Origin of the sequence: Kitasatospora sp. NPDC049258 (assembly GCF_040678895.1) — a bacterium.
Taxonomy (GTDB): Bacteria; Actinomycetota; Actinomycetes; order Streptomycetales; family Streptomycetaceae; genus Kitasatospora.
On record NZ_JBFAQT010000006.1, the window covers coordinates 1 to 57,671 of the forward strand.

Annotated in this window: 43 protein-coding genes, 3 pseudogenes and 4 riboswitches (1 of these 50 running past the window's edge); of the genes and pseudogenes, 12 read left to right on the plus strand and 34 right to left on the minus strand. The window is 73.9% G+C overall.

What is annotated here, in order from left to right:
- Positions 1-117, plus strand: a pseudogene (locus tag AB0K43_RS07350) (electron transfer flavoprotein subunit alpha/FixB family protein); the annotation flags it as partial.
- Positions 118-208: 91 nt separating this feature from the next.
- Positions 209-1,681: an FAD-dependent oxidoreductase gene (locus tag AB0K43_RS07355; RefSeq protein WP_363636758.1), complete on the plus strand. Its 1,473-nt coding sequence runs from the start codon at positions 209-211 to the stop codon at positions 1,679-1,681.
- A gap of 37 nt (positions 1,682-1,718) precedes the next feature.
- On the opposite strand, the gene AB0K43_RS07360 is transcribed toward AB0K43_RS07355, so the two are convergent.
- The 17 genes and pseudogenes from AB0K43_RS07360 to AB0K43_RS07440 form a co-directional block, all read right to left on the minus strand.
- Positions 1,719-2,852: an FAD-dependent monooxygenase gene (locus tag AB0K43_RS07360; RefSeq protein ID WP_363636760.1), complete on the minus strand. Its 1,134-nt coding sequence runs from the start codon at positions 2,850-2,852 to the stop codon at positions 1,719-1,721.
- Positions 2,853-2,901: 49 nt separating this feature from the next.
- Positions 2,902-3,477: an ATP/GTP-binding protein gene (locus AB0K43_RS07365; RefSeq protein WP_363636762.1), complete on the minus strand. Its 576-nt coding sequence runs from the start codon at positions 3,475-3,477 to the stop codon at positions 2,902-2,904.
- A gap of 80 nt (positions 3,478-3,557) precedes the next feature.
- Positions 3,558-3,917 (minus strand): DUF742 domain-containing protein, encoded by a 360-nt coding sequence (locus AB0K43_RS07370; RefSeq protein ID WP_363637144.1) that lies wholly within the window; start codon positions 3,915-3,917, stop codon positions 3,558-3,560.
- A gap of 56 nt (positions 3,918-3,973) precedes the next feature.
- On the minus strand, positions 3,974-4,411 hold the full coding sequence (locus AB0K43_RS07375) for a roadblock/LC7 domain-containing protein (protein WP_363636764.1): 438 nt from the start codon (positions 4,409-4,411) through the stop codon (positions 3,974-3,976).
- A complete protein-coding gene (locus tag AB0K43_RS07380; protein ID WP_363636766.1) occupies positions 4,408-6,969 on the minus strand; it encodes a nitrate- and nitrite sensing domain-containing protein in 2,562 nt (853 codons plus the stop codon). Before AB0K43_RS07380 ends, AB0K43_RS07375 begins: the two co-directional genes overlap by 4 nt.
- Before the next feature lie 508 nt (positions 6,970-7,477).
- Positions 7,478-8,734 carry a phenylacetate--CoA ligase family protein gene (locus AB0K43_RS07385; protein ID WP_363636768.1) on the minus strand — a complete coding sequence of 419 codons (1,257 nt, stop codon included), beginning with the start codon at positions 8,732-8,734 and terminating at the stop codon, positions 7,478-7,480.
- A gap of 8 nt (positions 8,735-8,742) precedes the next feature.
- Positions 8,743-9,666 carry an SDR family NAD(P)-dependent oxidoreductase gene (locus AB0K43_RS07390; protein ID WP_363636770.1) on the minus strand — a complete coding sequence of 308 codons (924 nt, stop codon included), beginning with the start codon at positions 9,664-9,666 and terminating at the stop codon, positions 8,743-8,745.
- Positions 9,663-10,985, minus strand: a complete 1,323-nt coding sequence (locus AB0K43_RS07395; RefSeq protein WP_363636772.1) for an MFS transporter — start codon at positions 10,983-10,985, stop codon at positions 9,663-9,665. Before AB0K43_RS07395 ends, AB0K43_RS07390 begins: the two co-directional genes overlap by 4 nt.
- A complete protein-coding gene (locus AB0K43_RS07400; protein WP_363636774.1) occupies positions 10,982-12,205 on the minus strand; it encodes an AMP-binding protein in 1,224 nt (407 codons plus the stop codon). Before AB0K43_RS07400 ends, AB0K43_RS07395 begins: the two co-directional genes overlap by 4 nt.
- Complete coding sequence (locus AB0K43_RS07405; RefSeq protein ID WP_363636776.1) at positions 12,202-13,293, minus strand: hypothetical protein; 1,092 nt, start codon at positions 13,291-13,293, stop codon at positions 12,202-12,204. The genes AB0K43_RS07400 and AB0K43_RS07405 overlap by 4 nt, the downstream gene beginning before the upstream one ends.
- A 1,018-nt stretch (positions 13,294-14,311) precedes the next feature.
- Positions 14,312-15,118 carry an ECF transporter S component gene (locus AB0K43_RS07410; protein ID WP_363636778.1) on the minus strand — a complete coding sequence of 269 codons (807 nt, stop codon included), beginning with the start codon at positions 15,116-15,118 and terminating at the stop codon, positions 14,312-14,314.
- A complete protein-coding gene (locus AB0K43_RS07415; RefSeq protein ID WP_363636780.1) occupies positions 15,115-16,758 on the minus strand; it encodes an ATP-binding cassette domain-containing protein in 1,644 nt (547 codons plus the stop codon). The genes AB0K43_RS07410 and AB0K43_RS07415 overlap by 4 nt, the downstream gene beginning before the upstream one ends.
- Positions 16,755-17,942, minus strand: coding sequence for a CbiQ family ECF transporter T component (locus AB0K43_RS07420; protein WP_363636782.1), 1,188 nt, complete (start codon positions 17,940-17,942; stop codon positions 16,755-16,757). Before AB0K43_RS07420 ends, AB0K43_RS07415 begins: the two co-directional genes overlap by 4 nt.
- Before the next feature lie 4 nt (positions 17,943-17,946).
- Positions 17,947-18,918 carry a hypothetical protein gene (locus tag AB0K43_RS07425; protein ID WP_363636783.1) on the minus strand — a complete coding sequence of 324 codons (972 nt, stop codon included), beginning with the start codon at positions 18,916-18,918 and terminating at the stop codon, positions 17,947-17,949.
- Positions 18,915-21,791 (minus strand): prenyltransferase/squalene oxidase repeat-containing protein, encoded by a 2,877-nt coding sequence (locus AB0K43_RS07430; protein ID WP_363636785.1) that lies wholly within the window; start codon positions 21,789-21,791, stop codon positions 18,915-18,917. The genes AB0K43_RS07425 and AB0K43_RS07430 overlap by 4 nt, the downstream gene beginning before the upstream one ends.
- Before the next feature lie 106 nt (positions 21,792-21,897).
- A riboswitch (cobalamin riboswitch) is annotated at positions 21,898-22,030 on the minus strand.
- Positions 22,031-22,090: 60 nt separating this feature from the next.
- A riboswitch (cobalamin riboswitch) is annotated at positions 22,091-22,214 on the plus strand.
- A gap of 579 nt (positions 22,215-22,793) precedes the next feature.
- Positions 22,794-23,063 (minus strand): annotated as a pseudogene (locus tag AB0K43_RS07435) (adenosylcobinamide amidohydrolase); the annotation flags it as partial.
- Positions 23,064-23,228: 165 nt separating this feature from the next.
- Entirely contained in the window at positions 23,229-23,552 is a 324-nt protein-coding gene (locus tag AB0K43_RS07440) for a hypothetical protein (RefSeq protein WP_363636787.1), read from the minus strand.
- Between the two features lie 351 nt (positions 23,553-23,903).
- On the opposite strand from AB0K43_RS07440, the gene AB0K43_RS07445 reads away from it, so the two are divergent.
- The gene (locus AB0K43_RS07445; protein ID WP_363637146.1) at positions 23,904-25,007 is read left to right on the plus strand and encodes a serine hydrolase domain-containing protein; all 1,104 of its coding nucleotides are present in this window, start codon (positions 23,904-23,906) and stop codon (positions 25,005-25,007) included.
- 76 nt (positions 25,008-25,083) lie between these two features.
- Here AB0K43_RS07445 and AB0K43_RS07450 read toward each other — a convergent pair whose 3' ends face one another.
- The 3 genes from AB0K43_RS07450 to AB0K43_RS07460 all read right to left on the minus strand — a co-directional run bounded on the left by AB0K43_RS07450 (position 25,084) and on the right by AB0K43_RS07460 (position 27,702).
- Positions 25,084-25,563: a flagellar hook-length control protein FliK gene (locus AB0K43_RS07450; RefSeq protein WP_363636789.1), complete on the minus strand. Its 480-nt coding sequence runs from the start codon at positions 25,561-25,563 to the stop codon at positions 25,084-25,086.
- 28 nt (positions 25,564-25,591) lie between these two features.
- Positions 25,592-26,656 carry a peptidase gene (locus AB0K43_RS07455; RefSeq protein WP_363636791.1) on the minus strand — a complete coding sequence of 355 codons (1,065 nt, stop codon included), beginning with the start codon at positions 26,654-26,656 and terminating at the stop codon, positions 25,592-25,594.
- Between the two features lie 96 nt (positions 26,657-26,752).
- Positions 26,753-26,892, minus strand: a riboswitch (cobalamin riboswitch).
- A gap of 231 nt (positions 26,893-27,123) precedes the next feature.
- Positions 27,124-27,702, minus strand: coding sequence for an XRE family transcriptional regulator (locus AB0K43_RS07460; protein WP_363636792.1), 579 nt, complete (start codon positions 27,700-27,702; stop codon positions 27,124-27,126).
- A 116-nt stretch (positions 27,703-27,818) separates the two neighbouring features.
- Between AB0K43_RS07460 and AB0K43_RS07465 the strand changes: the two genes are divergently transcribed.
- Positions 27,819-28,655 (plus strand): DMT family transporter, encoded by an 837-nt coding sequence (locus AB0K43_RS07465; RefSeq protein WP_363636793.1) that lies wholly within the window; start codon positions 27,819-27,821, stop codon positions 28,653-28,655.
- Positions 28,656-28,706: 51 nt separating this feature from the next.
- On the opposite strand, the gene AB0K43_RS07470 is transcribed toward AB0K43_RS07465, so the two are convergent.
- The 4 genes from AB0K43_RS07470 to AB0K43_RS07485 all read right to left on the minus strand — a co-directional run bounded on the left by AB0K43_RS07470 (position 28,707) and on the right by AB0K43_RS07485 (position 32,384).
- A complete protein-coding gene (locus AB0K43_RS07470) occupies positions 28,707-29,255 on the minus strand; it encodes a CPBP family intramembrane glutamic endopeptidase (RefSeq protein WP_363636794.1) in 549 nt (182 codons plus the stop codon).
- Positions 29,215-29,523: a hypothetical protein gene (locus AB0K43_RS07475; protein WP_363636796.1), complete on the minus strand. Its 309-nt coding sequence runs from the start codon at positions 29,521-29,523 to the stop codon at positions 29,215-29,217. The genes AB0K43_RS07470 and AB0K43_RS07475 overlap by 41 nt, the downstream gene beginning before the upstream one ends.
- A gap of 105 nt (positions 29,524-29,628) precedes the next feature.
- Positions 29,629-31,221 (minus strand): RICIN domain-containing protein, encoded by a 1,593-nt coding sequence (locus AB0K43_RS07480; protein WP_363636798.1) that lies wholly within the window; start codon positions 31,219-31,221, stop codon positions 29,629-29,631.
- A 119-nt stretch (positions 31,222-31,340) separates the two neighbouring features.
- A complete protein-coding gene (locus tag AB0K43_RS07485) occupies positions 31,341-32,384 on the minus strand; it encodes a substrate-binding domain-containing protein (RefSeq protein WP_363636800.1) in 1,044 nt (347 codons plus the stop codon).
- A 461-nt stretch (positions 32,385-32,845) separates the two neighbouring features.
- Between AB0K43_RS07485 and AB0K43_RS07490 the strand changes: the two genes are divergently transcribed.
- Positions 32,846-35,233, plus strand: a complete 2,388-nt coding sequence (locus tag AB0K43_RS07490; protein ID WP_363636801.1) for a LuxR C-terminal-related transcriptional regulator — start codon at positions 32,846-32,848, stop codon at positions 35,231-35,233.
- A gap of 19 nt (positions 35,234-35,252) precedes the next feature.
- Here the strand turns inward: AB0K43_RS07490 and AB0K43_RS07495 are convergent, their stop codons facing one another.
- The 4 genes from AB0K43_RS07495 to AB0K43_RS07510 all read right to left on the minus strand — a co-directional run bounded on the left by AB0K43_RS07495 (position 35,253) and on the right by AB0K43_RS07510 (position 40,698).
- Positions 35,253-36,155: an SMP-30/gluconolactonase/LRE family protein gene (locus tag AB0K43_RS07495; protein ID WP_363636803.1), complete on the minus strand. Its 903-nt coding sequence runs from the start codon at positions 36,153-36,155 to the stop codon at positions 35,253-35,255.
- Positions 36,156-36,233: 78 nt separating this feature from the next.
- Positions 36,234-37,091, minus strand: coding sequence for a sigma-70 family RNA polymerase sigma factor (locus AB0K43_RS07500; protein WP_363636806.1), 858 nt, complete (start codon positions 37,089-37,091; stop codon positions 36,234-36,236).
- 265 nt (positions 37,092-37,356) lie between these two features.
- A complete protein-coding gene (locus AB0K43_RS07505; protein ID WP_363636808.1) occupies positions 37,357-37,746 on the minus strand; it encodes a hypothetical protein in 390 nt (129 codons plus the stop codon).
- A gap of 639 nt (positions 37,747-38,385) precedes the next feature.
- Entirely contained in the window at positions 38,386-40,698 is a 2,313-nt protein-coding gene (locus AB0K43_RS07510; protein ID WP_363636810.1) for a LuxR C-terminal-related transcriptional regulator, read from the minus strand.
- A gap of 252 nt (positions 40,699-40,950) precedes the next feature.
- On the opposite strand from AB0K43_RS07510, the gene AB0K43_RS07515 reads away from it, so the two are divergent.
- Complete coding sequence (locus AB0K43_RS07515; protein ID WP_363636812.1) at positions 40,951-41,376, plus strand: ATP-binding protein; 426 nt, start codon at positions 40,951-40,953, stop codon at positions 41,374-41,376.
- 10 nt (positions 41,377-41,386) lie between these two features.
- On the opposite strand, the gene AB0K43_RS07520 is transcribed toward AB0K43_RS07515, so the two are convergent.
- The 3 genes from AB0K43_RS07520 to AB0K43_RS07530 all read right to left on the minus strand — a co-directional run bounded on the left by AB0K43_RS07520 (position 41,387) and on the right by AB0K43_RS07530 (position 44,928).
- The gene (locus AB0K43_RS07520; RefSeq protein ID WP_363636814.1) at positions 41,387-41,758 is read right to left on the minus strand and encodes a hypothetical protein; all 372 of its coding nucleotides are present in this window, start codon (positions 41,756-41,758) and stop codon (positions 41,387-41,389) included.
- Positions 41,759-41,837: 79 nt separating this feature from the next.
- A complete protein-coding gene (locus AB0K43_RS07525; RefSeq protein WP_363636816.1) occupies positions 41,838-43,289 on the minus strand; it encodes a DUF1501 domain-containing protein in 1,452 nt (483 codons plus the stop codon).
- A 7-nt stretch (positions 43,290-43,296) separates the two neighbouring features.
- Positions 43,297-44,928, minus strand: coding sequence for a DUF1800 domain-containing protein (locus AB0K43_RS07530; RefSeq protein ID WP_363636818.1), 1,632 nt, complete (start codon positions 44,926-44,928; stop codon positions 43,297-43,299).
- Between the two features lie 958 nt (positions 44,929-45,886).
- On the opposite strand from AB0K43_RS07530, the gene AB0K43_RS07535 reads away from it, so the two are divergent.
- The gene (locus tag AB0K43_RS07535) at positions 45,887-47,881 is read left to right on the plus strand and encodes a putative Ig domain-containing protein (RefSeq protein WP_363636820.1); all 1,995 of its coding nucleotides are present in this window, start codon (positions 45,887-45,889) and stop codon (positions 47,879-47,881) included.
- Between the two features lie 54 nt (positions 47,882-47,935).
- On the opposite strand, the gene metE is transcribed toward AB0K43_RS07535, so the two are convergent.
- Entirely contained in the window at positions 47,936-50,320 is a 2,385-nt protein-coding gene (metE, locus tag AB0K43_RS07540) for a 5-methyltetrahydropteroyltriglutamate--homocysteine S-methyltransferase (protein WP_363636822.1), read from the minus strand.
- An 85-nt stretch (positions 50,321-50,405) separates the two neighbouring features.
- Positions 50,406-50,632, minus strand: a riboswitch (cobalamin riboswitch).
- A 60-nt stretch (positions 50,633-50,692) separates the two neighbouring features.
- Positions 50,693-52,111 carry a short-chain fatty acyl-CoA regulator family protein gene (locus tag AB0K43_RS07545; RefSeq protein ID WP_363636824.1) on the minus strand — a complete coding sequence of 473 codons (1,419 nt, stop codon included), beginning with the start codon at positions 52,109-52,111 and terminating at the stop codon, positions 50,693-50,695.
- 344 nt (positions 52,112-52,455) lie between these two features.
- Here AB0K43_RS07545 and aceA point away from each other — a divergent pair, with 344 nt between their 5' ends.
- The 3 genes from aceA (at position 52,456) to AB0K43_RS07560 (ending at position 56,401) form a co-directional block, all read left to right on the plus strand.
- Positions 52,456-53,748, plus strand: a complete 1,293-nt coding sequence (gene aceA, locus AB0K43_RS07550) for an isocitrate lyase (protein ID WP_363636826.1) — start codon at positions 52,456-52,458, stop codon at positions 53,746-53,748.
- A 149-nt stretch (positions 53,749-53,897) separates the two neighbouring features.
- Positions 53,898-55,508 (plus strand): malate synthase A, encoded by a 1,611-nt coding sequence (aceB, locus tag AB0K43_RS07555; RefSeq protein WP_363636828.1) that lies wholly within the window; start codon positions 53,898-53,900, stop codon positions 55,506-55,508.
- Positions 55,509-55,534: 26 nt separating this feature from the next.
- On the plus strand, positions 55,535-56,401 hold the full coding sequence (locus AB0K43_RS07560) for a 3-hydroxybutyryl-CoA dehydrogenase (protein ID WP_363636830.1): 867 nt from the start codon (positions 55,535-55,537) through the stop codon (positions 56,399-56,401).
- Between the two features lie 58 nt (positions 56,402-56,459).
- On the opposite strand, the pseudogene AB0K43_RS07565 reads toward AB0K43_RS07560, so the two are convergent.
- Positions 56,460-56,624, minus strand: a pseudogene (locus AB0K43_RS07565) (enoyl-CoA hydratase/isomerase family protein); the annotation flags it as partial.
- 150 nt (positions 56,625-56,774) lie between these two features.
- Here AB0K43_RS07565 and AB0K43_RS07570 point away from each other — a divergent pair.
- Together AB0K43_RS07570 and AB0K43_RS07575 are read left to right on the plus strand one after the other, a co-directional pair.
- Entirely contained in the window at positions 56,775-57,146 is a 372-nt protein-coding gene (locus AB0K43_RS07570) for a PadR family transcriptional regulator (protein WP_363636832.1), read from the plus strand.
- On the plus strand, positions 57,143-57,671 hold the 5' portion of the coding sequence (locus tag AB0K43_RS07575) for a hypothetical protein (RefSeq protein ID WP_363636834.1). It continues 83 nt past the right edge of the window; the window shows 529 of its 612 coding nt (coding positions 1-529); it begins with the start codon at positions 57,143-57,145; its stop codon lies beyond the right edge, outside the window. Before AB0K43_RS07570 ends, AB0K43_RS07575 begins: the two co-directional genes overlap by 4 nt.

Consider the following 57,671-nt stretch of genomic DNA (forward strand, 5'->3'; position numbering starts at 1 on the left):
GCCGTCAACAAGGACCCCGAAGCCCCCATCTTCGAACTCGTCGACTACGGCATCGTCGGAGACCTCTTCACCGTCCTCCCCCAGCTCACCGGCGACACCAAGGCCCGCAAGGGCTGACGGCCGCCACCCTGCGAAGACCCCGTCCACCGGCGCTCGAGCCCGGACGGGGTCTTCGTGCCTCCCGGCCCCGCGGTGGGACCATGGAGGCATGGTGCCACCGCCGGGTACGGCCGCCGGGGGGTCAGCAGCGGTGCGGGGGCCGTCGGCGGCTGCCCCGACCGGCCTGCGGGTCGCCGTGGTCGGCTCGGGCCCGGCCGGCCTCTACACGGCGGAGGCCCTGGTGAAGCAGGCCGGGGCGGCGGGCCGGGGCGAGGTCGAGGTGGACGTCCTGGAGCGGCTGCCGACCCCCTACGGGCTGGTGCGCTACGGCGTGGCCCCCGACCATCCCTCGATCAGGTCGATCGCCGACTACCTGCGCCGGGTGCTCGAAGACCCGCGGGTGCGGTTCCTCGGCGGCCTGTGCTTCGGCCGGGACCTGACCCGCGAACACCTGCTGACCTGCTACGACGCCGTGGTCTACGCCACCGGCGCGCCCGGGGACCGACGGTTGCGGATCCCCGGCGAGGAGCTGCCGGGCAGCGCCGCGGCCGCCGAGTTCGTCCGCTGGTACTGCGGGCACCCCGACGCCGGCCCCGCCGGGTTCGACCTGGGCGTCGAGTCGGTCGCGGTGATCGGCACCGGCAACGTGGCGCTCGACGTGGCCCGGGTGCTCGCCAGGCCGGCCGTCGACTTCCGGGCCACCGACGTGCCCGAGCCGGTGCTCGCCGCGCTGGCCGCCAGCCGGGTCCGGCGGATCCACCTCGTCGGACGCCGCGGGCCCGCCCAGGCCAGGTTCACCACCAGGGAACTGCGCGCGCTCGGCGCGCTGCCGGCCGGCGAGGTCGTGGTGGACCGCGCCGACCTCGACCTCGACGCCTTCGACCCGACCGGGGAGAGCACCCGGCTGGCCCGGGAGGACCGCCGGGTCCGGGACAACCTCGCCGTGCTCGCGCAGTGGGCCGACCGCGTGCCCGAGGGCCGTCCGCGCCGGGTGACGGTCGGCTTCTGGCAACAGCCGGTGGAGATCCTGGGCACCGACCGGGTGCGCGCCCTGCGCCTGGAGCGGACCGGGCTGGACGCCTCGGGCCGGCTGGTCGGCACCGGCCGGTACCGCACCCTTCCGGTGCAGCTGGTGCTCCGCTCGGTCGGCTACCGCAGCGCCCCGCTGCCCGGCGTGCCCTTCGACGAGCGCCGGGCGGTGGTGCCCAACGACGAGGGGCGGGTGCTCGGCCCCGACGGCCGGGCGCGGCCGGGCGAGTACGTGGTCGGCTGGCTCAAGCGGGGGCCCACCGGTGTGATCGGCTCCAACAAGTCCGACGCGGCGCAGACGGTCCGCGCCCTGCTCGCCGATCCGGCGCCGGACGGTGCGGCGGCGCCGCGCGGGGCCGGGGCGAGGCCGCGGCTGACCGAGCTGCTCGCGGAGCGCGGCGTGCGGCCGGTGAGCTACGCGGACTGGCTGGCCATCGACCGGCGCGAGCAGGCGCTCGCGGCCGAACTCGGGCGCGGCGCCCGGGTGAAACTCTCCGGCTGGGCCGCGCTCGACGGCGCCCACGGCCACGGGCCCGCTGCCGGCGGCCGGTGAGGGACGGCGGCAGCGGGCCCGCGGCCCGGGGCGGAGGTCAGTAGGGCCGGACCAGGACGTGCGCCGCGCCGGGGATGCCGATCTTCAGCAGCTCGTCCTCCTCGGGCGTGGTCGGGGTGCCGGTCTCCTGCTTGAGCACGGCCCGGGAGAGGTTCTGCACCCACATCGCGCGCGGGCGCCGCCGGGCCTGCCAGGCGGCGAGCGCGGCAGGGAGGTCGGCCTCCTCCTCCAGCGACCGGGCCAGCACCAGGGCGTCCTCGACGGCCATCGCCGCGCCCTGGGCCAGGTGCGGGGTGGAGGCGTGCGCGGCGTCACCGGCCAGCACCACCCGGCCCACGTGCCAGGGCTCCTCGACGGTGACCTGGGAGATCCGCGAGTACACCACCGCGGCGGGGTCGGTGACCTCGGTGAGCGCCTCGGCGACCGGGCCGGCGAAGGCGGCGAGCCGCTCGGCCAGCTGCCGGTGCGCGCGCTCCGGGTCCGGCCGGAAGTCCTCGGCCTCGGCGAAGACCGCGCCCAGGTACATCAGTTCGTCCGTGATCGGGGTGAGCAGGGCCTTGGCGGTGCGGTCGCCGGTGCTCATCAGCACGCCCTGCACCTCGGGCTGCCGGGGCACGGTGACCCGCCAGTTGGCGAAGCCGGTGTACTCGGGGGCGTAGCGCTCGCCGTACAGCCGCCTGCGCAGCGGGGAACCGATCCCGTCGAAGCCGACCACCAGGTCCCAGCGGCCGGTGCTGCCGTCGGCGAGCGTGACGTCCACCCCCGCGCCGTCGTCGGCCAGTTCGGTGATGGTGGTGCCGAAGGTGAGCTCGGCGCCGGCCGCGGTGGCGGCCGCGCCGAGCACGGCGGCCAGGGCCGGGCGCGGGATGCCGAGGCTGGCGGGCGCCTCCGCCATCCGGGGCTGCGGGATCTTGGCGAGGGTGTTGCCCACCGGGTCGCAGATGGTCAGGGTGTCCCAGGCGAACCCGGCCGCCAGGCAGTCGTCGAGCACGCCGATCTCGCGCATCACGTGCAGCGCGTTGGAGGGCTGGATGATGCCGACGCCGAGGGCGTCCAGCTCGCCGCGCAGCTCGGCGACGCGGACCAGGTGGCCGCGCCGGGCGAGGGCGGTGGCCAGCGTGAGGCCGCCGATGCCGCCACCGTGGATCAGGACGCGCAGGGGGGTTGCCATGTCAGTGTCTCCGTGGAGGTCGAGGGCCGGGCGAGGACGGGAACAGCGGTCAGCCGACCGGGGCCGGGTCGGGCAGGGCCATCAGGTGGTCGACCAGCGCGAGCAGCGCGTCCCGGCCGAAGGTCCGCTCGCGGACGTCGCCGACCAGCAGCGGGATGTGCGGGTCCAGGTCCAGGGCGGCCCGGATCTCCTGCGCGCTGCGGGTGTTGCGGCCGTGGAAGCAGTTGATCGCGACCACGAACGGGATGCCCCGGCTCTCGAAGAAGTCGATCGAGGCGAAGCTGCTCTCCAGCCGCCGGGTGTCGGCGATCACCACCCCGCCGAGGGCGCCGTTGACCAGGTCGTTCCACATGAACCAGAACCGCTCCTGGCCCGGGGTGCCGAACAGGTAGACCACCAGCTCGGGGCTGACGGTGATCCGGCCGAAGTCCAGGGCCACCGTGGTGGTGTCCTTGCGGTCGATCCCCGCCAGGTCGTCGACGCCCTCGCTGGCCCGGGTCAGGTACTCCTCGGTGCGCAGCGGGGCGACCTCGCTGACCGCGCCGACCATGGTGGTCTTGCCCACCCCGAAGCCGCCCGCGATCAGGATCTTCACGGCGGCCTGGGCCGCCTGGCTGTCTGTCATCTCACTCACAGGGTGTCTCGGCCGGTCGCGCGGTGGGGCCGGCGGCCGGTCGGTGGGGCGGGCGGGGAGGTGGACGCGGGTCAGAGCCGTCTCAGGCCCTCGCGCACGGCGGTGAGCAGTCCGAGGTCGGCCCGGCCGCCGACGGCGACCGCGAGCGGGGCCCGGGCCAGCAGCAGCCCCTGGGCGACCAGGTCGGCCACCAGGATCTTGGCCAGCGAGACCGGCAGCCGCAGTTCGGCGGCGACCTCGGCCAGGGCGGCGGAGCGCCGGCAGCGCTCCAGCACCACCCGGTGCTCCGGCTGGAGCCCGCGCACGCCCGGCCGGGCCGCCGCCGGGTGTTCGCCGCTCTGGTCCCGGGCCGTGGTCAGCACCGTGATCAGGCTGAAGTCGTCCCGCTCCGGGGCTGTGCGGCCCCGGGTCACGGTGTACGGGCGGACCATCGAGTCCGCCGCGTCGTCCTCGGCCTGCGACTCCTCGTACCAGTGCGGCGGCGGGGTCACCCCAGCCCCCCGCCGCGGGCCCCGAAGGCGTCGAACTCGCCGCGGACCGGGGTGCTGAGCTTCTGGCCGACCTGCTGCACCAGCTTGTGCATGGCCAGCGACATCAGCTCGGCGTCGACCTCCTGGGAGGCGGTCACCGCGAGGTGGGTGCCCTGGCCGGCGGTGATGACGAACAGCCACAGCTCGGCCAGCTCGACGATGACCTGGTGCACCGGGCCGCCGTCGAAGAGCTGGCCGACCCCGCGCGCCAGGCTCTGCTGGCCGGTGGCGACGGCGGCCAGCCGCTCCGCGTCCGCGCGCTCGATGCTCCGCGAGTGGCTGACCACCAAGCCGTCGTCGGAGAGCAGGACGGCGTTTCTGGTCCCGGGCACCGAGTCCACGAGGCCGTCGAGCAGCCAGTCGAGATCCTGATGGGTGGCGGTGGTGCGCGTCATGACCGGTCTTCCGTCGTAGGGATGGGGGTTTCCTGCCCGGGGGCGGCGAGGTTCTCGAACGCTCCCGGGTTCTCCCGGGCCGCCCTGGACCGCCGCTGGAACGCCCCGATCGCCGCGCCGGCCCGGCGGGGAGCCGGTCGGAGCATCGGGTTCTCGTCCCAACGGGGCGGTCTCGGGCGGGTCCTGGGCTCGTCCGAGGCGATCCGCAGCTCGTCCACCAGGCTGGCCTGGCGGACCCGGCGGGGCAGCGGCGGCTCGCTCTGCGGCGCGGGGGCCGGCGGCTCGGGCTGCTGCCACCGGGGCGGCGTGCTCGGGGTGTAGGGGTCGCCCGGCGCGAAGGGGTCGCCCGGCGCGAAGGGGTCGGCCGGGGCGTACGGGTCGGCCGGGGCGTACGGGTCGGCCGGCGCGAAGGGCTCCGCGGGTGCGAACGGCTCGCCGTACGAGGGCGGTCCGCCGTGGGGCAGTTCCGGCACCGGGCGGAGGGACTCCTGCCCGCCGGCGTACGGGAGTTCGGCGACCGGGCGGCGATGCTCCTGCCCGAGCGGGCCCGGGGGCAGCTCGGGGGCGGTGGCCCGGGCCAGCGCCTCGCCGCGGGAGCGGGTCGGCAGCGCGTCGGTGGGCGCGACGTCCGGCACCGCGCGCAGCCCGGGCGGCGGGACCAGCAGGGCGTCCGGGAGCAGCAGGATCGCCCGGGTGCCGCCGAACGCCGAGGGACGGAACTCGACCCGCAGCCCGTGGTGGGCGGCCAGCCGGGAGATCACGTGGAAGCCCAGCCGGATGTCCTCGGTGTGCGCGAGCACGTCCAGTCGGGGCGGCCGGCTCATCAGCTCGTTGGCCGCGGCCAGTTGCTCCTCGTCCATGCCGAGGCCGCGGTCCTCGACCTCGATCGCCAGGCCGCGGCCGACGGCGCCGGCCCGGACCTCCACCGGGGTGGGCGGCGGGGAGAAGCTCAGCGCGTTCTCGATCAGCTCGGCCACGATGTGCGCGACCGGGCCGACCGCACGCTCCGACAGCCAGGGACTGCCGTCGAGGTCGAGCACCACCCGGGTGTAGTCCTGGACCTCGCCCTGGGCGGCGCGCAGCACGTCCAGCAGCGGGACCGGCTTGCGCCAACGCCGGTGCGGGGTGCCGCCGGCCAGGATCACCAGGTTCTCCTCGTAGCGGCGCAGGCGCGCGGTGAGGTGGTCGAGGTCGAAGAGGCCCTCCAGCACCTCCGGGTCCTCGTGCCGGCGCTCCAGCTCGTCCAGCTTGCGCAGCTGCTGGCCGATCAGCAGCTGGGTGCGGCGGGCGATCCGCTGGAGCAGCTTCTCGAAGCCGCGGTGCTGGTCGGCCTGGCGCACGGCGGCGGCGATCGCGCTGGAGCGGGCGAGGTCGAGCGCCGCGCCCAGCCGGGAGAGCTCGTCGCCGGTGCCGGCCTGCGGCTCGTCCTCGATGGCGGCCGCCTCGGCGGCGGCGTCGATCTGCTCGCCCTGGGCGAGGCGCTCCACCACCTCCGGCAGGGTGCGCTCCAACTGCTCGGCGCGCTCCTGGAGTTCGGTGATCCGGCGGCGCATCGAGCGGGTCAGCCGCCAGGTGGTGACGATCACCGCGACGACCGCGAACAGGCCGATCACGCTGGTGAGCACCACGGTCAGCAGCAGGTGGGTGATCGAGCCGAGGCCGACGTCGACCACGCTGCTGGTCCTGGACTCCATCAGGGCGACCAGCTTGGGGGTCAGCTGGTCCATGGCCTGGCGCCACTTCTGCTGGTTGGGCGCGAGCGCCACGGTGCCGGCCGGATCGGCCGCGGTGGGCTTCAGCAGGGCCTGCTCGACCTCGGTCTTGGCCTGCCAGGCCGGGCTCCTGACGATCTCCTGCCACATCGCGGTCTCGGCCGGCGACAGGTAGGGCGCCACCTCGGTGCCGTAGCGGAACGGCTGCTCGTTCACGGCTTGCTGGACCTGCTGGTAGTCCTGGACGGAGAGCTTGCCGGCCGGCCAGCCGCGGGCCAGCAGCGCGTCCGAGCGGGAGATCATCTCCTTGGTCCAGAACAGCCCGATCAGCGGCTGGGAGATGGTGGTGACCTTGCCGTCGTCGACATGGCTGAGGGCGGTGAACAGCCGCAGGTCGACCGCGATCAGGTCGGTGTAGTAGCGGTAGACCGTGGCCTGCCGGTCGGCCGAGCCGCCCTCGTCCACGGCGGCCCGCTGGGCGTCGAGGCGGCCCATCGCCTGCCGGGCCTGGAGGACCGCGTCGCGCACCTCGGCGGGCGCGTCGGAGGCGGTGACCCCGGACAGCTTCTCGAAGGTGGCGATCGCCTCGTCGGTCTTGCGGCGCTGATCGCGCAGCTGGTCGCCGACGCTGCCGGGCTTGGCGATCGCCTCGGCGCTGAGCCGGCGCTCCTCCTGGAGGTTGTAGTACACGATGTTGGACGGCTGGCCGGCCTGCTGGGCCAGCTGCCCCTGGGCGGCCATCCGCTGGAAGCTGATGAAGGTCTCGCCGGTGGTCGCCGCCCAGAGCGCGGCCAGGGCGAGACCCGGCACCACGGCCAGGATCAGCAGTGCGGACCGCAGGGACATCCGGGACCGGCGGCGGGTCCGGGTGGTCCGTCGGGAGGCCGTGGGAGCCGACGACTCGGCCACCGCCCCCTGCTTCGTTGGGGCGATCCGCCGAGACGCACGCGCGCGCAGGGCATTCTCCTTGGAGACGGCGGCCGCCGTTGCCGATGACCGTGTCTGGTAAGAACATTGACGGGTGGATATTAGTCATATCGCATATCAACCACGAAACCTCGGCTGATAGTTCACGCGACGTTACATTCCACCCGCATGCCCCGCCCGGCCCCGCCCCACTCCGCCGCTCCGGCCGCCCGGGCCCCGCGAAGGGGCCGCCGGCCGGAGCGTCCTCGCTGATCAACACGGCTGTCCGGACCCGGCCCGGGGCGCCCGCCCCGGCCGCCCGGGCCGCCCAGGGCGGGCCGCCGGCGGTCTACTCCCCCGCGCGGCCCGCCACCTGACGGTCACTCACCGTGCACGGACCTCCGGCCCCGCCCCGGCGCCCGCCCGCCCGGGGTAAGGCCGGCGGGGGTCAGGCGGGCGGGCGCTCGTCCAGCACCTGCTGGAGCTTGCCGGTCCGCGGGTTGGTGACCAGCTCGGAGCGCGGCACCCACTCGACGAGCAGGTGGTGGACGGCTCCGGAGGCCACCTCCGCCGGGTACAGCGGGCGGGCCCGGTAGACGGCCTCGATCAACCGGTCGCCCAGGTCCGCGGGCGGCTCCTCGGTGTGGCCCAGCCGCAGGATGAGGCCGTCCCGGCCGTCCCAGCGGCGCTGCACCATCTGCATCCCGGCGATGAACCGTCCGGGGTCGGCGGCGATGAGCACGGCCCGGATGTCCTCGGTCGGCATCGCGACCGTCCCCACCCGGGCCCCCTCGATCGACCGGCCGAGGATCCGGAAGCGCCGGCACTCGGGGTCGACCCACTCGGCGCGATCGCCGGCCGGGTAGCGGATGATCGGCATCAGGGTGCGGAACAGGTTGGTCACCAGCACCCGGCCGGGCACGCCCGGGGAGGTGATCGGCGCGCCGGTGACGTCGTCGACGAGCTCCACCAGCGTCCGGTTCGGGAAGGCCTCGTGCACCCGGACGTCGTCGCCCGGCACCGGACTGCCGACCAGTCCGGCGTCCACCGAGGCGTAGCCCACCGACGAGACGGCGGCCTTGGGGAAGGCCCGCGACAGGATCGGCCGCAGGTCGTCGAAGAGCAGGTCGCCGCCGAACAGCAGCAGTTCCACCGAGTCGGCCACCTCCCCGCGCTGGACCAGGCGTTCGGCCACCGCGCTGAGTTTCATCGGCTCGCCCGCCAGCACGTGCACGCCGAAGGTGCCGATCAGGTCGGCGATGTAGTCCTCGGAGGCGGTCCCGCCGACCGGCAGCCGGACGTTGTCCACCGGGGCGTGGTGCAGGGCGTTCTCGATGTAGAGGAAGCCGCCGTACAGCTCGCCGGCGCAGAACAGGTTGGCCACCCGGTGCCCCGGCCTGAGCCCGGCCCGGACCATGCCGGCGCCGAACGCCGTCACCGAGTCGGCGTGCTCCGTCCGGGACCAGGGCGAGAGCTTCGGTGCGCCGGTGGTGCCACCGGTCTTGTAGACGCCGGCGTCGGACAGTGGACCGGTCAGCAGGCGGTTGTCCGGCCAGGTGTTCGCGGCCCAGAAGGCGGCCTGGTCGATGATCGGGAGCTGGGTGAGGTGCGCGACCGTCCGCGGCACGTCGCGGTACGCCTCGGCGTAGAACGGCGAGTGCGTCCGGGCGTGGTCGACCAGCTCTTGAAGCGATTTCGCGGGCACTGCTTCTCCTACTCCTCGGAGGCTTTCGGCGCGTGGGAATCCTGCTCGGGGGCTGCTGGGAGGTCCGGGGCTTCCGGCCGCCCGATCCAGGTACGGGCGAGCCGCTGCACGGTCGAGCCGTCCCGGTCGGCGAGCTTGTGCGCCAGGTACGCGGCGGCCCAGTCGTTGGCGGGCACCCGGAAGGCCGGCCGCTCGGCGCGCAGGGTCCGCACCACCACCTCGGCGACCTCGTGCGCCAGCTGTCCGGCCGTCTCCCAGCCCTGGCCGCCGACCCAGTCGATGTAGTCGGCGAAGGTCGGCGCGTACGGACCGGAGGCGGCCTGGACGCTCGCGCGGTCGATGTCCGGGAAGACCCCGAAGGAGGTGTCGGCCACGAAACCCGGCACCACCAGGGACACCGCCACCCCGTGCGCGCCGGCGACCGGCGCGAGGCTCTCCATGAAGCCCTCCACGGCGAACTTGGCCGCGCAGTAGGCCTCGTTGAACGGCTGGCCGACCACCCCGTGCACGCTGCCGATGGTGATCAGACGGCCCCCGCCGGCCCGCAGCAGCGGCATGGCGGCCCGGCTGACCTCGATCACGCCGAAGAAGTTCACCTCCAGGTTGGCCCGCAGCGCCGCCGTCGTCGACATCTCCAGGGTGGGGTCGAAGTTGGAGATCCCGGCGTTGTTGACCACCGCGTCCAGCCGGCCGTAATCGCGCTCCACGCCGCCGACGCAGGCCGCGACGGAGTCCGGGTCGGTCACGTCCAGGCGGCGGACGTCCACCGTCACGCCGGCCCGCTGCGCCGCCTCACGCAGCGGCCGGGCCCGGCCCGGCTCCCGCATGGTCGCCACCGTGGTGAACCCGGCCCGCGCCGCGGCGACCGCGGTGGCCAGCCCGATGCCCGAGGAGCACCCGGTGATCAGCACGATCCCGTGTTCCGCCGTCATGACGCACGGTCCGCGAGCGCGGGCTCGGTGCCCTCGGCGGGCCCGGTGCCCTCCACCGGAGCGGCCTGCGGCGCCGTCTCGGCCTTCGCCGCGTCCAGCAGCGGCTGGATCCGCACCGCGGCCAGGAACGAGCAGGCGGCGAGCAGCGTGCCGCCGGCCATCACCGCCCGGGCCGCGCCCAGGATGCCCAGCGGTCCGGTCAGCACGGTGACGGCCAGCCCGCCGACCAGCGCGGCCAGCGGGATCACGCCCCAGGTCACCGTCCGGAACGCGGCGTGCATCACGCCCTGGTGCTGCGCCGACATCCGCGACTGCCGGGTGGGCGCGCTGCACACGTTGATGCAGGACATGAAGAAGCCGTAGCAGCCCATCGTCACCGCGATCACCGGCCCGGCCGGCAGCGCGGGCGCGGCGAGCACACCGAGACCGACCAGGCAGTGCAGCAGCAGCGACCAGGCCAACGTCCGTCCGGTGCCCAGCCGTTGGCTGATCCTCGGGGCGACCACGGCGCCGACCAGGGCGCCCACCGCCGCGACCGACATGGCCGTGCCGAAGGCGCCGACCGACAGCCCGAGCCCCCGGTAGGCGAGGACCGGCAGCACGGTGACGAAGACCGGACCGCCGGAGTTCAGCGTCACCGCCGCGATCACCACCCGGCGCAGCACCGGGTCGGCCCAGTTCAGCCGGAAGCCCGCCGTCAGCCGCTCCCGGACGGTGCCCGCCACCACCGTCCGCTCGCCCCAGGGGCGCATGAAGCGGAAGCACACCGCCGAGACCAGGTAGCTGGCCGCGTCCACCAGCAGGGCTGCCACCCCGAGCGCGCTGTAGAGGCCGGCCGCGATCGACGGCCCGGCCACCTCGGAGACCGAGCCACTGCCCTCCAGGCGGGCATAGGCGCGGACGAGGTGCTCCTCCTCCACCACCGCCGGGACGGCCACCAGGTAGCCGACGTTGAAGAAGATGGTCGCGCCGCTGATCACCGCCACGCAGCCGACCAGCAGCGGCGTCGAGAGCCACCCCTGCCAGTACGCCAGCGGGATGACCGCCACCGCCACCAGCCGGAGCAGGTCGCAGACGAGCATCGTCCGGCGCTTGTCCCACCGGTCGACCAGCACGCCGGCCACCGGGCCGAGCAGCGGGATGCCCAGGTACTGGGCCATCGCCACGATGCCCACCTGGAGCGCGCTCGCGTGCAGCACGAAGATCATCAGGGTCGGCACCACGAAGACGGTCACCCGGTCGCCGACCGTGCTCACCGTCTGGCCGGCCCAGAACAGGTTGAACCCGCGCCCCAGCGCGGCGGGCCGTCGCGGCTTCACGACTCCTCCCGGACGACGAACCCGGCGGTCTTGCCGGTCCGTTCGTTGCTGATCAGCGCGTCGACCCGGCGCACCCGGACGGACTCCGGATCGTGCTGGAAGGCGGTGCTCAGGGTGAAGGTCGCGGACAGCAGGTCCTTGCGCAGCCGCTCGGTGTCGACCGCGGCGCCCTGGTCGGTCAGCAGCAGGACGTCGACCCCGGTGGCCCGGCCCCGGTCCTCGGTGATCAGGATCTGGGCCCGGGAGACCCCCTGCTCCCGTTCCACCCGCGCGATGACCTGGTCCACGTGCAGCCCCAGGCCCCGTACCTGCACCACGCTGTCCCGGCGGCCCAGCACCTGCATCGCCCGGCCCGGCCGTCCGCACGGGCAGGCCACCAACCGGCCGGCGTCACCGGTCCGGTAGCGCAGCACGGGGTTCAGCATCCGCGGGTCGAGCGTGGTGAAGTCCAGCAGGTCGTCCTCGCCGACGTGCACCAGCTGCTCGGGCAGCGGGTGGAAGGTGTCGGCCGGGCAGTCGGGGGTGTTGGTCCCGACCACCCAGGTCTCGGTGCTGCCGAACATGCCCCAGCGGCGCGCCCGCGGGGCGACCACCGCCATGTCGTCGGCCAGTTGGGGCTGCCACGCCTCGCCCAGCCAGAGCACCTTGCGCAGGGCCGGCAGGCTCAGCCCGGCCGCCCGCGCCTCGGCGAACCACATCCGCAGCACGCTCGGCGTCCCGCCGATCGCGGTGACCTTGCGGTCGACGAAGAACGCCAGCCAGTCGGCGTACTCCTCCCTGGTGACCGAGCCGAGCGCGATGACCTGACACTCCGAGAGGTCGGCCAGTGCGGCGACCAGGAAGTGCGCGCCCCACATCCGGCCGGCGCCCCAGGCGTTGACGAAGACGTCCGCGCGGTCCAGCGGCTGCCAGTGCGCGTGCACACCGCTCATGTAGAAGCCGGTGGGCGCGTAGCCGACCTTGGGCGCGCCGGTGCTGCCGCCGCTCTGGAACAGCCAGGTGGCGCCCTGCTCGGCCTTGGGCTCCAGGTGCGCCAGGGCCACGTTGAGGTCGTCCTTCACCAGCGGCGCCAGCGCGGCGAGGTCGTCGAGGGTACGCGGCTCGGGCCGGCCCTCGTAGCGCGGTGCCAGCGCGGGCACGGTGCGCAGCAGCTCCAGCGAGTGCCGGGCGACCTGCAGCCGCGGCTCGGCCGCCTCCGGTGACAGCGAGAACCCGGTCATCTCGTCGCCTCCTTCGCGTCCTTCGCGTCCTTCGCGTCCTTCGGGCCGAGCGCTACCGCCGGGCCGTCGCCGCCGTTGGCCAGCCACTTGGCGTGGGCGTCCCGGTAGGCGACGAAGCGGGCCCGGGTGACGTCCCGCTGGAGCGTGCGCTGCGGATCGTCGTAGTCCGGGGCGATCACGCCGTCCGGTTCGAGCTCGGAGAACCAGAACCGCTCGCCGTCGAAGAGGAAGTCCACGCAGAAGAACGGGATCGGGAACTTCTCCGCGAAGTAGGCGGTCGCCGCGGCCAGTTCCGCCGGCACCGGGGGGAACTCCATCAGCCCGCCCCGGCTGGCGTTGGCCACCGGCGAACCCGGCAGCGGGGTGCGCTTCATCAGGGCGTACGGCTTCCCGTCGACCACGTAGACCCGGTAGTCGATCGTGCCGTCGCCGAGATAGGGCTGGATCACCAGGGAGGTGTCGCCGCCCTGGGCCAGGCTGGCCAGGCCGCGGATCTCCTCGGCGTTGCGCGCCAGGTTGACCCCGCCGCCACCGCACCAGCCGGCCGGCTTGACGATCGCCGGGTAGGTCAGGTGCTCCAGGGCCACCTCGTAGAGGTGCTTGCCGATGTCCCGGCCGGTGCCGATCCGAATGGTCGGGATCGCGGGCACCGGGGAGTCGTGCAGGTGGAGGATGGTGGCAAGCTTGTCGTTGCCGATGAGCGAGACCTGCGGCGGGAAGGGCAGGTAGAAGCCGCTCTGTTCGAGCACCGCGTACAGCGCGTACTGGTTGAAGATGTCCATCGACTGGTACGGCAGCGAGTAGAGCGCGGTCACGAAGAGGGTGTCCTGCGGGGTGACCAGCTGGTCGTCGACGTAGACCCGGGGCCGGCCGGGCACGGTGGCGTCGACCGTCACCGCGTCGGGCGAGTGCCTGGTCCAGGTCATCCCCAGGCTCTCGGCGACCTCCGCGTAGAGGTTCCAGAAGAAGTCCTGCCACATCGCGGTCGCCCGACTCGACTCCCGATCGGGGAAGATCCAGCACATCCGGCGCAGCGGGCCGCCGGGGATCGTCGGGTCGGTGGGTTCGCGCGTCGTGGGTATGCTCATCGTGATCCTCACAGGGAAGCGGTCGAAGGCCGGGCGGCGCGCGTGGCGCCCCGGCCGCAAGACTCCGCGGCAACCGCCCGGGTGGGGCGGCGCGGCGGTCACCCGCCTTACGGATGAACCGGGTCGGCGAACCGGAGCGTGGCGGACCGGTGGGCCGGGCCACGGGTGCACCCGGCCCCGGGGCGGGGCCGGCTCGTCGGTTCGCGGTCAGGGCTCATCCGGATTCGGCTCTCCACCATCGCTCGGGTGCGTGGCCGGACGGCCGACCGGCAGTGTCGCACCGGCACGCTCCGGACGGGGCCAACTCTCGCAACGGCACCGAGTCATGTCAATGCTCCGGCAATTCGCGTGACCATTCATCAGATGGCGCTCCACGGTGGCGAATCGGCCCCCCGGCCCCCCGGGCGGTCCGCCCGCACGACGGGGCGTTCCGCCGGCGCGGAGCGGCCTCGCCGGGAGGAAATCACCGATCGCCCCCACCCGTCGATCCGTGCACTGACGCAGCGTCGGATCGCTCGGCGAAATGGCGGAGCGGGCGATGGCCGTGCGTACCGGATCGATGTTCCGCCGGCCCGGAATCGCTGCTGCCGCCCGACCTTCCCGGCGGCCCGGCGGATCGGTCGGCAGCGCGGATCACGGCCCGGCCGCGCCGCTCGCCGGACGGCCGGAGCCACAGGTGGCGCCGCTGATCGCCACCGCGCCGGGCGGCGTGCGGCGGGCGCCTTGCCGCCGACCTGGAGAGGTGGCGTGTACCCGACGAAACAATCCCCGTTCCCGGGCAGCCGCCCACGAGGGAACGGGCAATCACCGGGCGCCCCCACCGCGGCACCGCGAACGGCCCGCTCCGCCGCCCGCGTTCAGCGCGCCCGAGGTCCGCCGCGCCCGCCGGAATTCCCCGGCCTCCCGGCGGAGGCCGATTCAGCGCCGGCCGCCGGATTCGCTCCCCCGGGGCGCCGCGGCGCATTGCCGAAATCGCCCCCGAACATTCGGCGTTGACGACCACGCGGCCGTACCGGTGTCACTCTGTCCCGTGCGGGGCGAAGCGGACGGGTGCCTCGAAGTTGGCCCGGCGGGCCGCCCGGCGGAAGACGGTGAGGACGGCGGGGCCCACGATCAGCACGCACAGGCCGGTGGTGACGGCGCGTCCGGTGTCCCAGCCGAGCGAGGTGGCCAGGTCGAAGAGCAGGTAGCGGTGCCACTGCTCGGTGAAGGGCAGGCCCGGCAGGTAGGCGATCGAGCTGTTCGGGTCGGTGGAGAACGGCCAGAAGGAGAGGTTGAGCAGGAAGCCGAAGAGGTAGCCGGAGACGGCCCCGTACCCGGCCAGCATCAGCACCTCGGCCCGTCCGCGCAGCCGTGGCAGCAGCCCGGCGATCAGGCCGACGAAGGCGCAGCCGAACATCTGGTAGGGCATCCAGGGCCCGACCCCGCCGGTGATGATCGCGGAGGCGAACAGCGAGGTGCAGCCGAGGGTGAAGCCGAACCCGGGGCCGAACACCCGCCCGGCCAGCACCAGGATGAAGAAGACCGTCTCCACACCGGCCGTCCCGGCGCCGAGCGGGCGCAGGCCGGCGTTGACCGCGGACAGCACCCCGAGCATGGCGAGGGCCTTGGCGTCGATGCCGCCGGCGGAGATCTCGGCGATCACCACGGCGAGGACCAGCACCAGCAGGGCTCCGAAGATCAGCGGCGGCGCGTAGGTGGACCCGAACGTCCCCGGCGCGACGACGAACGGCCAGGTGAAGGCGGTCAGGCCGACGAAGGCGGCGAGCGCCACCACGAGACGGGCCCGGCCGGGGATCCGCACGGCGACCCGGGCGGCGGTCACCGGGCGGCCCCCGACGCCACCAGCGCCTGCCCGACCTGGCCGACCGTCAGGTAGGGCAGCGGGGCGAGGATCTTGGCGGTCTGCGGGGCGAAGGTGGGCGAGGCCACGATCACCTCGGCGGTGGGGCCGTCGGCGACGATCTCGCCCTCGGCCATCACCACCACCCGGTCCGCGGCGGCGGCGACGAACTCGACGTCGTGGGTGCAGACCACGACGGTGCGGCCCTCGGCCGCCAGCCGGTCGACGATGCCGATCAGTGCCTCCTTCCCGGGGTGGTCCAGCCCTCGGGTGGGCTCGTCCAGCAGCACCACCTCCGGCGCGGCGGCCAGCTGGATCGCCAGCACCAGGGCCAGTTTCTGTCCCTCGGAGAGGTCCCGGGGGTGACTGTCGTCGGGGATGCCGGGGGCGAGGCGGTCGAGGATCTGCCGGGCCGTCCGATCGGCGTCCGGGCCGGCGTCCAGGTCGCTCCGGTCGAGCTCCTGGGCCACCGACTCCAGGTACAGCAGGTCGGTCGGGGTCTGCGGGACCAGGCCGACCAGCCGTCGGGCCTCGGCCGCGGAGACCTTCTTGGGATCGCTCGCCGCTCCGCCGCCCGCCCGGGTGACCCGGACGCTGCCGCCCTGCCGGGGGCCGGAGCCCTGCAGGGCCCAGAGCAGCGAGGACTTGCCGGAGCCGTTGCGCCCCATCAGCGCGGTGATCTGGCCCGCCCGCAGCTCCAGGCCGACCTCGCGGACGGCGACCACCTGACCGTGGCGCACCACGACCCGCTGCGCGGACAGCACCGTCGGGCCCTCGACCGGCTCCCGGCGCGGCGGCGGGACGGGGTGCCCGGTCAGCCGCTCGCGCAGCGGTGCGGCGGCCCGGCGGGCGTCGCGGACCGACAGCGGCAGCGGTCGCCAGCCGGCCAGGCGGCCGAGGTCGACCACCGGCGGGGCGATCGCCGTGTCGGCGAAGATCTCGGCGGGCGGCCCGTAGCGCACGGTACCGTCACCGGGCAGGTGGGCGACCCGGTCCGCGTACTGGACGACGCGCTCCAGCCGGTGCTCGGCGAGCAACACGGTGACGCCGAGGTCGTGCACCAGGCGGGTGACGGCCGCCAGCACCTCCTCGGCCGCGCTCGGGTCGAGGGCGGAGGTGGGCTCGTCCAGCACCAGGATCCGCGGATGCGCGGTGAGCACCGAGCCGATCGCGACCCGCTGCTGCTGCCCGCCGGAGAGCTCGTGCAGCGCGCGGTGGCGCAGGTCGGCGAGGCCGAGCAGATCGAGGGTCTCCTCGACCCGCTTACGCATCACCTCCGGCGCGACCGCCAGCTGCTCCATCGCGTAGGCGAGCTCCTCCTCGACGGTGTCGGTGACGAACCCGGCCAGCGGGTCCTGGCCCACCACGCCGACCACGTCCGCGAGTTCGCGCGGTGGGTGGTCGGCGGTGTCGCGGCCGTCCACCGTCACCCGGCCGTGCAGGGTGCCGCCGGTGAAGTGCGGCACCAGGCCGTTGACCGCACCCAGCAGGGTGGACTTGCCGGCCCCGGTGCGGCCGACCACCAGGCAGAGTTCGCCCTCGGGGATGTGCAGGTCGACGTCGCGCAGCACGGGGGCACGGTCGCCGTCGTACACCACGCTGACCTGGTCGAAGCGGATCACTTGGTCACCTCGGTGCGGGTGCGGTCGGTGCCGGTCGCGGGGCCGGCGGGCCGCCGGCCGGGCAGGGCGGCGGGCGCGGGTGTGCGGCCGGGCGGCGGGGAGAGCACCCCGGCGGCGCCGGCGAGCAGCACGGCCAGCACCGGCACCACCGGCAGGGTCGGCCAACTCAGCGGGTACAGGGACGGGTTGAGGTCGGTGGCGGAGTACCCCACGCTGACCGAGAGCAGCACGGCAGCGCTCACCCCGCAGCCCGCGACGCCCCACTCGGCGGCCCGCCACGGATCCGGCCGGTAGGTGGTGCGCCGCACCCGGCGCCCGCCGAGCGCCAGGCCCCCGGCGCACAGCGCCGAGCCCGCCGCCAGCGCGGGCAGGCCCAGCAGCGGCGGCGCGGTGCCGTCGAGCAGCCCGTACACGCCGGCGCACAGGCCGCCCATGCCGAGCAGCATCAGCGCCCCGGTGGCCCGCCGGGAGGCCCGGGTGGCGGTGCCCGAGCGGCCGTAGCCCCGGGAGTCCATCGCGGCGGCCAGGTGCAGCGAGCGCTCCAGCGCGTCCTCCAGGACCGGGACGACGATGCTGCGCAGAGCACGGATGCCCTTGCTCCGGCCGGCCCGCAGCCGCCGCGCCCGCACCACCCGCTGGACGCTCTGCACCAGTTGCGGGGCGACGCTGACGGACACCGTGACGGCGACCCCGAGCTCGTACAGCGCCCCGGGCAGCACCCGCAGGGCGCGCTTGGGGTTGGCCAGGGTGTTGGCCGCGCCGATGCAGCACAGCAGGCAGGCCAGCCGCAGGCCGTCGGTGGCGGCCGACAGGGTGGCCTCGAGCGAGACCGGACCGCCGATCCGGATGCCCGCGTACCAGGCGGGGGTCGGGATGTGCGGGAGGGAGAAGATCAGGTGGTCGTGCGGGGTGATGCCGGTCGCGAAGACGCAGCGGAAGGCCACCCGGATCGCCACCACGGTCAGCGCCAGCCACAGGTAGTACGTGAAGCCCCGGGCCCACGGCGCCTCGGTGCGGCGGGCGGTGACCACGTAGCCGAGCACGGCGAGCACCAGGAAGAGCAGCAGCGGGTTGGTGGTGCGGCTGGCGGCGGTGGCGAGCGCGAGCGCCCAGATCCACCAGGCGAACGGATGGAGGTCGCGCGGCACACGGCGGCCGGCGGTGTTCCGGTCGAGCTGGGGCACCGGATCACTCGGCCCGTCGTCGGCGGCGCAGCGCGGCGACCGCGGTGGCGGCGCCGAGTGCCACCACGATGGCGGCACCGGTCACCGCGGGGGCGATCGAGCCCGCCGAGTGCGGGGCGTCGGCGGCCGGGGCCGCGTCCACCACGGTGGTGCCCGTGCTCGGGGTCGCCGGGTCGGTCGGTGCGGCGGGGGCGGCGGAAGCAGCGCCGGTGGGCGCGTCCGAGGGGGCCGGGGCGCTCTCGGAGGTGGTGGGCCCGGCCGGGGCGGTGCCGCTCGGGGAGGTGCCCGGCTGCGGGGTGGTGGCGGCCGGGGGCGTCCTGGCGCCGCCGCCCCTGCTGCTCCCGTCCGAGCCGCCGCCCGACCCGCCGCCGGCGGGCGGGGTCGACGGGGGCCTGGGCGCGGTGCTCTGGCCGGCGCCGGCGCCGGGCGGCGGGTTGTGGGCGCGGACGGTGTCGGGCGAGAAGGTCGGCCGGCCTTCGGTGCCCTCGATGTTGGTCCCGCCGAAGATCCACAGATCGACGCTGCCGGGCTTGGGCTGGTAGCTCATCGCCCCGAGCTGGCTGTAGGACCAGGTGTTCTGACCCGGGTCGGCGTGCCAGTACGACCAGTACGCCGTGGCCGGCGGGGTCAGCACGCACTTCTCCTGATCGGGCGTCGGGTACTGCTTGCCGCCCTGGAACCCGCTGTAGCCGATCCGGCAGATGAACGCCGGGCCGTCGTGGCCGGTGCCGGCGGTCTTCCAACCGCCCTGGTTGAGCAGGGCGTAGCCGGTGGTGGGCGTGGTGCCGCAGGAGCGCAGCAGCGGGCCGCCCCAGTGGCCGAGGTCCACGGCCAGCACGACGCCGGAGGTGGTGGTGCACTGCTCGATCGGCAGCGGGGCGGCCGCTGCCGGGGCGGCGCCCGCCGCGGCCCCGCCGAGGGCGAGTGCCAGGGCGGCGGTGGCGCGGGCGAGGGCGCGCCGGGCGCGGCGGATCACCGGTGCCGCCCGGTGGCGGCCGCCGTACGCCGGCGGGTGGCGACCAGGACCCCGCCGCCCGCCGCGGTGAGCAGCAGGGCCGGGATCACCAGGCCGAGCACGTCGGTGCCGGTCCAGGCGAGGCTGGAGTCCTCGGCGTCGGCCGAGTCGCCGGTGCCGCTCAAGGTCCGGGTGTCGGAGGGCACGGGCGCCGTGGTCGTGGCCGGGCCCCGGCCGGTGGCACCGGAGCTGCTCGGCGCGGGCGAGGCGGAGCCGCTGCCGCTCGGGGACGCCGAGGCGGACGGCGACGGCGACCCGGAGGCGGACGCGGACGGCGAGGCCGAGGCGGACGGCGATCCGGTCGGGGTCGGCGTGGTGGTGCCGAGGTCCCGGTGCAGCGTGCCGAAGGAGATGCCGGTGACACCGCCGAGCGCCTGGGTGGAGGCCCGGACGTCGGAGCCCTGCTGCCCGGCGGAGGCGACGTTGAACCCGCCGTCGGCGTTCTGCCGGCCGGCCAGGAACTCGATCGCCTTGGCGATCTGCCCGGCGTACGTGCCCTGGCGCAGCGTCATGCCCTGGACGGCGAGGGCGGCCGAGTTGGTGGAGTCGCCGGCCGCGCCGGGGAAGCCGCCGTCGGCCTGCTGCTGGGTGGCCAGCCAGGCGAGGCCCCGGTCGACGGCCTTGGCCGCCTCGTCGCCGGGGACGAGCGCCAGGGCCATCACGGCCATCGCGGTGCTGTCCACGTCGGAGTCCCCGGTGGCCGGGATGAGGCTGGGCCAGGAGCCGTTGGCGGCCTGCAGGCTCTTCAGGTAGGCGATCGGCGCGGCGGCGTGCTCGGCGTCCCCGGCGCGCAGCTGGGCCAGCACGCCCAGGGACTGCGAGAACACCGAGGTGGCCCAGGTGTAGTTGCCCGCCTCCGCGCAGCCGGTGTCGGCGTCGACGTGGGCGCAGACCGCCTGGGCGAGCGCGGCGATCAGGTCGTGGCCGCCGAAGGCGCGCGGGTCGCGGCCGACCACCTCGGCGAGCAGTGCCTCCTTGCCGATCGAGCCGCCACCGGCGTACTCGGTGCCGACACCCGTCCAGTCGTTGACGGTCCGGTCGTTGGCGTCCTTGCCCTGCTGGTCGAGGAAGTCGACGATCTTGCGCAGGGCGGCGTCGTCGGTGCCGGTGGCGGCGAGCGCGTAGGCGCCGTCGATGGTGAGGCCGAAGTCGCCGAAGGTCGGGAAGGCCTCGTAGTAGTGACCGTCGATCAGGTGGGCCGGGTCGGTCAGGTAGGAGCTGCCCTTGACCAGGTCGGGCGTGCGGCTGGGCTGCGGGGTCGGGGTGGTGGTGCCGCCGAGGTCGTGCCGGACGCTCACCGGGTCGGTGCCGGTGAGGGCCAGGATCGCCTGCTCGGTGGCGGCCGGGTCCGAGTCGGTGGTCCACTCGTCCGGGCCGAAACCGCCGTCCTGGTGCTGCCGGGCGGCGAGCCAACTCTTCGCGGCGGCCTGCTCGGTGGCGTGGCCGGTGGCCCGCAGCCCCTGGGCCGCGCCGGCGGTGCTGGAGGTGTCGCCGCCGGAGGCGCCGACGTACGGGAGGTAGGAGCCGTCGGCCTGGTGGCCCGCGGCGAGCCGGTCGGCGGCCTGCCGCACCAGTCGGTCGTGGCCGCCCGCCCTGCCCAGCGCCAGCACGGCGAGCGCGGTGTTGGCGGGGTCGGACTCGCAGTTCCCGCCCTCGACGATCATCGCCCCGGCGATCCCGCCGTCGGCGCAGCGGAGCGCGTCGAAGCGGCTCAGGGTGGCGGCGGGCGGGGCGACCTCGCCGCGCAGCAGGGCGATGACGCCGAGCGCCTGGACCCAGGGGGACGCGGCGCCGAGGAAGTCGCCCGCAGCGGTGCACTTCCCGTCCTCGCCGGCCGCGGCGCAGACGTGGTCGGTCAGCGCGGCGAGCAGGTCGTGGCCGCCGAACGCGCGGGGGTTGCCGCCGGTGCTCTCGGCGACGAGGGCCAGCAGGGCGGCGGCGCGGGAGTCGGGCCTGCCGTGCGGGCCGTCGGGGAGCAGGAAGGCGTCGGCGTGCGCCTGGAGGAACGCGACCACCTTGCGCAGGGCCGGGTCCTGGCTGCCGGCGGCGGCGAGGGCGATGGCGGTGAGGGAGGTCCTGGGGAGGTCGGGGCCCTCGAAGGCCCAGTTCTCCATGTGGTCGCCGTCGACGAGTTGGCCGGCGAGCCAGGCCGCCGCGGCGGCGGCGGGGTCACCGGTGGCGGGCGGCGGACCGGTCGGGCTCGGGGAGGCCGACGCGGATGCCGATGCGGACGCGGACGCGGACGCGGAAGGGCTGGCGGTGTTCTTCGCCCGGACCGAACCCGGGGTGAACGAGGGCGCCCCGCCGGTGCCGCCGATGTCGGTCCCGCCGTACACCCAGGCCTCCACCTCGCCCGGCTTCGGCTTCTGGGTGCCGGCGCCGAACTGGCTGTAGGACCAGGTGTCCCGGCCGGGCTCGGCGATCCAGTACGACCAGTAGGCGGCGGCCTGCGGGGTGTTGACGCAGGGCTCCTCGGCCGGGGTCGGGTACTGGGTGCCGCTGCCGAAGGTGCCGCTGCCGAGCCGGCAGATGAAGGCGGGGCCGTCGTGCTCGGTGCCGGCGGTGGTGAACCCGGCGTTGTGCAGCAGGTTCATACCGGTGGTGGGGTGGGCGTCGCAGCCCCGCACGACGCTGCCGCCCCAGTGGCCGAAGTCGACGGCGACCACGGCCCCGGTGGTGGCCGTGCACTCCTCGATCGGGTCCGCGGCCGCCCTGCTGGGGTGGCCGAGCAGCACGGTGGTGCCCGCGGAGACCGCGATGGCGCTGGCGAGCAGCAGGGAGGCGAGACCGCGGCCCCGGCTGCCCTGACTCGTACGAATGCTGCTGACCCTCACCGGCGACTCCCAGGTCGGTCGAGGCGGGGTACGACGGCGCAGCCGACCGGGCCCAGGTGAAGGGGTCCGGTCCGGACCGCGTCGTAGTCCGCGACGACGCACGTGTTGCTGACTTGCCCCTCGGCGCAGGCATTCCGGCTCACCCGCCGCGAAGGGCGGGTCTACGGTTGCGGGTCAGCGCCGGACTTCGACCGGCTTCCCCTGACTGCCGAGGATGAAAACCGGTTCATCAGACCATGGCGCCGAGCGGGGAGTCAACGAGGCGTCATGTCGCCTTCGACACCTCGTGAGCGGGCCTGACGTGCGATAGCGTCCCGGGTGGCCGAGTGGGGGAACCTGGTGCGAATCCAGGGCTGACGCGCAGCGGTGTGGGGCGGTTCGACGCTCCGAGCCCGAATGCCCGCCCGGCGCGCACCACGAGCGAAAGCCGGCCCACGCGATCCGGGCGGCGGCCGCCCCGCCGGCACGCGGTCCTCCGCGGGCCGCCGCCCGGGTCCGGTCGGCGCCCGCCACCCAAGGAGCCCGACCGTGCCCTTCCGTCTCTCCTCCGCCACCGTCGTCGCGCTGGCGAGCGGCGCCCTGCTGCTGTCCGCCGTGCCGGCCCGGGCCACCGCGTCCCCCGCCCAGATGTCCACCTCCAAGAGCACCGGCGTGACCTATCTGAAGTCGCTGCAGGCCGCCGACGGCAGCTACGTCACCGGGGGCGGCCTGTCCAACGAGTGGGCGTTCGGCGCGCTGGCGGCCGCCGGCACCGCCGCGGTCGACGTCACCCCCGGCGGCGACACCAGCAAGAACGCCCGCACCGTCTACCGCGACCAGCTGGCCGCCACCGGCTGGCCGAGCGCCTCGCCCGTGGTCACCGACTACGAGCGCGCCACCCTCAACGCGTACGCCGCCGGCATCGACCCGGCCCGGGTCCAGGTCGCAGGTCCGGCGGCAGCCGGGCCTCGGCCGCGCGTGGTCGGGCACCGGTCCCCGGACCCGGCGCGCGCGGTCCGCCTCCGCGCCCGCACGCACGGCGGCGTGGACGGCGCGGGCGACCCGGGCGCCCCACCGCGAGCGCGGTCCGCCGAACGGCTCCACGCCCGACCCCGGCCGCGGCTGGCGCACCGCCACGCAGACCGCCTCCGACGGCGTCCCGGAGCGGTCGTACCCGGCGTCCAGCAGCGCCTGCACCTTTGCCTCGGTGGCGGTGGCGGTGGCGAGCAGGTTCACCAGACCTGCGTCGGACACCGCAGCGGGTACGACGACCAGGATGTTGACGGTGCCCGGCACGAAGACGGCGCGCTCCGGCACCTCATGTCCGTCACCGCCGCCCCGACCGGCCGCCCTCGCCACGGCCCTGCTCGCCGACCGCCACCTCCACCGCCGCCTCCACCGCCGCCGAGCGGCCGCCGCCGGCTGACCCCGCCCGCCGGAAGGGTCCCGGTCGCCGACTCATGGCGCCGGGTCGGCGCCCTCGACGACCTGCCAGCCGCCGGCCAGGCTGCCCGGCAGCAGGTGGTGAACACCCGCCCCGCGAAGGGTCACCAGCGCCGTGAGACCGGTGTCGAGCGCCTCGACCGACCGCCCGTAGACGATGGCGCGGGTCAACTCCAGGTCGATCGTTCCCGGCACCTCGCCCCGGATACGCCCGAAGCGGGCACCCAGGCGGACCGGCCCGTCGAGGCAGCGGACGACGACCTCGGCCTCGGCCCGGTCGACGGTCTCGAGCCGGTCGATCTGCAGCGCCGCGCCGACGCGACGGGGGCTCCCCTTCATACGTGGCTCCTCGATGGGTCCATGGGACGGCGGACGGCTGGGGAACGGCGGGGCAGCGATCATCGGCGGGGCCACCGCACTCCCCTTGCCGCGATCATTGCCGCTGTGAGTGTCCGCGCCAAGTCGCGGGACCGCGTGAGCAACCCGCTCCCGCGGACGGCCGCACCCGGGGGCTACCCCTACCCGGAGCTGGGGGCCAGCAGGATCGCCCTCGTCGCTCGGCGCCGGAGATGCTGGGCCCGGCGGACACCGGTGGTGTCCCAACGACCCGGTAGGAGTTGGCTCGTGCGTGAGCAGGCATGGCAGAGGTTCCGTTCCTCCCGGCAGCGGCGGGGTGGTCGGCGCGGGGCGCTGCCGGCCGCGGCCGCGCTGGCCGCGGCCGTCGTGACGGCGGGTGTGCTGGCGGCGCCCGCGGCATCCGCCGCCACCCGGCCGGACACCGTCCAGCAGGGCCTGGACGCGCTGGTGCGCACCGACGGCCTGCCCGCCGCGCTGGCGAGCGTCAAGGACCGGTCCGGCCGCACCCGTACGTACACCGCGGGGGTCGGCGACCTGGCCACCGGTACGACCGTGCCGGTCGACGGCCAGGTGCGGATCGGCAGCAACACCAAGACGTTCACCGCGGTGGTCGTGCTGCAACTGGTCGGTGCGGGGAGGATCTGCCTCGACGCCCCCGTCGACACCTACCTGCCCGGCCTGGTCCGCGGGGACGGGATCGACGGGCGCCGCATCACCGTCCGTCAACTCCTCCAGCAGACCAGCGGACTCCCCAACTACACCGACCACCTCTCCGACGAGATCCGGTACTACGAGCCCCACGAACTGCTCGGCCTCGCGCTCCAGCACCCGGCGGACTTCGCCCCGGGGGCGAAGTGGGCGTACAGCAACACCAACTACGTGCTGGCCGGCCTGATCGTCGAGAAGGTCACCGGCCGGCCGCTGGGCGAGGAGGTCGACCGGCGCATCGTCAAGCGCATCGGGCTGCGCCACACCTACTTCCCCGCCCCCGGCGAGGTGGCCATCCGGGAACCCCACCCCAAGGGCTACTACCAGGAATCACCCGGCGCGCCGCTGCGCGACGGCACCGAACTGGACCCCTCCTGGGCCTGGGCGGCGGGGCAGGTGGTCTCCACCAACTCCGACCTCAACCGGTTCTTCACCGCGCTCCTGGCCGGCGACCTCCTCCCGCCGGCCCAGCTCGCCGAGATGCGCACCACCGTGCCCGCCGGCCTCCCCTTCCCTCCCGGTACCCGCTACGGGCTGGGGCTGGTCAGCCGGCCGCTGTCCTGCGGCGGGGTCTACTGGGGTCACGGCGGCAGCATCACCGGGTACGAGACCCGGGGCGGCGTCACCGAGGGCGGCCGCGCCGCCGACATCGCGGTGACCACCCAGCCGTCCGACGCGGCGGCCGTCCAGCACATCGAGCGTCTCGTGGACACGGCCCTGTGCCGCTGAGCCGCGGCTGCCGGCAACCGCCGGTGCCCCGGCCCGCGTTCGCGCGGGGCCGGGGCAGCGGTGTCCGCACGGGGTGTCAGGGCGCCGTGATGCCCGGCTGGGTGCCGGCGCCGAAGGCCCAGCCCTCGACGTCGCCGGGGGCGGGGTTGTAGCTGCCCGCGCCGAGGCCGCTGTACGACCAGGCGCCGCCGTGCTGGGCGTGCCAGTAGGACCAGTAGGCGCTGCCGGTGGGGTTGGTGCAGGTGGTCGGCAGCGAGTTGATCTTGCACACGAAGCCGGGGAAGCGCGGGTGGAAGGCCCACGAGAAGCCGGCGCCGGTGAGCGCGGCGAGGCCGGTGGCCGGGTCGCCGGGGGCGCAGCCGGTCTGGATGCCACCGCCGACGGCGGTGAAGTCGACCACCACGGTGACGCCGGTGGTGCCGGTGCAGGCCGCGGCCTGCGCCTGCGGGGCCTGGGCGGCGCAGACGCCGAGCAGGCCGGCGGTCAGCGCCGCGGCGGCGGCGATCGAACCGAGCGTGCGGCGGGCCGGGCGGGCCGGGGTGCGGGTGTCGTTCATGCGGAAGCTCCTTGCAGGGTCAGGACGTTCAGCGGGTGGTCGCCGGGCAGGCGAGCACGGGCGCGGCGGGGCGGGCGCCGTGCGCGGTGAGGGTGGCCAGCGGGGTGCCGGCCAGGCCGAGGACGGCCTGTGCGGTGGCCCGGGCGCCGTTGCCGGCGTTGAAGCCGTTGGCGTCGTAGGCGACCGCGCCGCGGACGGCCGGGTCGGCGGCGCAGCCCTGCTGGAGCTTGACCAGGCTGCTCCAGCCCTTGAGGCCGGCGCCGAGGCGGCCGGTGGACAGCAGCGCCTCGGTGGCCAGGCCGGTGGTGTTGGCGTTGGAGGTGGTGGCGCCCGCGGCCGCGAAGCCGCCGTCGGCGTTCTGGTGGGCGGTCAGCCGGCCGAGGCCGGCGGCGGCCTCGGCCGGGCGGCCGGCGGCGGCGAGGGCCTGGACCGCGAGCGCGGTGGCGTCCGGGTCGCCGGTGCAGGTGGCCTGGCCGAAGGAGATCGGGAAGCCGCCGTCCGCGCACTGGGCGGAGGCCAGGAAGTCGACCGCGGCGGCCGGGGCGCCGGCGTGGGTGCGCTGCAGCGCGATCAGGGCCAGGGACTGGCCGAAGACGTTGCTGTAGTCGCCCCACTGGGAGCGGTCCGAGAACCGGCCGTTCGGGGTCTGCAGCGAGCGGAGCCGGGCGGGGAGGTCGACACCGCCGAAGGCGGCCGGGTTCTCGCCGCGGACCTCGACCGCGAGCAGCAGCTTGGCGGTGGCGCCGGCGTACGCCTCGGTGGTGCCGTCGCCGAGGTAGCCGGTGATGATCTCCGGCTTCGCCAGCCAGGTGGTGGCCTTCGCGGCGGCCCGGTCGGAGCTGTGGGAGGCGGCGAAGGCCAGCACGGCGTCGACGGTCAGACCCTGGTCGGGGTAGTGGGCGCCGTCGAGGACGGCCTCGAAGTGGTCACCGTCGACCAGTTGGCGGGCCAGCCAGCCGGCCGCGGCGGCGTCGGGGCGGACGGTGGCGGCCGAGGTGGGGGCGGCCTGGGCGGCCGTGGCGGCCGGGAGCACGGTCGCGAGGGCGAGCGCGGGTGTCGCGAGCAGGCCGAGGGAGCGGCGGAGCGCGGGCATGGAAGGCCTTTCCGGGCCTGGACGCAGGGGCCCGGAGGACGGCGGTGCGCGACCGGACAGCCCTCGGAGCTCCGGCCCGCAGACCACGACGGGAGGAGTGGACACACCTCCGCCGCCGGGTGTTCGGGCTCGCCGCCGACAGCCGTCGGCGGCCTACCGTTGCGGGTCAGCGCCGGATTCGAACCGGACTTCCCCCGACCGCGGAGTCACAACATGACGGCCCATCATGGCGACGGGCGAAAGACCCGGTCAATGGCGCGTACGTCACATCGCAGCGGGCCTGATCGGTCGTCGGCGACCGACCCGGGCGCCACGGCGGCCGGTCACCGCGGCTGCCGCGGGACGGGGCAGGGCACGGTGGACGCAGTCCCGCCGTTCGCAGATCCGGTCCGGCCGCCGGCCTCGTACGCCGGCCGGGCCCAGCGGCCGGTGCCGGCACCCTCGGAGCGGATCGGACCCTTCGAGGGTCAGGTGACGGGGCCCGGGGGAAGCTGGACCGTCATGATCAGGTGGCAGGCCTCGGTGCCCGCGCCGCGGTAGGTGTGGACGGTGTCGCCGTCGAAGGTGGCCGTCCGGCCGGCCTCCACGGTGTACTCGGTGCCGTCGACGACCAGGGTCATCCGGCCAGCGGTGACACTGACGGTCTCCACGACCCCGGGCCGGTGGGGATGGCTGGGGTACTCCTCGCCCGGCTCCAGCCGCCAGCGCCACAGCTCGACCGGCGCCGGGCCCGCGGTGGTCAGCATCAGCCGGGCCGCACCGCCCCGCGGCCCCCGCCACAACGGCTCCACCTCCTCGGCGGCCACGACCCGGACCCGACCCTCGGGCGGCCCCTGCATCAGGGCGGACACCGAGATGCCGAGGGTGTCGGCCAGCCGGACCAGGGTGGCCAGGTTGGGGTTGCCCTGGGCCTTCTCCAGCCCCACCAGCGCACCCTTGCTGACCTGGGCCCGCCGGCCGAGCTCCTCCAGGGTCAGGCCCGCCCGGGTACGGGCCGCCCGGACGTTGTGCGCGACCGTCCGCAGGGCTGCCGCCGTCTCGGTCACCTGATCACCATCCTCACTGCTGGACCACTTCAATGTACCGCGCGGTCGTTCGGTTGGGCCTTTCGGTCGATCTGATGTACCGTGTGGTCGTTCCATTGAATCGTAAGGGGTCCGCCGTGATCGCTCTGCTGCTGGCCCTGGGCAGCTCGCTCGCCTACGGGTGCGCCGACTTCCTCGGCGGCCTCGGCTCCCGCAAGGCCCATGTGCTGCGCACCGTCCTGATCGCGGCCCCGGCCAGCCTCGCGGTCGAGCTGCTGCTCTGGCCGTTCCTCGGCGCCACGTTCGAGGCCGGCGCGATCGGCTGGGGCGCTGCCTCGGGCGTGGCCTCGGCCGTCGCGTTCGCCCTGCTCTACCGCACCCTGGCGATCGGCCCGATGAACGTGCTGTCGCCGGTGACCGCCCTGGTGTCCGCGGCGCTGCCCGTCGCGGTGGGGCTGCTGCAGGGCGAGCACCTGGGTACCGCCGGCCTGGTCGGCCTGCCGCTCGCCCTGCTGGCGGTGGTGCTGATCAGCGCCGGACCGGGCACCGGCTCGGCCCGGCCCTCGCGCACCGCGCTGCTGCTGGCCTTCGGCGCCGGCGCCGCCATCGCGCTCCAGTTGGTCTTCCTGCACCAGGCACCGCGAGGCAGCGGCGTGGCCCCGCTGATCGTCGGCCGGGCGGTCTCCTCGGCCGTCGTACTGGCCGCGGCAGGGCTGCTGCGCCGCAGGCTGGGCACCGAGCGGCCCGCGTACGCGATGTCGGCCGGCGCGGGCGCCCTGGACTCGGTGGCGAACCTGCTGTTCCTGCTCGCCGCCCGCAGCGGCGACCTCACCGTCGTCGCCGTGATCACCGCCCTCTACCCCGCCGGCACCGTCCTGCTCGCCCGCACCGTCCTCGGCGAACGCCTCCACCCGAGCCAACTCCTCGGCCTGGGCACCGCCGCCGTCGCCGTCAGCCTCCTCGCGCTCGGCTGAGCCGGGCTTCGCAGCGGCCGGGGCCGCGCGGCATCGGTAGCGTCGTGGCGCTCATGCGAGCCCGCTGTCCGCGGGTCGTTCACGGCGGGTGGGACGGCCCCAGAGCCTGCGGACACCGGCGAGCAGGACGACGACGGCCAGCAGCTCGATCACCGAGAATGCGAGCGCCCCGCTCGTGGCCTGGTTGAGCTCCGCACCGGGGCCCGAGTGGATGACCAGGGCAAAGTCCCACAGGCCGTGGACGACCATGCCGGCCACGAGGGTGCCGGTCGTGCGACGGCACAGGTAGAAGATCGTGCCGATGCCCATGGTCCCGAAGACCTGCCGGATCGTGGTGGCGGCATCCTGGCCGTTGACGGCGTTGACCCCGTGCATCAGGCCGAGGAGGACGGTGCTGGCGAGCCACGCCCACACCTCTCGGAACCGGGACCGGAAACGGTCAGGAGAACTCCGCGGGTCATCAACTCCTCGCTGTAGCCCACGAAGGCGAAGGCGACGATCAGACAGGTGAGCCGGCCGCCCCCGAAGTCTCCGGGGTGGCCGGTCAGCACGGTGATGATCAGAGCGACGACCGCGACGACCGGTAGGACCACGGTCCACCGGCCAGGGTCTTCGGTTCGGACATGACGGGCCGCCACCAGCCGAGCGCGGTCACCGCCACGGTGAGCAGGACCGAGACGATACCGATCGGCAGCAGTACGGCCTTGAGGACGTTGTCCGCGCTGGCGGTCACCTCGGTGCACTTCACACCGGGCGCGATCAGCCTCGCCAGCCCGACCACCAGGAGCAGGTAGCCGACAAAGATCCCCAGGGCCGGGGCGGGGCCCACGCGCACGCGGGAAGGCGCGGACACCAGAAGAGCTGACACTCGGACTCCTCCAGGGAACGACGGAGCGAGGAGTCGGGCCTCCACTGCGTCGGCGGACGCCCAGTATGGCCCCGAACCTCACCCACCGCAGAAGCTGTGCCGCGGCTACCCCGCGTACCAGACCTGGTCGGACTCGGTGCCGACCGGGGGGATGAACGAGATGACGGATCCGGCAGAGTTGGACTCCGGCGCGATCACGTAGGACGGGGAGACCACGGGGTGGAGCCGAGCCCCCGCGTCGACGAGGAACCGAAGATTGATGTCGTTCTCGCCGGAGCAGACCCAGACACCCACTCCCTTGTCGTGGGAGCCGCGGGAGTCCAGACAGTACCGGGAGTCGGCACGGTTGTGCAGTTGGCCACCCTGGTCCAGCATCCACTGCTGGGTCGGCGCCGCAGTACTGCACGGCATCGTGATCACATCGGTGTCGTTGCGCATCCGACCGCCGTAGACGTCCAGGCACAGACCGGTCTCACCGTTCACCAGCCTGGCCCACACACCGACCTGGATCGGACCTGGCGGCGCCGGGGTCGGGGGCGGCGTCGGTGGTCCCTGTGACGGAGTCCTGGACGGCGTCGTCGTCGGGGTCGAGGACGGAACCGGGGCGGGCTTGGGGGAATCGCTCGACGGGGTGGGGGAGGCGAACGAGGACGGGAACGTCACGGGGCCCGCGGTGGCCGAAATCGTGCCGCGGTCACCGAACGGTGGCAGGGGCTCGACCGTGGCGGTGTCCGGGACGGCGCCGCCGCCGCGCAGGAAGAAGGAGAAGCCGACCCCGACCGCCGCGCCGACCAGCACCACGACGACGAAGCCCGCCCGGACCGCGCCCGGGGACGGCGCCGGCCCGGCGAGCCCCGCGGGTCCGACTCCGGCCCCCTCGGCCATCTCGGCCGTCTGCGCCGCCCCGGGCTCGGCCGGCGCTTCGACGTAGGTGTCGCCGCCCCAGGCGAGAAGGTGCCCGGCCAGCGCCCGGCGGGGATGCTCGTCGAACTCGACCAGGGTTCGCAGCACGGCGGTGCACGCGGCGCACCCGCTCATATGAGCCTTGAGGCCGCTGTTCTCCCGCACCTCCGCGCGGCCGACAGCGACCTCGAGAATCCGGCCGAACGGACGACACCCTGCGTTCCGCTTCAGATGACGGCTCAGCAGCGCCCCACGGAGGGCGTCCTGGGCCCGGGCCGTGAGGCGTGCCACGTCGGCGGGGCGCCGGTCCGCGTGCAGCGCCACCACCTCGGCGGGGTCCTGCTCGACCACCGCGTGCCAGAGCAGGCACTGCTCGGCCGCCCGAAGCGCCTCGAACGCCTCGACGGCTCGTCGGCGGTCGGCGTCCGGAGCTGCCCCCCGAGCGCGGTCGAGGAAGGCCGTGCAACGCTCGGCGAGCAGGTCGCGGCGGCTCCCGGCGGCCCAGCCACCGGCGGCCCGGTCCACCTGGGTCAGCAGACCGTATCGCCAGGAGCGGTTCGGCGGGTCGGCCCGGAGCGTCTCCTTCAGCTCCTCCACGAAGGCCTGACCGGCAAGCTGCGCCGCCGCCTCCTCGCCCCGGGCGTACCGGCGGGCGTGGTCCAGCGTCCGAGGTAGGTGCCGGCGCCGAAGCTCCTCGCTCGCCTCCCGGGCCACGGGCGCTCCGGCCCGGATCTGCTCGGCGAGTTCGGCGTCGGGCAGCTCGGCGCAGACAGGCTGCTGGCGCGCTTGGGTCACAGATGATCACCTGAACGGTCGTCGGTGCGGGGAGGCCGGTGGCGGCCCACCCTCGTGGGGTCGGTGACAGGGCGGATGCGGGCGGTGCGGAGCTGCCCGCGACGTTCTCGCGCAGCAGCTCAGCCGCAGGTGACGCCGGCGGTCTTCCAGGTGGTGGCGTCGACCATGGCGGTGGGGGCGAAGGCCTCGGCGGGGAAGTCCTTGGACTTCTTGAGCTTGTCGTACATGGTCTGGACGGCCAGCGCCCCGACGTCCCTGCCGTTGATGAACAGGGCGGCCTTCATACCGGTGGGCTTGTCGCCACTCCAGTCCTTGCACGCGAGGTAGGCGCCGAGGCCGACGCCGATCACGTCGTCGGCCTTGAAGCCGGCGTTCTGCAGTGCGGTGACGCCACCCTGCACGTTCTCGTCGTTGCAGCCGAGGACGACCCAGTGCTTGACGGCGCGGTTGGCGGTGACGGCGGCGGCGACCTTGTCCTGCGCCCCGGTGGGGGTGTTGTCGGTGGCGACGTCGATCCGCTGGATGCTCGCGCCGGCGGTGTCGATGAACGCCTCCTTGGCGGCGTTCACCCGGTCCGCGCACACCGTCACGTCGTACTTCCAGGCGGAGATGACCCGGGTGTCCGCCTGGTTCCAGCCGGTCTTCTTGTACTCCTCGCCCGCGCGCTTGCCGACCTCGCCGCCCATCTGGGCGCCGGAGAAGCCGATCCGCGGCACCAGGTCGCTCTTGGGGCAGGCGGACGGCTCGGGGCCGGTGACGCAGATCTGGTCGTCGGAGGTGAGCAGGGCGACCTTGGCGTCCCTGGCGGTCTGCACCACCTGCGGGCCGACCGCCGGGTCCGGGACCACGATGATCAGGCCGTTGCTCTTCTGCGCGATCGCCGACTGCACCTCGCTGACCGTCTTGTTGGCGTCGTTGCCGAGGTTCACCACCTTGAGGTCGATCCCGAGCTCCGCGGCCTTGGCCCTCGCGCCCTCGGCCTCGCCGATGAAGTACTCCTGGTCGCCCTGCTTCTGCAGGTAGGTGATCGAGATCTTCCCGCTCACCGGGGCGACCGAGGCATCGGCGGTGGAGGCTTCCCGGCCGGTGGAGCAGCCGGTGGCCAGGCCGAGGACGAGCAGCACGCCCACGGCGGCGGTCTGGTGACGGTAGGTACGGAACACGATGGCGCTCCTTGGTGCGCTCGCCGCGGCTCGGCGGTGGCACGGTGTCGGGGTGGGGTGTCCGTTCGGTGTCGCACCTGCGACAGCACTTCGAGAGATCGCGCAGGACCAAACATGGTCGAACATGATTCAACGCATGACACTCTCGTCACACGGTCGGCGTCAAGCGGATCGGCGACCCGATATCCCCTTGTGATGTTCGCCCCTCGGGCAGCCGGGCCGGCGGACGCCCGGGCTCCATCCTCGGGGTTCCCGCCTCGTCCGCGCGCCCGCACGAATACCTGTCCAGGTACCTGCATCGCAGCTCCGCCCGACGCGTTCGGCCTGCACCCGGACCTGCTCCGGTACGTCCGGGCAGCGCCATTCGAATAACGGTCTGGCAACGCTGCGAGACGGGGGGCGCAGTGGGTTCTCCACCTGGGGCGTAGTTCGAAACCAGCTCAGCCCGACAGAGGACTCGCATGCCCCGCCGTTCGTCCCCCCACGTCACCGGTTCTGCGCCCCGGAGCGGCCGACCGGCCGGGCTGTCCGTATCCGCGGTCGCGAGCGCCGCCACCGACCCGACCGCCGGGCCCCCGGTCCCGCCGCCCGGTGCCGCCGCGAAAGGCCCGGCGGAAGGAAATCTCCCTGCGGAGACCTCAAGACTGATCGGCAGGCGGCGTGAGCTCGCCCAAGGACGTAAACTGCTCAGCCAGGCAAGACTGTTGACCGTCACCGGTCCGGGCGGGATCGGCAAGACCCGACTCGCACTGCGCCTCGCCCAGACCGTGCGGCGCTCCTATCCAGCCGGCGCCTGGCTGATCGACCTGACAGCGGCCACCACCGCGGGGGATGTCGCCCTGGCGGTGCTGACCGCCCTCGGCCTGCGTCCCGGCCCGGGCGTCTCACCGGTCGGAGGCCTGACCGAACATCTGCGCAGTCAGCGGGCGCTGATCGTGCTGGACACCTGCGAACACGTGCTCCAGCCGGCCGCTCTGCTCATCAGGACCCTCCTGGAGGCGGCCCCCTCCCTCCAGGTGGTCGCCACCAGCCGCCAGGCGTTGGGAGTGGATGGTGAGCACCTCCTCCTGGTACCCCCGCTCCCCGCGCCGCTGCCGGACTCCTCCACCAGCGGGGGTGGAGTGCGCAACGACGCGCTGGAGTTGTTCACCGATCGCGCCGTCTCCGTCCTCGGGGCGTTCCGGCCTTCCACCGACGCCGCCCTGGCCGCCGCCACCATCTGCCACCGCCTGGAGGGCATTCCGCTGGCGATCGAACTGGCGGCCTCCCGCCTACGGGTGCTGACCTGCGAACAGATTCTGGACCGCCTCGACGAGCACCGCCTCGCGTTCCTGACGGGCGGGGGTCGCACCTCGCCGCCCCACCGCCGGAGCCTGCAGGCCGGCATCGACTGGAGCTACGAGCTCTGCAGCGATCGGGAGCAGGAGCTGTGGGCGCGACTGTCGGTCTTCCGGACCGCCTTCGGCCTGGCCGCCGTCGAGGCGGTGTGCACCGATGAGACCCTGCCACGGGCCGCGGCGCTCGACCTGGTCGCGACGCTGGTAGACAAGTCCGTGCTGAGCCGCGAGGATCACGACGGCCAGGTGACCTACCGGATGCTGGGCACGGTGCGCCGGTACGGCGAGCGGCACCTGCAGGAGCGGGGCAGCCGCCCGGACTTCCGCCGCCGCCACCTGGACCACCACCGTGCCCGCCTCCGGCAGGCGGAGGCGGAGTGGTTCACGGCGCGCCAGACCGGGTGGGTCGCCCGGCTGCAACGTGAGGCCCCCGAGATCGGGGCCGTGCTGAGATTCTGCTCCGAGGAGCCCGGCGCGGCCGACCTCGGGATGGAGGTCGTCGGCTCCGCGTGGAGGTACCTGCTGGGCACCGGCGGCCCTCTCGACGAGCGGGACCGGCTCGCCCTGGTGCTCGACGCCGGGACGGATCCGACTCCGGCGAGAGCAAGGGCACTCCGGGTGGACGGCCTGCTGGCGCTCTTCGCCGGCGACATCGCCGGCGGCGAGCTTCGGGCGGCCGAGTGCCAGGAGCTCGCACTGGCGATGGACCGCTCTGCGGGCCGGGCCGAGGCCGCTCAACTGGCCGGCCTGGCCGCGGTCCTGCGGCGGGAGCCGGCCAAGGCGCTCGCCCCGCTGGAGGGAGCTCTCGCGCGCTACCGTGCCCTCGGCGACAGCGGCGAGACCTGGGCCACCCTGCACCTTCTCAGCCTGGCGGCCTCCCTCTGCGGGGACGATCGGGCCGAGGAGATGTGCCGGGAAGCCCTGGCACTGTGTGACGCCCACGGCGTGGAGTTGCTGCGTCCGCACGCTCTCTGGGCCGTCGCCCTGCAGCGCTGGCTGGAGCCGGACATCCGCCGCGCCGTCGAGGTGCTGCGCGAGTGCGTCCGGGCCGGCCGGTCCAGCGGCAATCGGTTGCTGGCCGAGCAGGCCCTGGACCTGCTGGCCCGAGCAGACCTGCTCACCGGCAGCCCCACCGAGGAGGCAGCACGGCTCGGGGCCGTGCGGGAGCTCTGGCTGCAGGCCGCAGTACCGCTTGCCGCCGTCGACCCGAGCACCGTTCCGGTCGGCGGTGACTCGGATCTCCGGCGGGCCTCCTCCGAGCACCACCTCCTCGGCTCCCCCGCCGGAGCCGCCACCGAGCCGGCGGACCACTCTCCTCGCCGGATCCTGACCGGTCGTGAGTACGAGGTCGCCCTGTTGCTGCGGCAGGGGCTGTCCGATCGGCAGATCGCGGCCCGGTTGGTGATATCGCTGCGGACCGCGCAGGGCCATGTGCACCGTATCCTGCGCAAATCGGGGTTCACGTCCCGCACCCAGGTGGCGACCTGGGTTCAGGCCCGGGGGGCCGGCTGAGGACGTGGGGGACGGACCATCAGGACTCCCAGCCGGTACGCCACCCATCGGCTGGACAGGCGGCTTTCGGGCGAAACGCAGCCGCCGCCGGTGCGGTGACCCTGCTGGGCCTCATGAGGATTCTGCCTGCCCATGGATCCGACGCCTGGTGCCCGTACAACGCGGTCGTCACGTAGATGTGGCGGTCGCCGAAGGCGATGCCGGTCGGATGCGACGCGGGCAGGTCAACTCTCGTGCGCAGCCGTCCCGCTGGGGTGTAGCAGTGGATACGGCCACTTCCCTGGAGCCCCACCCAGACGCAGTCCTGATCGTCCACCGCCAGTCCGCTCGGTGAGCCGTCGCGGTGCGTCAGGCGGATGAACTCGCCGGCACCGGTGATCTCCCCGCTCGCCGGATCGACCTCATAGGCGGACACCGCTCGCCTCGAACTGTCCGCGAGGTAGAGGGTCGATCCCCCGAGACTGAAAGCGGGGCCGCCGTCAACACTCAGACCACGGAGGACCTTGTGGACACTACCGTCACGGTCGACGCGATAGAGCGAGCCGGCGCCGGGGCGGCCGCCGGCAGCCGTGCTGGTGACCCAGAAACGCCCTTCCCTGTCACAGGCCGCGCCATTCATCCAGACCCTGGGGCGCGTGTGCTGGTCGGGGCGGGCCAGCCACTGTTGCGCTCCGCCTGGGCCGATACGGGCAATGCCCCGATCGGCCGCCACGATCCACTCGCCGGGGCTGTCCACCACCGGAGCCACGGCACTGAGCAACACCGGGAGACTGAGATCGCACTGCGGGGCGGCGCCGGGCCGAAACGAGTTCAGGGATCCTTTCGGAGCATCGACGTAGTGGAGGCGATCCTGATGCCAGAGTGCAAATCCGTTCAGATGGAAACGGCCTGAAATGCACGACACCCAGGCATGATTCGGCACTTTACCTCCTCCGAGGTGAGCTGGTTCTCCGAGATCCATGAACGGGATCGGAAGGTCGTACGAGGTCGCCGGCGGGTCCTACTCATGGCCGGTCGGCGGGACGAATGCGGCGATCGCCGCCGCCCGGAGTCGACCGTTGACCTCTTTCATCTCCTCGAAGCAGGACTGGCACTCCGCGCAGTCCTGGAGGTGGCGGGCCAGCTTCCCGCCGCGTCGCTTGTCGGGACGGCGGACGAGCGCGCCGATCTGCGCGGCGTACGCCGCGCACTCCAGGGATCCGGCCCGCCGGACGTGTGCCGCGAGGTACGCCTCGCGCAAGCCTTCGCGGGCTCGGGACACCAGTGAGGAGACGCCACTCGCGGTGAGGCCGAGGATGGGCGCGACCGCCTCCGGCGTCTGCTGTTCGACGACGACGTGCCACAGGGCGGTGCGCCACCGCTCCGGCAGCACGAGGTAGGCGTCTGCGACGAGGTCCCGCTCGGCGGCGGCCATCAGGAGTTCGTCCGGCGAGAGGGCCTGGTCCTGTCGGTCGACCCAGGCTCCGAAGTCCGACGTGAGCTGGGTGCGCCGGTCGGCCAGCGCCCACGCCCTGGCCGTGTTGCGGATCACCGTCAGCAGGTACTGCCGCCAGCTCTGGCTGGGCCCGTCGCCGGTCCGGACCGCGGCCAGGGTGAGGGCGAAGGCCTCGCTGGCGAGGTCCTCGGCGCTCTCTCTCGTGCGCGTGAGCGTGCGCGCGTACGCGACCGCGGCAGGATGGTGGCGCTCGTAGAGCTGGGTGACCACGCTCTCGTCACCCGCCCGCACCCGCTCGGTCAGCCACTCGTCGCTCTCGGCGACCTGCTCACCGGGGTAACCGCCGCCCACGGGCGACGACAGGGCCGGGTCGCCCTCGACGGCCCGACCCCTCTCGGGGGGCAATGCGGGGTGGCGGGGCATGAGGAGTCCTTGGGGGGAGGTGACGAGCAGGGACAGGGGTGATTCACCGACGGAGGCGGCCACCTGCGGATCGGGGCTGGTGTCGCTTGACAGCCCGGCCTGCGACCGGCAACGCAACACGGAGGGCGGCACCGTGGCGTTGCGGGCGGCGGGCACGGTCCACCGGGCCCGGCGAATCGGCCGGCGCCGGTCACGACGCGCGGGCGGGCCGACGCGGCGCGGACATTCCGCCGGCCCGAGGGCGGGGGAGGCCCGCTGGTACCGATCAGCGGGTGCCGGCGGCCTCGCAGCGATCCGCCCGGTCGGGCAGCTCGACGAGTCGGCAGCCGTATGCCCTCAGGGTTGAGACCACCTCGGCCGCCTCGCGGTCGTCCAGGGCGAAGATGAACGGCCCTGGCACCAGGACGGTCCCGACCGTCCCGGCAGCCACCAGCCGCAGCAGAGCCTCCCGGCGGGGCAGGCCGTCGGCCGCACGCCGACCGTTGTCGAAATACACGAGCGGGTTCGGCAGATGCTCGGCTTCGGCAAGCGCCTGCAGGGCCAGGAAATGGCACGCCATCTCCGTCTGGTCGAACGGGTAGCAGCGCAGGTAGATCGCGGCCAGCGGGCCCGAGGGGAAGAGCGGGTACGTACCGGAATCATCAAGGTCGAGCATGGTTCTTCCTGATGTCGTCGGAAGTCGCCACGACCTGGCGCCGTGGGATGACCAGGGCAACTGGACGACCGCCAGGTGACCGATCCGGGCAACTACTCAGGTCCGAGGAAGGCGGCCACGACCGCCGCATCGGGCCGGGCAGCCCTCGTTAAGGGAATCCGCTCTGCGCGGTGACCGACCCGGCCCGGCCGGGGGCGCGGCAACGGCGGGTGCGGCGCGGGCGGCGGGCCGGACCGCATTGTCCCGGGGAAGAGGGCGAGGTGCTGGCTGCCGGTTTCCACATGACCTCCAGGGAATCGGCTGTACTGCGTGGAACCGTTGCGAGATCACTGACACCCGGTCCGGCATGGCGCAACCCATCCTCACGCCTCGCCACCCCTCCACACACCCGTAGAAATACGTGTCGAGGTACCTGCGTCCTGCCGTAGCGGTAGAGCTGCCGGACATCGGTGACACATAGTTCTCCGACCAATGCGGAGCTGCGCAGGACCACATTCGCCGGAACTGCCGTCCTTGCGGCTGATCCCACGCTAGGCAATGCCTTCGGGCCGCGGCGGGACCACGAGGGTTGAGAGTGTCGGGCCGCCGTTCCGTTTCGGGGCGTCGCCCGATCGCCATCGGGGGCGGGCAGCCGCCGGGTCACTCCTGGTCGTCGTGGCGCACCGACCAGGCGGCGAGCTGGGTGCGCGAGGTGAAGCCCAGTTTGGTGAGGATGCGCTGGACGTGGCCCTCCGCCGTGCGCAGTGAGATGACCAGTTCGGCGGCGATCTCCTTGTTGGTCAGGCCCTGGCCGACGGCGGCGGCCACCTGCCGTTCGCGCGGGGTCAGCGGGCTCTGCTCGGCCTCCGCCTCGTCCGTCGGCTCGGTGGCATCGGCGGCGCCCAGCGCGAAGTCCAGGGCCGCCTCGGTGCTCAGCTCGAACCCGCGGTCATAGCCCGCCCGGTAGGCGGCGTCTCCGAGGGCCTGGCGGCACTGCTCCTCGAACGTGTCGCCCTGGTAGATGACGGCGGTGGCCTCCACCCCGACCCGGAAGCGGTACCGGTGGTAGATCCCGATCAGCACCGCCCCGCGAGCGGGGTCGCCCACCCTGACGGTGGCCCTCGCCAGCAGGACCAAGGCCGAGCTGATCCCCGCCACTTCGTGGAAGGCGCGCTTCAGGGTGAGGATCTCGCGTACCCGGGCCGTCGGCACGCCACCCGTATGCAGGCGCAGCCGGGCGTCGGCGAGCAGGGCCCAGGAGCGGTAGGACTGCTCGCCCGACCGCTCGCACAGGTCCATCAGCTCCTTGCTGAAGCGCAGTCCGCCCTCGTTGTCGCCCTGGATGTCGCAGGTGAGGGCGAGGACGACCAGGGCGAGGCAGCGCTCGTTGCTTGCCGCGTACTCGGGGACGGCGAGGGCCTGCTCCGCGAGCCGAACGGCGGCCGGCATGTTCGCCGTGGCGTAGGCCGCCAGCGCCATCGCGGTGGTGGCCATCCCTTCGAGTACCCGGTCGCCGGCTTCCTCGGCGAGGTCGCGGCACTCGTCGAGCGCGGGCCCGACCACTGCGTGATCGGCCTGGACCGCGGCGAGCAGGCCCTGGGTGTAGAGCGTCCTGGCTCGGGTGAGCGGATGGTGGTCGGCGGATTCGAGTGCGAGGGTCCGGGATGCCCAGAGCCGGCCCTCCGTCATGTGGCCGGCGAGCCAGTGGTTCAGCAGTGCGGCCGTCATGGTCTGCGCCGCGTCGACGTCGTCGGCCGCGATGTGCGCGGCGAGCGCGGCCCTCAGGTCGGCGTGCTCGGCATGGGTGTGTTCGATCCAGGTGAGCTGGTCGGGGCCGAACCAGGCGTCGTCCATCCGCCGCGCGAGGGCCAGGAAGTGCTCCCGGTGGCGGCGGACCACGGTGTCGCGCTCACCTGCGGCGGCCAGCTTGTCACGGCCGAACTTCGCCAGGGTCTCCAGCAACCGGTAGCGCACCTGGCCACCGTGCTGGGTCGCGGTGAAGACGGACTTGTCCACCAGCGCGGCCGCCGCCGGCAGGATGTCCTCGGCCGCGAGGACCTCTCCGGCGCAGACCGCCTCCAGGTGCTCGAGGGTGAACGAGCCGGCGAACACCGAGGCCCTGGCCCACAGCAGCCGTTCCTGCGCCGAGCAGAGCTCGTAGCTCCAGTCGACGGCCGTAGTCAGCGACCGATGGCGGGGCGGCCCGGCCCGGCTTCCGCGCGAGAGCACACCGCCCCAGTCACCGAGGCGGTCGAGCATCTGGGCGGGGGTGAGGCTGCGCGCGCTGATCGCCGCCAGTTCGATGGCCAGCGGCAGGCCGTCCAGGCGGGCGCACAGGCGGGCGGCGTCACGCCAGTCATCGCCGGCGAGCGCCGCGCCGGTGGCCGCTCGGGCTCGCTCGGCGTACAGCGCCAGTGCCGGGTACTCGGCGACGACGGTCGACGGAAGCGGTGCGGTGTCCGGATCGGGGAACGGCAACGGGGTCACGACCAGGACGTGCTCACCGGCGACCCCGAGGGGCTGGCGGCTGGTCGCCAGGACCTTCACGTCGGGCAGCGAGCGGACCAGGGCAGCGGCCACCGCCGCGACGGCGTCGATCACGTGCTCGCAGTTGTCCAGCAGGATCATGGCGTGGCGCCCGCGCAGCACGTCGATGATGACGTCCATCTGCCCTCGGGTGGCGGGGGACGAGGAGATGCCGAGCGCGTCCGCCACGGTGTAGGGCAGCAAGGTGACGTCCTTCAGCGCGGCGAGGTCGACCAGCCACACGCCGCCGCCGAAGGCCCGGCGGACGTCGGCGGCGAGCCTCAGGGCCAGCCTGGTCTTGCCGACACCGCCCGGTCCGGTCAGCGTGAGCACCCTGGTGGCGGTCAGCAGTTTCCGCGCCTCGGCCAGCTCGCGCCGGCGGCCCACCAGGCTGGTGGTCTCGGCCGGGAGCGAGCCGCTCTCCAGGCGGTCACCTACCGTGGTCATGGCATCACCACCCGGCCTCGTCGTGCCGATCCGACTCCCCGGGGCGAGCGCCGACGGTGCCGGGCCACCCCGGGCTCCGGTTCCCCATGCTACTGGCGACGCGGCCGGGACGGCCGAGGTCAGGGCACGGAGCGTCCGCCCGCAGGGTTCAGGTATCCGAACAGGTAGTTGCCACCTCCCGTCGCCGCGTCCCCGCCAGCAGCCTTGAGAGGTACCGCAACACGCCGTACGACCGGAGGAGCCAGAACTTCGATGGACAGCATCGCCCCGCATCCGCCGTCGACCCGACCGCCCGCTGCCCATGGCGCTTGGCCGCTGCCCGCCGACGCCCTGGCGGCCCGGTGCAGCCGGCGCATCGTCCAGGAGCAGCTCGTCCGCTGGAATCTGCCCGATCAGCTGGACGCGGCGGAGCTCCTGGTCAGTGAGCTGGTCGGGAACGCCCTGCGGCACGCCGACGGGGCGCGGGTGCTGCGGTTGGTCCACCTGGGTGGGGCGCTCCGCTGCGAGGTCGAGGACTCCTCCCCCGTTCGTCCCCGCCCCCGCGAGAGCGCGAGCACGGACGAGGACGGGCGCGGTCTGGCCCTCCTCACCCGGCTCGCCACCCGGTGGGGCAGCTTCCGGTCGCCGGTCGGCAAGGCGGTCTGGTTCGAGATCGACACCGCCGCTTCCGGCTGCTGACCGGCCGGGATCACGGCCCCGGCTCGTACCTGCCCGGCCGGCGTCCGGGCCGTTCGAGCACCCGGCAGTGGGCGGACAGCTCCGCCCTCCGGCGCCGGGCCACCTCGTCGGACAGGCCGAACACCCACGGGCCGGGGATCAGGACGATCCCGTACCGGCCCGCGCGCACGGCACCGAGCAGCCGCTCGTAGGCCGGCAGCCGGCCGCGCCAGGTGAGGCCCTCGTCCAGGTAGAGGGAGGGCCGGGGCAGCCCCAGGCCATGGGCGTAGGCGCGAAGGGCGACACCGTGCCGTAAGGCGGCATCCGGGTCCGCCGGGTGGAAGCGCAGATAGCCCGCGGCGTCCGGGGCCACTCTGCGCCGGAGCTGGCACGGAATCAGCACGTCACTCCCTTCGCCGGGCAACGGCCCGTCGAGGGCCGGGTGCCCCGGACGCAGCAGGCTACGGCGGCGGCACGGAAGGTCACCGCATGACGCCGATCGGCTCGAATTTCTGCGCGGGGAAGATCCGCTGGACATCGGCGGCGGACAGGCCGAACTGGGACTGGGCGACCGAGCCGAACAGGTTGAACATGTTGTTGAACTCCGGCACGTCGCCGTTGTCCAGGGTGTCCAGGCCGCCCCAGGCACCGAGGATGGGGCCGGCCACCTTGCGGCCGGTGAGAATCGTGGCCACCCCGCCGTGGCCGTGGTCGGTTCCGCTGGTGTTCTGGGCAACCCGGCGGCCGAACTCCGAGACCACCATGACGGTCACGTCCTTGCGCAGCTCCCCCAGATCGTCGAAGAACGCGCGCAACGCCTTCGCCAGTTCGTTCAGCTTTCCGTACAGGTGCCCGTCGTTGGTGCCCTGCTCCTGGTGGGTGTCGTAGCCGCCCATCCCGATGGATGCCACGCGGACGTTGGCTCCCCCCTTGATCAGGTGAGCGATCTCCTTGAACGCATCGCCGACATCTCCTTCGTACTGCACGCCCGCGGCAGGGGTGTACCCGGTTCTCGCGAGGTCCGAGGCCGTCGCCAGCGCACCGAGTCCGGCCTTGACGATGTCCTCCAGCGGATGGTCGATGCCGGTGAACAGGGTGCGGACGGCCGTGACGGTCGGCTCCTTGAACTTCTGCTCGCCGTTGATGCCGAGCGAGGCGATGCTGTTCAGGACGATGGCGCCTTCCGTGCCGACCAGGGACCGGGCGAGGGTGCTGCCGATCCCGACCGCCCGGAACGGCGTCCCGGGACCCAGCAGTCCGACCAGTGAGTCGAGCCAGCCGCGGCCGGCCGACTGGTTGGGGAGGCCGCCGAGCTCGCAGGCGTCGGCGGCCTGGAAGTGGCTACGGGAGATGCGGGGGTCGGACACCCCGGCCACGAACGCCAGCTCACCCAGATCGAGGTACTTCTTGAGCGGCTCGAAGGCCTTGTTCAGCGCGAAGCCCCGGCCGACCGGTATCGAGCCGTTCTCCGGAAGGAGGAGCGCCGGCCGGCTCTTCCGCAGGATCGGGTCGTTCGCCGGGGCGAGCAGGCTCAGGCCGTCCATCCCGCCGTAGAGGAAGACCTGGACGAGCGTCCCGTTGTCGGCGAGCGTGCCGAAGGACAGCCGGCCGGAGACCAGCGTGCTGGTGGCCAGCGCTGTGGCGGTGAGCGCGCTGCCCGCCAGGAAGCGGCGGCGCGTGGTCGCGCGTCGTTCCTGTTGCGCCTCCTCCAGACGTTCGAGCCGCTCGATCCGGGCCCGCTCCGCCTCGTCCTCCGCCCGGACCGCCGCGGCCTCGGCGCGCAGCACGGCCTCGGCGCGGTTGGGGCCGAGTGCGGCCGGTTCCGGGCATTCGGGGTGCCGCAGGGCACGCCCCGGTTCGTCCTGCGAACGGTGACCTCCCAGGGGGGCGGCGCCGCGCGGGGGGTGGTGGGGGTTCTTGCGGTGCTGTGCCACGTCTACCTCACTTGAGGGTGTGCTGGGGGGAGGCGAGGATGGTCCGCGCGACGGCGGTGATCGACCCGTTGAACGAGGCGTCCACGTGGTCGCCCTCCGCGACGCCCGCGATCCTCAGGACGGCGGCACGGTCCCCCGTACGAAGCCGGCCGAACACCAGCCTTTCGGCCAGCGCGTCCAGGTAGGCGCCGGCAGTCGCCGGAGGCTGCCCGGCCAGTAGCTCCTCGGGCTTGGTGCAGCGGAACTCCTTGCGCGCGCCGGCGAGGACCTCGCCGGCCTCGTTCCACTGCGAGACCATCGCCCCCGGGGACGTCCAGGCGACGAAGACCCGGGGGTATCCGTTGGGCGTCGGCTGGCCCATCGGCCACTGGCCGAACTCGCGCATCGTCTCGTAGAGTCCGGTCAGCCCCGGCTTGAGGTCGGCCTGGGAGCCGGGTTGCACATCGAGGATCCGGTACGTGGCGACGAGTTGCTCCATCGGGCGGCGTACCTTCTGCCCCACGGACGCCCAGAACTCCGACGAACTGAGCAGCGCCAGGAGCACCGGGATGACCTGGCCCTTGTTCTTCAGGTAGGTGTCGGCGAGGCGGTCGACCAGTGACTTCGGCGGCACGTCGGAGACGAATTGGAGGCACAGCTGCGTCGCGACGCGCAGCGCGGTGGAGGGGTGCATGGCCAGGTGGCGCAGATAGGCGTCGCCGGCCTCGAGCCCGCCCGCGGCGCTGGCGTTGGGGTGCTTGAAGCCCATGATCTCCACCGCGCCCACGTAGTGCACGCGTTCGTTGTAGAAGAATTCCTGGCCCCGGATCTGCCTCCCGGTCTGCAGCAGTGCCGCCTGCCGCACGTCCGCCTCGGTGTAGCCACCGTCCACGCCGACCGTGAAGAGCTCCAGGTTCTCGCGCGCCAGGTTCTCGTTGACGGCGTCCTTGCCCGACTGGTCCTGGCTCAGGTAGGCCAGCAACGCCGGGTGCCGGTTGGCGGCGAGGAACATGTCCGGGTAGTTGTCCAGGGCGTACTTACGGATGACGTCGGTGTCGAACGAGGCTCGGGTGGCCACGATTCCCGGGTGCGGGTCGGCGACGTGCAGGAGGTCGTTCCAGAAGTCGACCATCACCTCGAACATCTGACGGTCCGACCACAGCTGTTTGGCCGTGGTGGCGAGGATCGCCTCGAGGTCGGGAAGCTCTCCGGTCTTGCGGTCCTCCCTGGTGATCACCAGCTCACCGGGCGCCTTTCCGCGCGTCGGCATGCTCTCCGCCATGCGCTCACCCTGGGTGAGCGGGATGCTGTTCGGCGCCAGCTGACGGCTGATCCAGCGGTCGATCCCCGCTGCCCGGATCTCCGCGACGAGGGCCGGGGTCGGCCCCATGGTGAACCGTCGGGCGAGGTGCAGCACCGGGTCGTCGGCGAGGACCGTCGTGGTGCCCGCCTTGGAAGCTGTGGCCGCGGCTCCCGGGCCGGAGTAGGTCTTCCCGGGGACGGGACTGCTGGGGCGCAGCTGCTGGCCGGCCCGGGAGCCCATCAGACTCGCATCGCGGTCGGCGTACGTCCTCGCCAGGGCCGGCTGGTTACCGGCAGGGCGCGACGAACCGCCCATCGCCTGCCCGCCCCCGGCGGCCGGCGCCCCGGGGCCGGCCATCGCCGATTCCGCCGCGGGGCCGGTTCCGGGCTGATCGACCGACAGGACCGGCACGATGCGCGGGGGTTCACCGCGACCCAGCACCAGGGCACCGGGGTCGGGGGTGCCCCTGCGGAAGGCCAGTCCCACACCGGCGAAGCCCACCCCGGCCAGAGCCGCGAACAGTCCACGCCGGCTCCACCTGCTGCCCGGCCCGCGACGGTGGGTGGACTTTCGCTTGCCCGGCGGGGTTCCGCTCCGCCGGCGCCTGCCGTCCTCCTCGGGATGGTCGGGCGACCGGCCGCTGACAGGTGATCGGGTCATCCGGCATGCTCTCCTCTTCGTGAGCGGGAGCCCGCTGGGCGGGCCTGTGTGGCGTTTGAGCTCCGCAGTGGATAGAGACGTCCGGTCCGAACCACTCCCGCAGCTTTACCGGTTCGTTACCTGGAACTCCCCTCCGGGACGCCCGGTCGCCCCCTGCTCGTTACCGGTGACGGCTCCTTCTGCCCACCGGTCACGGCGTTCTCGGCCGAGGCTGCGGCGACACGCGGTCAACCTCAGGTGGTCGGCGCGGAGCACGGCGACAGCGGAGCCACCGGGGTCACCGCCCACCGGCACCGGATCGTGGAGCGGTTCGCCCGCGGCGGCGCCCCCACGCCACACGGTTGGCAAGTCATGGACAAGCCCCGGCAAAGGCTGCGGGCCCGGCCTTGCCGCGCCTGCCGGGCCGTCAGTAGCGTCATGGCCATACAGCCGAGCAACTGCCCTGCGGGGCAAGCGTTTTGGCGCGCTCAGTTACCTGTCAGGTTCCCGACAGGCGGCTGATCACCCCCACTCCCGTACAGCGCATCGGACCGGCTCCGGCCACCAGCCGCGGCCGGCCGGCACATGCCGAGATCCGTCAGCACGGGCCCGAGCCCGTACCGGCGCACACCCCTGCCGGCACCGGCCGCGCCCTCACCCCACGGAGGGTCGACTCTTGCGCTCCCACTCCCCCAGCGGCCTGCACCTGCCCAGGCTCCGCAGACTCCTCGTCGGGCTACCGGCCCTGGCCCTGGCGGCCACCGGCCTGCTCGCCGTGGCCGCCCCGAGCGCCACCGCCACCGACACCGGTGCGCAGTCCTCCGTCGGCACCAGGCGGGTCTGCGCGGCCCCCAGCCCCGGCGAGATGGCCTGCCTGGCGCTCGCCCGCACCGACCTCGTCCAGCAGCACACGCTGGCACCCGACGCCACGCCGTCCGGCTACGGTCCCACCGATCTCACCTCGGCCTACAACCTGCCCGCCGCGGCCGGCGCGGGCGCCACGGTGGCCATCGTCGACTCCAACGACGACCCCAAGGCCGAGAGCGACCTGGCGGCCTACCGCTCCCAGTACGGGCTGCCCGCCTGCACCACCGCCAACGGCTGCTTCAGGAAGGTCGACCAGCGCGGTGGGACCTCCTACCCGACCGCCGACAGCGGCTGGGCCGGCGAGATCTCGCTCGACGTCGACATGGTCAGCGCCGTCTGCCCCAACTGCCACATCCTGCTGGTGGAGGCGGACAGCGCGACCATGGAGAACCTGGGCGCGGCCGTGAACACCGCGGTCAGCCTGGGCGCCAAGTACGTCTCCAACAGCTACGGCGGCGGCGAGGACGCCTCCGACACCTCCTACGACACCTCGTACTTCAACCACCCCGGCGTCGCCATCACCGTCTCCTCCGGCGACTCCGGCTACGGCGCGGAGTACCCGGCCTCCTCCAAGTACGTCACCGCCGTCGGCGGCACCAGCCTCAGCCGCACCTCCAACGCCCGCGGCTGGAGCGAGAAGGTCTGGGGCACCAGCTCCGGCGGTGACGGCGCCGGCTCCGGCTGCTCCGGCTACGACGCCAAGCCGACCTGGCAGACCGACAGCGGCTGCGCCAAGCGGACCGTCGCCGACGTCTCGGCCGTCGCCGACCCGGCCACCGGCGTCGCCGTCTACCAGACCTACGGCGGCAGCGGCTGGAACGTCTACGGCGGCACCAGCGCCTCCGCCCCGATCATCGCGGCCGTCTACGCGCTGGCCGGCACCCCCGGCGCCGGCAGCAACCCCGCCTCCTACCCGTACGCGCACACCTCCTCGCTCTACGACGTGACCGGCGGCGCCAACGGCAGCTGCTCGCCGTCCTACCTCTGCACCGCCGCCGCCGGGTACGACGGCCCGACCGGACTCGGCACCCCCAACGGCACCGCCGCCTTCACCTCCGGCACCACCTCCGGCAACACGGTGACCGTCAGCAACCCGGGCAACCAGACCACCGCGCAGGGCGGTTCGGCCTCGCTCCAGATCCACGCGACGGACTCCGCCACCGGCCAGACCCTCTCGTACGCGGCGAGCGGTTTGCCCGCCGGCCTGTCCGTCAACTCCGCCACCGGGCTGATCAGCGGCACGGCCACCACCCCTGGCAGCTACACCGCCACCGTCACCGCCACCGACACCACCGGCGCCGCCGGATCCACCGGCTTCACCTGGACGGTCACCGGCACCGGCGGCGGCTGCACCCAGGCCCAGCTGCTCGGCAACGCGGGCTTCGAGACCGGTGGCGCCGCACCCTGGACCGCCAGCTCCGGCGTCGTCGACAACAGCGCCTCCCAGGCCGCCCACTCCGGCAGCTGGAAGTCCTGGCTGGACGGCTACGGCTCCACCCACACCGATTCGCTCGCCCAGTCGGTGACCGTGCCGCAGGGCTGCCACGCCACCCTCAGCTTCTACCTGCACATCGACACCGCCGAGACCACCGCCTCCACGGCCTACGACAAGCTGACCGTCCAGGCGGGCTCCACCACCCTGGCCACCTTCAGCAACCTCAACATGGCGAACGGCTACGTGCTGCGCAGCTACGACCTCTCCGCCTTCGCCGGGCAGAGCGTGACGATCAAGTTCACCGGCACCGAGGACAGCTCCCTGCAGACCAGCTTCGTGATCGACGACACCGCGCTCAACGTCTCCTGACACCACCCCGACGGGGGCCGCAGCCAGGCGCTGCGGCCCCCTGCGCGTGCGGCGTCAGCCGGCCAGTTCCGCGCGGACCTCGTGCGCCGCGGCCACCAGGTTCTCCAGCGAGGCGCGGGTCTCGCTCCAACCGCGGGTCTTCAGGCCGCAGTCGGGGTTGACCCACAACCGCTCGGCCGGGATGGCCGCCAGGCCGGCCCGCAGCAGCGCGGCGGCCTCCTCGGCGCTCGGCACCCGGGGCGAGTGGATGTCGTAGACCCCCGGACCGACCTCGCGCGGGTAGCCCGCCCCGGCCAGCTCGTGGGCCACCTCCATGTGCGAGCGGGCCGCCTCCAGCGAGATCACGTCGGCGTCGAGCTCCTCGATCGCGGTCATGACCGCGCCGAACTCGGCGTAGCACATGTGGGTGTGGATCTGGGTGTCCGCACGCACCCCCGAGGTGGTCAGCCGGAACGCCTCGGTGGCCCACTCCAGGTACGCCGGACGGTCGGCGGCCCGCAGCGGGAGCGTCTCGCGCAGCGCGGGCTCGTCCACCTGGATGACGGCGGCGCCGGCGGCCTCCAGGTCGTCCACCTCCGCGCGCAGGGCGAGGGCGACCTGCCGGGCGGTGTCGCCGAGCGGCTGGTCGTCGCGGACGAAGGACCAGGCCAGCATGGTGACCGGGCCGGTGAGCATGCCCTTGACCGGTCGGTCCGTCAGGTCCTGCGCGTAGCGGTACCAGTCGACCGTCATCGGGTGCGGGCGGGAGATGTCGCCGGCCAGCACCGGCGGACGAACGTAGCGGGTGCCGTAGGACTGCACCCACCCCTGCTGGGTGGCCAGGTAGCCCACCAGCTGCTCGGCGAAGTACTGGACCATGTCGTTGCGTTCGGGCTCGCCGTGCACCAGGACGTCGATCCCGGCCTTCTCCTGGTAGGCGATCACCTCCCGGACCTCGGCCCGGATCCGCTCCCGGTAGCCGGCGCCGTCGATCCGGCCGGCGCGCAGATCGGCGCGTGCCACCCGCAGCTCGGCGGTCTGCGGGAAGGAGCCGATCGTCGTGGTCGGCAGCAGCGGCAGGCCGAGGCGGGCGCGCTGGGCCTCGGAGCGCTCGGGGTAGGCCTGGGCGCGGCGGGCGTCCGCGTCGGTGGTGGCGGCGGCCTTGGCCCGGACGGCCGGGTCGTGGGTGAGCGCGGAGGCCGCCCGGGAGGCCAGGTCGGCCCGGTTGGCGGCGAGTTCGGCGGTGATCGTACGGGTGCCCTCGCGCAGGCCGCGGGCGAGGGTGGTGATCTCCGCGGTCTTCTGCCGGGCGAAGGCGAGCCAGCGGGCCACCTGCGGGTCGAGGTCACGCTCGGCGGTGGCGTCCAGCGGGACGTGCAGCAGCGAGCAGGAGGGGGCGACGTCCACCCGGTCGGCCAGGCCGAGCAGGGTGGCCAGGGTGGTGAGCGACTTCTCCAGGTCGTTGATCCAGATGTTGCGACCGTCCACCACACCGGCGACCAGCCGCTTGCCGGGCAGGCCGCCGACGGCGGCGAGGTCGGCCAGGTTGGCCGCGCCGGGGCCGGTGAAGTCCAGGCCGACCCCTTCGATCGGGGCCTTGGCCAGCACCTTCAGCGCCTCGCCGGCCCGGTCGAAGTAGGTCGTGACCAGCAGCTGCGGCCGGTCGGTGAGCGCGCCGAGGTCGCGGAAGGCCCGCGCGGCGGCGTTCAGCTCGGCCGGGGTGCGGTCCTGGACCAGGGCGGGCTCGTCCAGTTGGGCCCACTCGGCGCCGGCCGCGCGCAGGTCCGCGAGCAGCTCGGCGTAGACGGGCAGCAGCCGGTCCAGCAGGGTGAGCGGCTGGAAGTCGGCGGCCGTGCCGGGTGCGGGCTTGGCCAGCAGCAGGTACGTCAGCGGGCCGACCAGCACCGGGCAGGCCCGGTGACCGAGCAGGAGCGCCTCGCGCAGTTCGGTGACCGCCTTGGCGGAGTTGGCGGCGAAGACCGTGTCCGGCCCCAACTCCGGCACCAGGTAGTGGTAGTTGGTGTCGAACCACTTGGTCATCTCCAGCGGCGCGACGTCCTGGGTGCCGCGGGCCATGGCGAAGTAGCCGTCCAGCGGGTCGGCCTCGACCGCGGCGCGGTGGCGCGGCGGGATCGCCCCGACGGCGACCGTGGTGTCCAGCACGTGGTCGTACAGCGAGAAGTCGCCGGTGGGCACCTCGGCGACGCCGGCCTCGGCCAGCTGCCGCCAGGTGCCGCGGCGCAGCTCGGCGGCGACCGCCCGCAGCGACCCGGCGTCGACGCGGCCGGCCCAGTATCCCTCGATCGCCTTCTTCAGCTCCCGGTCCTGGCCCTGCCTCGGGTAGCCGTACACGGTGGCCTGCGGGGTGGTGGAACTCGATGACACGGAACTCTCCTTCGCGAGTCGCGTTGCGATCACGGCGGCACGCGCGAAGGGGACGGCAGTGCGGGCGCGGCACATCGAGGGTGCCCGCCGGCTCCGCCGACCTTCCCCCAGCCTTCGGCCGGGCGGTACCCCCACCGCGAGGTCGCCGAGATCACCGCTGCGGTCGCACACGGGCAGCGGCAGGTCTTCGGACTCGCGGGCGCGCCGGGCCTGTCGGTCTCTCCGGCACCTACTGGCCGTCGCTTCCCAGGCCCCCGTTGGGGCCCAGTGCACGTGACGGCGGTCGTTCCCACTCACCGCTGCGGGGCAGTCCCGGATTCACACCGGGTTCCCTCTTACGACGCACCTGCCTGGCGGGCAGGGCGAACCGACTGCGAGGCACAGCCTAGGCCCATCGAGGCGATCCCGGCCGGATTTGCCCGGATGGCGGATGGTGGCGCGGACACGTTACGGCGCCGGCCGGTCCGCCGGGTCCGGGTGGACCGGGTACGGGGCGAAGGTGCTGGTGTGCTCGTCGACCGCCAGCGGGCGGCCGATGGCGGGGGCGGCGCGCTGGGGGCAGGCGGGGCGTTCGCAGACCTTGCAGCCCAGGCCGATCGGGGTGGCCGCCGCCTGGTCCGCCAGGTCGAGCCCGGCCGAGTACACCAGCCGTGCGGCGTGCCGCAGTTCGCAGCCGAGGCCGATGGCGAAGGTCTTGCCCGGCTTGCCCCAGCCGCCGGGCGAGCGGGTCACCGCGCGGGCGGTCCACAGGTAGCGGCGCCCGTCGGGCATGGCGGCGATCTGGACGTGCACCCGGCCGGGGGCCGCGAAGGCCTCGTAGACGTTCCAGAGCGGGCAGGTGCCGCCGGTACGGGAGAAGTGGAAGTCGGTGGCGGACTGGCGTTTGGAGACGTTGCCGGCCCGGTCGACCCGGACGAAGGAGAACGGCACCCCGCGCAGCCGGGGCCGCTGGAGGGTGCTGAGCCGGTGGCAGACCGTCTCGTAGCCGACCCCGAAGTGGTCGGCGAGGTGCTCGATGTCGTAGCGCGCGGCCTCCGCCTCGGCGTGGAAGGCGGGGTACGGCAGCACGAGGGCGGCGGCGAAGTAGTTCGCCAGGCCGATCCGGGTGAGCGACCAGGCGGCGGAGCCCTCGGGGCTGTCCTGCGCGGCGAGTTCGCCGAGCAGGGCGTCGTGCTCCAGGTAGGCCAGCTGGGTGGCCATCCGGAAGGCCTGCTGGCCCGGGCGCAGCCGGCCGGACAGCCGCAGCACCCGGGAGCGCGGGTCGTACTCGTGCAGCCGCTCTCCGCCGGTGGCCAGCCGGACGCCGTGGCCGGACGCCAGCCGCTCGGCCAGCACCGTCCGCACCTCGCCCCGCCGCAGCCCGATCGAGACCGCCAACTCCTCTGCTGCCAGATCGAGTTGATGCATGTAGTTCCGGCGGCGGTAGAAGAACTCGCGGACCTGCTCGTGCGGGGTGCGGGCGGTGTCGATCGCCGGCCCGCGGTCGCCGGCGAGCACGGCGAGCTGCTCGGCGACGGCCCGGCGGCTGCGGCCCAGGTCCATCAGCACCCGGGCCACGGCGGGCAGCCGGGTGGCGAGCTCGTCCAGGTCGCCGGGGGTGACCCGGCCGGCGGCGAGCTCCTCGCCGAGCGAGTCGCGCAGGTCGGCGGTGAGCCGGGCGGTGTCCGGTGGGGCGAAGTAGCCGGCGTCGACGCCGAAGGCCTCGGTCAGCCGCAGCAGGACGGGCACGGTCAGCGGGCGGGCGTCGTGCTCCAGCTGGTTGAGGTAGCTGGGCGAGAGTTCGAGCAGCCGGGCCAGCGCCGCCTGGCTGAGCCCGCGGTCCTCGCGCAGCCGGCGCAGCCGTGCGCCGGCGAAGGTCCGTCCCATCGAGCCGTCTCCGTTCCTCGCCGACCGTTCGGGTGCGCCGCAGCATAGCCGGGCGCAGCGCCCGGAGCCTTCGCAGGCTTCGCAGATTCGCAGGATCCGCTTCGCAGAAGTTGGCAGCCGTCCACCGGTGACGGCCCGCCCCGGGACTGCCAGAGTCGGTGCTGCGGCCGGCAGGCGCACCACGAACGGCCCCCGCTGCCAGGCGTTTTCCGCCCCGGCGGCAGGGGCTGCGGGCGACAACGTCCCGGCAGCGCCGCTGCCTGCCCGGCGCCCCCGGCCGCACTTTCACCGAGCGAAGTGATCGGCCTCACGTCCTTCGCAACGAGCATCCTCGGGAGCAGACCATGACGCAGTCGGTCCGGCAGCAGCAGGAGCAGCAGGCGGCGCAGCTGGCCGCCCGGTGGGCGTCCGACCCCCGGTGGGCGGGCATCGAGCGCAGCTACACCGCCGCCGACGTGGTGCGGCTGTCCGGCACGGTGCGCGAGGAGCACACCCTGGCCCGGCGCGGCGCCGAGCGGCTCTGGCGGCAGCTGCACGAGCAGGACCACATCCACGCGTTGGGCGCGCTGACCGGCGGCCAGGCGGTGCAGATGGTGAAGGCCGGCCTCCAGGCGATCTACCTCTCGGGCTGGCAGGTGGCCGCCGACGCCAACCAGGCCGGGCAGACCTACCCGGACCAGAGCCTCTACCCGGCCAACTCGGTGCCCCAGGTGGTCCGCCGGATCAACAACGCGCTGCTGCGCGCCGATGAGATCGACGCGGCCGAGGGCAACGACGGGCCCGACTGGCTGGTGCCGATCGTCGCCGACGCGGAGGCCGGCTTCGGCGGCCCGCTGAACGCCTTCGAGCTCACCAAGGGCATGATCGCGGCCGGCGCGGCGGGCATCCACTACGAGGACCAGCTCGCCTCCGAGAAGAAGTGCGGCCACCTCGGCGGCAAGGTGCTGGTGCCCACCGCCCAGCACGTGCGCACGCTGAACGCGGCCCGGCTGGCGGCCGACATCGCGGACGTGCCGACGCTGATCGTGGCCCGCACCGACGCGCTGGCCGCCAACCTGCTGACCACCGACGTGGACGAGCGCGACGCCCGGTTCTGCACCGGCGAGCGCACCGCCGAGGGCTTCTACCGGGTCGAGCCGGGCATGGCGCCGGTGATCTCCCGCGGGCTGGCCTTCGCCCCGTACGCCGATCTGCTCTGGGTCGAGACCGGCACGCCGGACCTGGCGCAGGCCCGGGAGTTCGCCGAGGCCGTCAAGGCCGAGTACCCGGACAGGATGCTCGCCTACAACTGCTCGCCCTCGTTCAACTGGAAGGCGGCCCTGGACGACGACCAGATCGCCAAGTTCCAGCGGGAGTTGGGCGCGATGGGCTACCGCTTCCAGTTCATCACGCTGGCCGGCTTCCACGCGCTGAACCACTCGATGTTCCAGCTGGCGCGCGGCTACGCCGAGAGCGGCATGACGGCCTACGTCGACCTCCAGGAGGCCGAGTTCGCGGCCGTGCCGGAGGGCTACACCGCCGTCAAGCACCAGCGCGAGGTCGGCACCGGCTACTTCGACCGGATCTCCACCGCGCTCAACCCGAACGCCGAGACGCTCGCCCTGACCGGCTCCACCGAGGCCGAGCAGTTCCACTGAGCGGGCCGGGCCGGCCGGCTCCCCCACGGCCGGCCGGCCCCTGCTGACCTTCGCCCGGGGGTCCCGTTGAGGGACGGGACCCGCAGGCCGCCACCGCCCGGGGTCGCGTCGGCAGACGCGGCCCCGGGCCCACCTTCCTGGAGAGCCGGATGACCCTGACCAGCCGTATCGAGATCCTCGGCGAGCCCGAGGAGCGGTTCGAGGAGATCCTCACCCCCGAGGCGCTGCGGTTCCTGCTCCGCCTGCACGACGCCTTCGCGGCGCGCCGCGCCGAGCTCCTCGCCGAGCGCGCCCGCCGCGCCGCCGCCCTGGTCCTGACCGGGACCCTCGACTTCCTCCCGCAGACCCGCGCCGTCCGGGAGGACCTGAGCTGGCGGGTCGCGCCGACCGCGCCGGGCCTGGCCGACCGCCGGGTGGAGATCACCGGGCCGCCCGAGCGGCGGATGGCCGTGAACGCGCTCAACTCCGGCGCGCAGGTCTGGCTCGCCGACTTCGAGGACGCCACCGCCCCCACCTGGCACAACCTGGTCTCCGGCCAGCTCAACCTGCTGGACGCGATCGAGCGCCGGATCGACGACACCACCCCGGAGGGCAAGCGCTACCGGATCGGCGACACCCCCGCCACCATCGTGGTCCGCCCGCGCGGCTGGCACCTGGACGAGGCCCACCTGCTGATCGACGGCCGCCCGGCCGTCGGCGCCCTGGTCGACTTCGGCCTGTACCTCTTCCACTGCGGGCAGCGCCAGATCGACCGCGGCAGCGGCCCGTACTTCTACCTCCCCAAGCTGGAGAACCACCTCGAAGCCCGCCTGTGGAACGAGATCTTCACCTTCGCCCAGGCGCAGCTCGGCATCCCGCACGGCACCGTCCGGGCCACCGTGCTGATCGAGACCATCACCGCCGCGTTCGAGATGGACGAGATCCTCTACGAGCTGCGCGAGCACGCGGCGGGTCTGAACGCCGGGCGCTGGGACTACCTGTTCAGCCTGATCAAGAACTTCGCCGGCCAGGGCCCCCGCTTCGTGCTGCCCGACCGCGCCACCGTCACCATGACCCAGCCGTTCCTGCGCGCCTACACCGACCTGCTGGTGCGCACCTGCCACCGCCGCGGCGCGCACGCCATCGGCGGGATGGCCGCCGCCGTCCCGAGCAAGGACCCGGCGGCCGACGAGGCCGCCCTCGCCAAGGTCCGCCTCGACAAGGAGCGCGAGGCCGGCGACGGCTTCGACGGCTCCTGGGTCGCCCACCCCGGCCTGGTCGCCACCTGCCGGCAGGTCTTCGACGGCGTGCTGGGCGAGCGGCCGCACCAGCTCGACCAGGGCCGCGAGGACGTCGAGGTCACCGCCGCCGACCTGCTCGCCGTGCAGCGGATGTCGGTCGGCCTGCCGACGGGTGAGGGCGTGCGCTCCAACGTGGCGGTGGCCCTGCGCTACCTGACCGCCTGGCTCGGCGGCGCCGGGGCGGTCGCGGTCTTCGGCCTGATGGAGGACGTCGCCACCGCGGAGATCGCCCGCTGCCAGCTCTGGCAGTGGCAGCACCACTGCTCGCGGCTGACCGGCGGCTCCCTCGTCACCCCGGGCCTGGTGCGGCGGCTGATCGACACCGAACGGGCCGCCCTGCTCGCCGAAGGCGCCGACCCGGGCCTGGTCGACGACGCGGTGCGAATCCTCGCGGAGACCGCGCTCGGTGCGGACCTGCCCGCCTTCCTCACCACCGAGGCCTACGCCCGCCACCTGGTCCGCATCCGCACCGCGGCCTGAACCGCACCGGCAAGGGAGACAGCGCCATGAACGAGATCCGCAGGGTGGCCGTGGTCGGCGCCGGACAGATGGGCTCCGGCATCGCCGAGGTCTTCGCCCGCGCCGGCCTGGACACCGTCGTCTGCGAGCACGGGCCCCACGCCCTGCGCGCCGCCCGGGCCCGGATCGACCGCTCGCTGCACCACGCGGTCGAGCGCGGCCGGTTGAGCCCGGCCGGACGCGAGGACGCCTGGGCGCACCTGCTGTTCGCCGACGACCTGGAGGCGCTGGCCGACCGTCAGCTGGTGGTCGAGGCCGTGGTGGAGGACGAGCGGGTGAAGAGCGAGGTGCTCGCCGCCCTGGACGAGGTGCTGGCCGACGAGCGGGCCGTGCTCGCCACCAACACCTCCGCCATCCCGGTCACCCGGCTCGGCATCGCCACCTCGCGCGCCTCGCACGTGCTCGGCCTGCACTTCTTCAACCCGGCGCCGGTGATGCCGCTGGTGGAGGTGGTGTCCTCGCTGCACACCGACCCGACCGTGCTCAACCGGGTCGACAGCTTCGTCCGGGACACCCTCGGCAAGCACGTCGTCCGCTCCCGCGACCGGGCCGGCTTCGTGGTCAACGCCCTGCTGGTGCCCTACCTGCTGGCCGCGATCAGGATGGCCGAGGCCGGGCACGCCACCGCCGCCGACATCGACGACGGCATGGTGCACGGCTGCGCCCACCCGATGGGCCCGCTCCAACTGGCCGACCTGATCGGCCTGGACACCGTGCAGGCGATCGCGGAGGCCCTGTACGAGGAGTACAAGGAGCCGCTCTACGCGCCCCCGCCGCTGCTGTCCCGGATGGTCGAGGCCGGTCTGCTCGGCCGTAAGACCGGGCGCGGCTTCCACTCCCACCGGGCCGGCTGACCAGGTCCGTCCCCGTACCCGCCGGCGCCCCGGCCCACGAAGGTGATCGTTCGGATGGTCACCAGCGTTCCTCCGATGCGGTGATGGCGGCGGGACCGAGCTCGTCGGCGCCGAGCGGTGCGAAGGAGCGGTGCGCGTCCTGGTCGGTCACGCCCTGCAGGGTCGGCGGCGACCAGCCCGGGGCGCGGTCCTTGTCGATCACCTGCGCCCGTACGCCCTCGACGTGAACCGCCTCGACCCGATGCGGCGGCGGTTTCGCCGAAGGGCGGGTCCGCCGGCAAGTCCGGACCGCCACCGCAGTGCTGTCGGTCCACCGGATCCGGCCACACCCACCTCCGTTGCGGCGCGCGGGATCCGTGGTAACTTGCTTTGCATGGTAGATGGCTATGCAAGCATCCCTGGCGACGCCGACGGCCGTGTGGCGAGCCAGCTCCGCAAGGGGGTGCTGGAGTACTGCGTTCTGGCGCTGCTGCGGGACGGCCCCCGCTACGGCGTCGAGCTCCTGGCGGAGCTCGCCAAGGTCGAGGTGATGGCGACCAGCCAGGGCACGATCTACCCCTTGCTGTCGCGGCTCCGGCGGACCGGGCTCGCCGACACCTTCCTGCGCGACTCCGAGAGCGGACCACCGCGCAGGTACTACACGCTGACCGACACCGGCCGCAGCGCACTGGAGGAGTTCACCGCGAACTGGCCCTCCTTCCGCGCCGCCGTCGACCACTTCCTGACCCCTGGAGAGAGCACGTGAACGACACCCTCACCCACCCCCTCGTGCGGGCCTACCTGTCCGCCGTCGAGGAGCGCGGCGCGGCCCTGCCCGAGGACCGCCGCCGGGAGCTGCTGGCGGATCTGAGCGAGCACATCGAGGTGGCGCTGGCGGACGCAGGCGCTGCCGGCACCGTCGGCGAGGAGGCCGTGCGCGAGGTGCTCGGCCGGCTGGGGGCGCCCGGGGACATCGCCGCGGCCGCACTGGCCGAGGAGCCCGGCGGCGAGCTGCCGGCACCGGCGGCCGGCGGCCGCACCGCGGTCACCCTCGGCCTGGTCGTCGCGCCGCTGCCGCTCGCGGTGGTCCCGGCGATCGGAGGGGTGCTCTCGCTCGCCGCCACGATCGCCGCGCTGGTCCTGCTGTGGAAGTCCCCGCAGTGGGTGCGGCGGGAGAAGCGCCAGGCGACGCTGCTGGTGCTCTCACCGGTCGTCACCCTGCCGGTGCTCGCGCTGGTGTGCTCCGCGGCGCTCGGCGGCCTGAGCCCGGCGGCCCTGCTGAGCGCCCTCC

Excerpts from the sequence above, each read along its gene's own strand:
- AB0K43_RS07355 (WP_363636758.1), top strand. The coding sequence starts at position 209 with ATGGTGCCACCGCCGGGTACGGCCGCCGGGGGGTCAGCAGCGGTGCGG.
- AB0K43_RS07360 (WP_363636760.1), bottom strand. The coding sequence starts at position 2,852 with ATGGCAACCCCCCTGCGCGTCCTGATCCACGGTGGCGGCATCGGCGGC.
- AB0K43_RS07365 (WP_363636762.1), bottom strand. The coding sequence starts at position 3,477 with ATGACAGACAGCCAGGCGGCCCAGGCCGCCGTGAAGATCCTGATCGCG.
- AB0K43_RS07370 (WP_363637144.1), bottom strand. The coding sequence starts at position 3,917 with ATGGTCCGCCCGTACACCGTGACCCGGGGCCGCACAGCCCCGGAGCGG.
- AB0K43_RS07375 (WP_363636764.1), bottom strand. The coding sequence starts at position 4,411 with ATGACGCGCACCACCGCCACCCATCAGGATCTCGACTGGCTGCTCGAC.
- AB0K43_RS07380 (WP_363636766.1), bottom strand. The coding sequence starts at position 6,969 with ATGTCCCTGCGGTCCGCACTGCTGATCCTGGCCGTGGTGCCGGGTCTC.
- AB0K43_RS07390 (WP_363636770.1), bottom strand. The coding sequence starts at position 9,666 with ATGACGGCGGAACACGGGATCGTGCTGATCACCGGGTGCTCCTCGGGC.
- AB0K43_RS07400 (WP_363636774.1), bottom strand. The coding sequence starts at position 12,205 with ATGACCGGGTTCTCGCTGTCACCGGAGGCGGCCGAGCCGCGGCTGCAG.
- AB0K43_RS07405 (WP_363636776.1), bottom strand. The coding sequence starts at position 13,293 with ATGAGCATACCCACGACGCGCGAACCCACCGACCCGACGATCCCCGGC.
- AB0K43_RS07440 (WP_363636787.1), bottom strand. The coding sequence starts at position 23,552 with ATGAAGGGGAGCCCCCGTCGCGTCGGCGCGGCGCTGCAGATCGACCGG.
- AB0K43_RS07450 (WP_363636789.1), bottom strand. The coding sequence starts at position 25,563 with ATGAACGACACCCGCACCCCGGCCCGCCCGGCCCGCCGCACGCTCGGT.
- AB0K43_RS07455 (WP_363636791.1), bottom strand. The coding sequence starts at position 26,656 with ATGCCCGCGCTCCGCCGCTCCCTCGGCCTGCTCGCGACACCCGCGCTC.
- AB0K43_RS07490 (WP_363636801.1), top strand. The coding sequence starts at position 32,846 with ATGCCCCGCCGTTCGTCCCCCCACGTCACCGGTTCTGCGCCCCGGAGC.
- AB0K43_RS07500 (WP_363636806.1), bottom strand. The coding sequence starts at position 37,091 with ATGCCCCGCCACCCCGCATTGCCCCCCGAGAGGGGTCGGGCCGTCGAG.
- AB0K43_RS07505 (WP_363636808.1), bottom strand. The coding sequence starts at position 37,746 with ATGCTCGACCTTGATGATTCCGGTACGTACCCGCTCTTCCCCTCGGGC.
- AB0K43_RS07510 (WP_363636810.1), bottom strand. The coding sequence starts at position 40,698 with ATGACCACGGTAGGTGACCGCCTGGAGAGCGGCTCGCTCCCGGCCGAG.
- AB0K43_RS07515 (WP_363636812.1), top strand. The coding sequence starts at position 40,951 with ATGGACAGCATCGCCCCGCATCCGCCGTCGACCCGACCGCCCGCTGCC.
- AB0K43_RS07530 (WP_363636818.1), bottom strand. The coding sequence starts at position 44,928 with ATGGCCGGCCCCGGGGCGCCGGCCGCCGGGGGCGGGCAGGCGATGGGC.
- metE (WP_363636822.1), bottom strand. The coding sequence starts at position 50,320 with ATGTGCCGCGCCCGCACTGCCGTCCCCTTCGCGCGTGCCGCCGTGATC.
- AB0K43_RS07545 (WP_363636824.1), bottom strand. The coding sequence starts at position 52,111 with ATGGGACGGACCTTCGCCGGCGCACGGCTGCGCCGGCTGCGCGAGGAC.
- aceA (WP_363636826.1), top strand. The coding sequence starts at position 52,456 with ATGACGCAGTCGGTCCGGCAGCAGCAGGAGCAGCAGGCGGCGCAGCTG.
- aceB (WP_363636828.1), top strand. The coding sequence starts at position 53,898 with ATGACCCTGACCAGCCGTATCGAGATCCTCGGCGAGCCCGAGGAGCGG.
- AB0K43_RS07560 (WP_363636830.1), top strand. The coding sequence starts at position 55,535 with ATGAACGAGATCCGCAGGGTGGCCGTGGTCGGCGCCGGACAGATGGGC.
- AB0K43_RS07570 (WP_363636832.1), top strand. The coding sequence starts at position 56,775 with ATGGTAGATGGCTATGCAAGCATCCCTGGCGACGCCGACGGCCGTGTG.